Annotated in this window: 51 protein-coding genes; 28 read left to right on the forward strand and 23 right to left on the reverse strand. The window is 50.9% G+C overall.

Annotated features, from left to right (window positions below; all coding sequences use genetic code 11):
- On the reverse strand, positions 1-243 hold a 243-nt coding region (locus tag HMPREF3119_RS19645; protein ID WP_246829238.1), incomplete at its 3' end, for a PhzF family phenazine biosynthesis protein.
- A 101-nt stretch (positions 244-344) separates the two neighbouring features.
- On the opposite strand from HMPREF3119_RS19645, the gene HMPREF3119_RS05435 reads away from it, so the two are divergent.
- A complete protein-coding gene (locus tag HMPREF3119_RS05435) occupies positions 345-500 on the forward strand; it encodes a helix-turn-helix domain-containing protein (RefSeq protein WP_080654118.1) in 156 nt (51 codons plus the stop codon).
- Here HMPREF3119_RS05435 and HMPREF3119_RS05440 read toward each other — a convergent pair.
- Positions 436-1506 carry an MFS transporter gene (locus HMPREF3119_RS05440; protein WP_246829239.1) on the reverse strand — a complete coding sequence of 357 codons (1071 nt, stop codon included), beginning with the start codon at positions 1504-1506 and terminating at the stop codon, positions 436-438. The two genes, HMPREF3119_RS05435 and HMPREF3119_RS05440, sit on opposite strands and share 65 nt — an antisense overlap.
- Positions 1406-1618: a hypothetical protein gene (locus tag HMPREF3119_RS19650; RefSeq protein ID WP_239510667.1), complete on the reverse strand. Its 213-nt coding sequence runs from the start codon at positions 1616-1618 to the stop codon at positions 1406-1408. The genes HMPREF3119_RS05440 and HMPREF3119_RS19650 overlap by 101 nt, the downstream gene beginning before the upstream one ends.
- A gap of 214 nt (positions 1619-1832) precedes the next feature.
- Between HMPREF3119_RS19650 and HMPREF3119_RS05445 the strand changes: the two genes are divergently transcribed.
- From HMPREF3119_RS05445 to HMPREF3119_RS05460, 4 genes are all read left to right on the forward strand, one after another.
- Positions 1833-2237, forward strand: a complete 405-nt coding sequence (locus tag HMPREF3119_RS05445) for an NUDIX hydrolase (protein ID WP_004238422.1) — start codon at positions 1833-1835, stop codon at positions 2235-2237.
- Positions 2238-2325: 88 nt separating this feature from the next.
- Positions 2326-3162 carry an AraC family transcriptional regulator gene (locus HMPREF3119_RS05450; RefSeq protein ID WP_004238421.1) on the forward strand — a complete coding sequence of 279 codons (837 nt, stop codon included), beginning with the start codon at positions 2326-2328 and terminating at the stop codon, positions 3160-3162.
- 85 nt (positions 3163-3247) lie between these two features.
- On the forward strand, positions 3248-3955 hold the full coding sequence (locus HMPREF3119_RS05455; RefSeq protein WP_049242900.1) for an AzlC family ABC transporter permease: 708 nt from the start codon (positions 3248-3250) through the stop codon (positions 3953-3955).
- On the forward strand, positions 3952-4263 hold the full coding sequence (locus HMPREF3119_RS05460) for an AzlD domain-containing protein (RefSeq protein ID WP_049245779.1): 312 nt from the start codon (positions 3952-3954) through the stop codon (positions 4261-4263). Before HMPREF3119_RS05455 ends, HMPREF3119_RS05460 begins: the two co-directional genes overlap by 4 nt.
- Positions 4264-4310: 47 nt before the next feature.
- Here HMPREF3119_RS05460 and HMPREF3119_RS05465 read toward each other — a convergent pair whose 3' ends face one another.
- The 3 genes from HMPREF3119_RS05465 to HMPREF3119_RS05475 are packed head-to-tail and all read right to left on the reverse strand — an operon-like array spanning position 4311 to position 7123.
- A complete protein-coding gene (locus tag HMPREF3119_RS05465; protein WP_070578793.1) occupies positions 4311-5279 on the reverse strand; it encodes an ABC transporter substrate-binding protein in 969 nt (322 codons plus the stop codon).
- Positions 5280-5295: 16 nt separating this feature from the next.
- Positions 5296-6036 carry an ABC transporter ATP-binding protein gene (locus HMPREF3119_RS05470; protein WP_036414845.1) on the reverse strand — a complete coding sequence of 247 codons (741 nt, stop codon included), beginning with the start codon at positions 6034-6036 and terminating at the stop codon, positions 5296-5298.
- Between the two features lies 1 nt (position 6037).
- Complete coding sequence (locus tag HMPREF3119_RS05475; RefSeq protein ID WP_080634069.1) at positions 6038-7123, reverse strand: FecCD family ABC transporter permease; 1086 nt, start codon at positions 7121-7123, stop codon at positions 6038-6040.
- A gap of 403 nt (positions 7124-7526) precedes the next feature.
- On the opposite strand from HMPREF3119_RS05475, the gene HMPREF3119_RS05480 reads away from it, so the two are divergent.
- The 3 genes from HMPREF3119_RS05480 to HMPREF3119_RS05490 all read left to right on the forward strand — a co-directional run bounded on the left by HMPREF3119_RS05480 (position 7527) and on the right by HMPREF3119_RS05490 (position 9935).
- Positions 7527-8234 (forward strand): GNAT family N-acetyltransferase, encoded by a 708-nt coding sequence (locus HMPREF3119_RS05480; protein WP_004238413.1) that lies wholly within the window; start codon positions 7527-7529, stop codon positions 8232-8234.
- Positions 8231-8653, forward strand: a complete 423-nt coding sequence (locus tag HMPREF3119_RS05485) for a MerR family transcriptional regulator (RefSeq protein WP_004238412.1) — start codon at positions 8231-8233, stop codon at positions 8651-8653. Before HMPREF3119_RS05480 ends, HMPREF3119_RS05485 begins: the two co-directional genes overlap by 4 nt.
- 91 nt (positions 8654-8744) lie before the next feature.
- The gene (locus tag HMPREF3119_RS05490) at positions 8745-9935 is read left to right on the forward strand and encodes an MFS transporter (RefSeq protein ID WP_046024555.1); all 1191 of its coding nucleotides are present in this window, start codon (positions 8745-8747) and stop codon (positions 9933-9935) included.
- Positions 9936-9976: 41 nt separating this feature from the next.
- Here the strand turns inward: HMPREF3119_RS05490 and HMPREF3119_RS05495 are convergent, their stop codons facing one another.
- On the reverse strand, positions 9977-11287 hold the full coding sequence (locus HMPREF3119_RS05495; RefSeq protein ID WP_062771582.1) for a beta propeller repeat protein: 1311 nt from the start codon (positions 11285-11287) through the stop codon (positions 9977-9979).
- Positions 11287-11415 carry a hypothetical protein gene (locus HMPREF3119_RS19940; RefSeq protein WP_004239264.1) on the reverse strand — a complete coding sequence of 43 codons (129 nt, stop codon included), beginning with the start codon at positions 11413-11415 and terminating at the stop codon, positions 11287-11289. The genes HMPREF3119_RS05495 and HMPREF3119_RS19940 overlap by 1 nt, the downstream gene beginning before the upstream one ends.
- Positions 11416-11497: 82 nt before the next feature.
- Here HMPREF3119_RS19940 and HMPREF3119_RS05500 point away from each other — a divergent pair, with 82 nt between their 5' ends.
- Both HMPREF3119_RS05500 and HMPREF3119_RS05505 read left to right on the forward strand, forming a co-directional pair.
- Positions 11498-12076, forward strand: a complete 579-nt coding sequence (locus tag HMPREF3119_RS05500) for a TetR/AcrR family transcriptional regulator (protein WP_032098990.1) — start codon at positions 11498-11500, stop codon at positions 12074-12076.
- The gene (locus tag HMPREF3119_RS05505) at positions 12073-12558 is read left to right on the forward strand and encodes a GNAT family N-acetyltransferase (protein WP_070578796.1); all 486 of its coding nucleotides are present in this window, start codon (positions 12073-12075) and stop codon (positions 12556-12558) included. Before HMPREF3119_RS05500 ends, HMPREF3119_RS05505 begins: the two co-directional genes overlap by 4 nt.
- 1 nt (position 12559) lies before the next feature.
- Here HMPREF3119_RS05505 and HMPREF3119_RS05510 read toward each other — a convergent pair whose 3' ends face one another.
- Positions 12560-13150 carry a TetR/AcrR family transcriptional regulator gene (locus HMPREF3119_RS05510; RefSeq protein ID WP_070578801.1) on the reverse strand — a complete coding sequence of 197 codons (591 nt, stop codon included), beginning with the start codon at positions 13148-13150 and terminating at the stop codon, positions 12560-12562.
- A gap of 86 nt (positions 13151-13236) precedes the next feature.
- Here HMPREF3119_RS05510 and HMPREF3119_RS05515 point away from each other — a divergent pair, with 86 nt between their 5' ends.
- Both HMPREF3119_RS05515 and HMPREF3119_RS05520 read left to right on the forward strand, forming a co-directional pair.
- On the forward strand, positions 13237-13899 hold the full coding sequence (locus HMPREF3119_RS05515; protein WP_004238406.1) for a GNAT family N-acetyltransferase: 663 nt from the start codon (positions 13237-13239) through the stop codon (positions 13897-13899).
- Positions 13900-13909: 10 nt separating this feature from the next.
- Complete coding sequence (locus tag HMPREF3119_RS05520) at positions 13910-14590, forward strand: GNAT family N-acetyltransferase (protein ID WP_371327752.1); 681 nt, start codon at positions 13910-13912, stop codon at positions 14588-14590.
- Here HMPREF3119_RS05520 and HMPREF3119_RS05525 read toward each other — a convergent pair.
- Positions 14587-15318 carry a type III secretion system effector phosphothreonine lyase gene (locus HMPREF3119_RS05525; RefSeq protein ID WP_004239258.1) on the reverse strand — a complete coding sequence of 244 codons (732 nt, stop codon included), beginning with the start codon at positions 15316-15318 and terminating at the stop codon, positions 14587-14589. The two genes, HMPREF3119_RS05520 and HMPREF3119_RS05525, sit on opposite strands and share 4 nt — an antisense overlap.
- 368 nt (positions 15319-15686) lie before the next feature.
- Here HMPREF3119_RS05525 and HMPREF3119_RS05530 point away from each other — a divergent pair, with 368 nt between their 5' ends.
- Positions 15687-17426, forward strand: a complete 1740-nt coding sequence (locus HMPREF3119_RS05530) for an ABC-F family ATP-binding cassette domain-containing protein (protein ID WP_070578805.1) — start codon at positions 15687-15689, stop codon at positions 17424-17426.
- Positions 17427-17477: 51 nt separating this feature from the next.
- Here the strand turns inward: HMPREF3119_RS05530 and HMPREF3119_RS05535 are convergent, their stop codons facing one another.
- The 4 genes from HMPREF3119_RS05535 to prpR form a co-directional block, all read right to left on the reverse strand.
- Entirely contained in the window at positions 17478-18506 is a 1029-nt protein-coding gene (locus tag HMPREF3119_RS05535; RefSeq protein WP_246829240.1) for a hypothetical protein, read from the reverse strand.
- A 17-nt stretch (positions 18507-18523) separates the two neighbouring features.
- On the reverse strand, positions 18524-19606 hold the full coding sequence (gene ada, locus HMPREF3119_RS05540) for a bifunctional DNA-binding transcriptional regulator/O6-methylguanine-DNA methyltransferase Ada (protein ID WP_070578811.1): 1083 nt from the start codon (positions 19604-19606) through the stop codon (positions 18524-18526).
- A gap of 12 nt (positions 19607-19618) precedes the next feature.
- The gene (gene alkB, locus HMPREF3119_RS05545) at positions 19619-20254 is read right to left on the reverse strand and encodes a DNA oxidative demethylase AlkB (RefSeq protein ID WP_070578814.1); all 636 of its coding nucleotides are present in this window, start codon (positions 20252-20254) and stop codon (positions 19619-19621) included.
- A gap of 118 nt (positions 20255-20372) precedes the next feature.
- Positions 20373-21986, reverse strand: coding sequence for a propionate catabolism operon regulatory protein PrpR (prpR, locus tag HMPREF3119_RS05550; RefSeq protein ID WP_049245786.1), 1614 nt, complete (start codon positions 21984-21986; stop codon positions 20373-20375).
- Between the two features lie 274 nt (positions 21987-22260).
- Between prpR and prpB the strand changes: the two genes are divergently transcribed.
- Genes prpB through HMPREF3119_RS05565 form a run of 3 tightly spaced genes read left to right on the forward strand, consistent with a single transcriptional unit; the run spans position 22261 to position 25847 of the window.
- Complete coding sequence (gene prpB, locus HMPREF3119_RS05555; RefSeq protein WP_004239252.1) at positions 22261-23145, forward strand: methylisocitrate lyase; 885 nt, start codon at positions 22261-22263, stop codon at positions 23143-23145.
- A 60-nt stretch (positions 23146-23205) separates the two neighbouring features.
- The gene (gene prpC / locus HMPREF3119_RS05560) at positions 23206-24369 is read left to right on the forward strand and encodes a bifunctional 2-methylcitrate synthase/citrate synthase (protein WP_004238396.1); all 1164 of its coding nucleotides are present in this window, start codon (positions 23206-23208) and stop codon (positions 24367-24369) included.
- Positions 24370-24395: 26 nt separating this feature from the next.
- Positions 24396-25847, forward strand: coding sequence for a bifunctional 2-methylcitrate dehydratase/aconitate hydratase (locus tag HMPREF3119_RS05565; protein ID WP_049245787.1), 1452 nt, complete (start codon positions 24396-24398; stop codon positions 25845-25847).
- Between the two features lie 75 nt (positions 25848-25922).
- Here HMPREF3119_RS05565 and HMPREF3119_RS05570 read toward each other — a convergent pair whose 3' ends face one another.
- Positions 25923-26429 carry a GFA family protein gene (locus HMPREF3119_RS05570; protein WP_083297250.1) on the reverse strand — a complete coding sequence of 169 codons (507 nt, stop codon included), beginning with the start codon at positions 26427-26429 and terminating at the stop codon, positions 25923-25925.
- A gap of 100 nt (positions 26430-26529) precedes the next feature.
- On the opposite strand from HMPREF3119_RS05570, the gene ydfG reads away from it, so the two are divergent.
- The 3 genes from ydfG to HMPREF3119_RS05585 all read left to right on the forward strand — a co-directional run bounded on the left by ydfG (position 26530) and on the right by HMPREF3119_RS05585 (position 28066).
- Entirely contained in the window at positions 26530-27279 is a 750-nt protein-coding gene (ydfG, locus tag HMPREF3119_RS05575; protein WP_004239249.1) for a bifunctional NADP-dependent 3-hydroxy acid dehydrogenase/3-hydroxypropionate dehydrogenase YdfG, read from the forward strand.
- A 168-nt stretch (positions 27280-27447) separates the two neighbouring features.
- Positions 27448-27813, forward strand: a complete 366-nt coding sequence (locus tag HMPREF3119_RS05580; protein ID WP_070578817.1) for a DUF1283 family protein — start codon at positions 27448-27450, stop codon at positions 27811-27813.
- A 19-nt stretch (positions 27814-27832) separates the two neighbouring features.
- Entirely contained in the window at positions 27833-28066 is a 234-nt protein-coding gene (locus HMPREF3119_RS05585) for a DUF1161 domain-containing protein (protein ID WP_004238391.1), read from the forward strand.
- 71 nt (positions 28067-28137) lie between these two features.
- On the opposite strand, the gene bioD is transcribed toward HMPREF3119_RS05585, so the two are convergent.
- From bioD to HMPREF3119_RS05605, 4 genes are all read right to left on the reverse strand, one after another.
- A complete protein-coding gene (gene bioD, locus HMPREF3119_RS05590; protein WP_004239246.1) occupies positions 28138-28827 on the reverse strand; it encodes a dethiobiotin synthase in 690 nt (229 codons plus the stop codon).
- A gap of 175 nt (positions 28828-29002) precedes the next feature.
- On the reverse strand, positions 29003-30202 hold the full coding sequence (locus HMPREF3119_RS05595; RefSeq protein ID WP_036417259.1) for a sugar metabolism global transcriptional regulator Mlc: 1200 nt from the start codon (positions 30200-30202) through the stop codon (positions 29003-29005).
- A gap of 98 nt (positions 30203-30300) precedes the next feature.
- Positions 30301-31071, reverse strand: a complete 771-nt coding sequence (locus HMPREF3119_RS05600; RefSeq protein ID WP_004238388.1) for an N-acetylmuramoyl-L-alanine amidase-like domain-containing protein — start codon at positions 31069-31071, stop codon at positions 30301-30303.
- A gap of 26 nt (positions 31072-31097) precedes the next feature.
- Positions 31098-32000 (reverse strand): LysR family transcriptional regulator, encoded by a 903-nt coding sequence (locus tag HMPREF3119_RS05605; protein WP_024473132.1) that lies wholly within the window; start codon positions 31998-32000, stop codon positions 31098-31100.
- 106 nt (positions 32001-32106) lie between these two features.
- On the opposite strand from HMPREF3119_RS05605, the gene HMPREF3119_RS05610 reads away from it, so the two are divergent.
- The 3 genes from HMPREF3119_RS05610 (at position 32107) to tus (ending at position 35622) form a co-directional block, all read left to right on the forward strand.
- Positions 32107-33360 (forward strand): MFS transporter, encoded by a 1254-nt coding sequence (locus HMPREF3119_RS05610; RefSeq protein ID WP_070578820.1) that lies wholly within the window; start codon positions 32107-32109, stop codon positions 33358-33360.
- Positions 33361-34277: 917 nt separating this feature from the next.
- Positions 34278-34433: a hypothetical protein gene (locus HMPREF3119_RS19365; RefSeq protein WP_155251728.1), complete on the forward strand. Its 156-nt coding sequence runs from the start codon at positions 34278-34280 to the stop codon at positions 34431-34433.
- A gap of 265 nt (positions 34434-34698) precedes the next feature.
- Positions 34699-35622, forward strand: coding sequence for a DNA replication terminus site-binding protein (tus, locus tag HMPREF3119_RS05615; protein ID WP_062771573.1), 924 nt, complete (start codon positions 34699-34701; stop codon positions 35620-35622).
- A 47-nt stretch (positions 35623-35669) separates the two neighbouring features.
- On the opposite strand, the gene fumC is transcribed toward tus, so the two are convergent.
- Entirely contained in the window at positions 35670-37064 is a 1395-nt protein-coding gene (gene fumC / locus HMPREF3119_RS05620; RefSeq protein ID WP_004238382.1) for a class II fumarate hydratase, read from the reverse strand.
- A gap of 173 nt (positions 37065-37237) precedes the next feature.
- Here fumC and manA point away from each other — a divergent pair, with 173 nt between their 5' ends.
- The 3 genes from manA (at position 37238) to add (ending at position 41195) form a co-directional block, all read left to right on the forward strand.
- Positions 37238-38413: a mannose-6-phosphate isomerase gene (gene manA, locus HMPREF3119_RS05625; RefSeq protein WP_070578823.1), complete on the forward strand. Its 1176-nt coding sequence runs from the start codon at positions 37238-37240 to the stop codon at positions 38411-38413.
- A gap of 107 nt (positions 38414-38520) precedes the next feature.
- Entirely contained in the window at positions 38521-40110 is a 1590-nt protein-coding gene (locus HMPREF3119_RS05630; RefSeq protein ID WP_004238380.1) for a YdgA family protein, read from the forward strand.
- A gap of 77 nt (positions 40111-40187) precedes the next feature.
- Entirely contained in the window at positions 40188-41195 is a 1008-nt protein-coding gene (gene add / locus HMPREF3119_RS05635; protein ID WP_070578826.1) for an adenosine deaminase, read from the forward strand.
- Between the two features lie 57 nt (positions 41196-41252).
- On the opposite strand, the gene HMPREF3119_RS05640 is transcribed toward add, so the two are convergent.
- Genes HMPREF3119_RS05640 through HMPREF3119_RS05650 form a run of 3 tightly spaced genes read right to left on the reverse strand, consistent with a single transcriptional unit; the run spans position 41253 to position 44471 of the window.
- The gene (locus HMPREF3119_RS05640; RefSeq protein ID WP_051456210.1) at positions 41253-42395 is read right to left on the reverse strand and encodes a TPM domain-containing protein; all 1143 of its coding nucleotides are present in this window, start codon (positions 42393-42395) and stop codon (positions 41253-41255) included.
- Between the two features lie 2 nt (positions 42396-42397).
- Positions 42398-43387, reverse strand: coding sequence for a bile acid:sodium symporter family protein (locus HMPREF3119_RS05645; protein ID WP_004238377.1), 990 nt, complete (start codon positions 43385-43387; stop codon positions 42398-42400).
- 43 nt (positions 43388-43430) lie between these two features.
- Positions 43431-44471, reverse strand: a complete 1041-nt coding sequence (locus tag HMPREF3119_RS05650; RefSeq protein ID WP_004238376.1) for an oxidoreductase — start codon at positions 44469-44471, stop codon at positions 43431-43433.
- A gap of 284 nt (positions 44472-44755) precedes the next feature.
- Here HMPREF3119_RS05650 and rsxA point away from each other — a divergent pair, with 284 nt between their 5' ends.
- From rsxA to rsxC, 3 genes are all read left to right on the forward strand, one after another.
- Positions 44756-45337 carry an electron transport complex subunit RsxA gene (gene rsxA, locus HMPREF3119_RS05655; protein ID WP_015422727.1) on the forward strand — a complete coding sequence of 194 codons (582 nt, stop codon included), beginning with the start codon at positions 44756-44758 and terminating at the stop codon, positions 45335-45337.
- Positions 45337-45945, forward strand: a complete 609-nt coding sequence (gene rsxB, locus HMPREF3119_RS05660) for an electron transport complex subunit RsxB (RefSeq protein WP_004239234.1) — start codon at positions 45337-45339, stop codon at positions 45943-45945. Before rsxA ends, rsxB begins: the two co-directional genes overlap by 1 nt.
- A gap of 5 nt (positions 45946-45950) precedes the next feature.
- The coding region (gene rsxC, locus HMPREF3119_RS05665) for an electron transport complex subunit RsxC (protein ID WP_070578829.1) at positions 45951-47685 on the forward strand (1735 nt) is incomplete at its 3' end.

Below are 47685 nucleotides of genomic sequence, written 5' to 3' on the forward strand. Positions count from 1 at the left end.
GGTCGGGTGTCCGGCAAACGGCAATTCACCGTCCGGCGTAAAAATGCGGACCCGGTAATCGGCCTGCGGATCCTGCGGTTTCAGCAAAAAGGTGGTTTCGCTGAGGTTTGTCCAGCGGGCAAAACGATGCATTTCCTCATCCGTCATATCATCTGCATCAACCACCACCGCCAGCGCATTGCCGAGCAGCGGTACATCAGAAAAAACATCGACCTGGTAAAACTGATAAGTGCGGGTATTCAACGTTATTATCCTTTTTATGTGTTAACAGAGCAGAGCTGATGATTTTTATCACAGAAAACGATTATGATGAAATCATTAACCATCACTGTGATAAATCGCTCATGCAGAAAACGGATTCTTTTTCCGGGATTACCGCCTTTGTCGCCGCTGCACAGCACGGCAGTTTTACTGCGGCAGCAGATAAACTGGGAATCACCAAATCAGCGGCCGGCAGACGGTGTGTGCCGCCTGTTGCCGGACTTTCAGCCGTATTGTGATAAAGGCTGCCGCCGCAAAGACAATTCCCTCCCAGATAATGGTTTCAACGCCAAAACTGCGGATCATCCGCCCGCCGGCCATTGCGCCCAGGGTGATCCCGAGATTGGAAAATCCGATATACAGACTGTTGGCAAATTCCGGCGTGTTCCCGGCTTCACGCAGCAGCCGGGTCTGGCTGACAATCAGCCCGGACGTATGCAGTATTCCCCAGAGCACCACCACCGGCACCATCAGCCGCGGCGAAGGACCGCAGAGCCAGACCGCCAGGTAAATCAGGATAAACAGCAGCGGATACAGTGACGTGGTTTTAATGACATTGCGCTGTAAATACCGGCTGAAAATAAAGTTGCCGAAATAACCACTGATGCCGAACACCACCAATAATGCGCTGGTCGTATTGTTGGAAAAACCGGTGATAGTGACGAGATAACCGGCGATATAACTGAACCCTGCAAACATCGCCGAAAAAATCAGTGTCACTGCCGCAATACTCAGCCATACATCACGACGTTGCAGAATCGCCAGCTGTTCACGCACTTTCAGCGCCTGTGTCACCGGTAATGACGGCACAAACAGCGCGATCCCCGTAAAAGCAACCACACTGGTCAGCGCACCGAACCAGAACGCAGCATTGAGTGTAAACATTTCCGCAATAAAGGCACTGAGCGGCATTCCCAGCACCATGCCGACAGCCACCCCGGAAAAAACAATGGCAATCGCATGGGCAGATCGTGCAGGCGGCACCACATTGGCGGCCACCACCAGGGCAATAGCAAAAAATACCGCGTGCGTCAGTGCCGGTAAAATACGGAAAAACAGAATCACATCATACTGATGCGTAATGGCATACGCGATATTGGAAATAATAAAAATCGCCATAATCACCAGCAAAACTGTTTTGCGGTTATAGCGCCCCAGCATCAGCGTGATGGCAGGCCCGGTAATGGCGACCACCACAGCATAGATACTGACCAGAAACCCGACCTGCGGTGCCGTGATCTGCAACTGTTTCGTCAGTTGCGGCAGGCAGCAGACCAATCACCGCCACTTCTGTGGTAATGACACCGAAGACCGCCAGTGACAGCGAGAGTAAAATCAGCATAACGTTATTTTTCATAGAGATACCCGCAGGAAGCACGATAAATGCTCCTGATATAAATAATGTGAATTGATAGTGCGGATATATCCGGTGCTTATCCTGGCAAATCTGCGATCAGCACGGAAGATCAGTCACGGAAACTGTCAGTAGCAAAAAAGTTGACACTCTCCGGAAAGCACAGTGTCATAATGGCTGCAAAGCACACATTCACCAGAGTGATAAAGGAACAGCAATGACGGCAAAAATGATCGATAAACTGGCACTGATCACGCTGAAAGACGGCAAGGTAGCCATGGTCCGCTCTCATAACAAAACCCTGTTCTACGCGCCGGGCGGCAAACGCGAAGCCGGTGAAACTGACGAACAGGCTCTGTGCCGCGAAATTGACGAAGAACTGACGGTGACACTGAAACCGGACACCATCACGTTTTACGGGGAATTCACCGGTCAGGCGGACGGTAAACAGGATGGCACACAGGTGCGTATCCGCTGTTATCAGGCGGAATTTACCGGCGTACTGCAACCGGCCGCGGAAATTGCTGAACTGGACTGGCTGGACAGCCGTGATCTGCCCCGCTGTTCTCTGGTCGCGGCACTGATTGTGAAAGACCTGGCAGCACGGAAACTGATCGGCTGATATCGCGCAGCTGCGCAATTTTGTACAAGACAGAATGTAACGCAGCGCGATAATAACTGGTTACCGTAAAGACAGAGCAGGACACACCATGCAGAGTGACGGGCATTGCCGTGAACAGGCTGATTATTTTCATCTGGACGATTTTTATGGTCTGGGGATGATCTCTGCCCGTTACTATCAGCAGAAATTCAGCCGCCATACGCACGAAGGCTTTTGTATTGGTGTGATTGACGAAGGTGTTCAGCAGTTTTTCCGCACCGGCAGTAATCATTATGCCCCGACCGGCGATATCATTCTGGTGAATTCCGATGAAATCCACACTGGTTCATCGGCACTGGAAACCGGCTGGGCCTACCGTGCGATTTATCCGACACCGGAAATGCTGGATGCGCTGATGCAGGATCTCAAATCGGCCGATCGGGGCTTTGTCCCCTGGTTTTCTCACGCGGTGGTCCATGATCCCGGCCTTGCCGCACAGTTACGCCTGCTGTTTGATGTATTGCTGAAGCCGGATAACCGGCTGCTGAAAGGCTCCCTGTTGCTCTCAACCCTGGCCTGGCTTATCACCCGCCACAATAAAAAAGGCTTTCGCCCGGCGGAGATCACCCCGGCCGGTCAGCGCCTGCAGCATATTGCAGAGATGATGAACAGCCATCCGGAAACCGATTATTCCCTGGATGAACTGGCCGCAATGGCGAATCTCAGCCCGTGGTATTTTCTGCGCCAGTTCCGTCTGCGTTACGGCATGCCGCCCCACGCGTGGCTGATTCAGGCACGCCTGCGCAAAGCGCGTCAGCTGTTGCAAAATGGCGACCGCCCGGCGGATGTTTCTTTACAGTGCGGATTTACCGACCAAAGCCACTTTACCCGCCATTTTAAACGGGCAATGGGAGTCTCACCGGGCAAATTTATGCAGCGCCGCTGATCCCGCTGAACAATTTTGTACAATCTTTCTGTTGTTGTGTCATGGCAGAGTATCCGGACTGTTTTACGCTGTACGGATGATAACAATGACAACAACCACAGATTTACCCGCCTCTCCGCTGAAAGATTTCCTCACCGGCGCACTGCATATGACCCCGCTCAACCTGGCCGTGGTGCCGTGGGCGATCCTTGCCGGATCGATGGCGGTGGACAGCGGCCTGACCTTTGCACAAAGTGTCGCGATGTCCGCAATGGTCTTTGCCGGTGCTGCCCAACTGGTAACACTCGGCCTGCTGAACAGCGGTGCCGGGGTGATCACCATTATCGTGTCCGTCTTTTTTATCACCTCACAACACCTGCTGTACGGGCTGACACTGCGCCCGCATGTGCGCCCTTTTTCCCCGCTGCAGCGGGCCGGTATCGGTTTTCTGCTGACGGATGAACTGTTTGCGGTCAGTGTCGCCGGGCGGCAGCGCCTGAGTTTTGCGTATCTGTTCGGCGCAGGACTGAGTTTTTATCTGGTCTGGGTGCTGGTCAGTATTCTCGGCATTGTGCTGGCACACAGCATCAGCGACCTGAGCCAGCTCCGGCTCGATTTTTCAGTGGTGGCGACATTACTGGCGATTGTGGTGCCGCTGATCAAATCAAAAAGTGCACTCGCCGGAGCCCTGTTTTCCTTTGTGGTCACGATTATTCTGACCCGTGCCGGTATTCAGGGCAGCGCGGTGATTGCCGGCGTCAGCGCCATGCTGCTGGCCGTTCTGCTGGGGCGTAAATGGGGGGACGTAAAATGAGCTGGGGATTAATATTCGCACTAACGCTGATGCTGTTTTCGCTGCGCTTTATTTTTCTGATCCCGGGATTACCGCTGCGGCTGCCGGTCTTTATTCAGCAGGCCCTGACCTATTCCGCGCCCTGTCTGCTGGTGGCTATTTGCGCGCCGATTGTATTACTGGAGGAACAACAGTTCCGTGATATCAGTGATAATCCGTATTTATGGGGTACGCTGTTCTGTATTATCGCCGCACGGCTGATTAAAAATACCCTGCTGACCGTGGTCCTGACGCTGGTATTTTTCTACACCCTGATTTATCTGTTCTGATTATGTAACTATCCGCACCGGAAACCCGGTGCGGAATTCAGAGAACGTTACGGTTTTTCGTGAATTTCTTTTGCCAGTACCGGCAAAATATCAATCGAGCGCGGTCCCGGCACTAATTCGGACAGATTCACTTTAATATAATTTTTATTTTTCACGGCTTTTACACCCTGCATTTCCGGCATGGATTCAATAAATGCCACTTTCTGGTCATAATCATCATCATTACGGAAGCCTTTATAAACAGGAATAATGATCACTTCCGGATCAGACATAATCACATCTTCCCAGTTACCGACCGCCCAGGTTTTTCCGGTATTTTTGCCGGCAAAAATATTCTTAACAGAAATCAGTTTCAGCATCTCTGAGGTATAACCATCAAAGAAGGTATAGGGTTTACCGTCCTGAGAATCAAAAATAAAGGCAGTTTTTTCCGGATACGCCTGAATCTGGCTGATAACGGTATTCAGTTTTTCTTTTTCTGCCGCCACGTATTTTTCAGCGGTCTCTTGTACACCGAAGATCTCACCAAATTTCAGCATGTCGTTAAAATAGGTATTCACATCTGCTTTCGGTGATGTCATGGATTCCGGCACATAAACGGCAACCCCTTCCGGCACAATTTTATTGGCTTCCAATGCCAGTTTTGAGAATGAGTTTGCCCAGCCGGTGGCGAAATCGGGTTTGACAGACATAAAGACTTCGTAAGACGGCCATTTTTCTGCCAATACGGGAATTTTGTCATATGCTGCTTTTACCGGCGGATAAATCGGCTCTTCCAGAAAAGCGGTACCGACCATACGGTCCCCCAAATCCAGTGCCAGCAGCATTTCGGTGGTGATCTGGCTGAGAGAAACAATACGCTGCGGGGATGTTTCCGGTTTAAAGTGATATTCGTTGCCATCCAGTTTTGCACTGAATTCAACAGGAACATAAGCCTGTGCTTTTTTATTTTCCGCAGAGGCTGTCACGGAAAACAATGCAGAGATAACCAGGGTACCTAATAATAATTTTTTCATAATTTCCTCATCCGGATTATAAAAATATAGCAACACGGTCTTCTACCGGTAATACCGTAAATTCCACACCAAATACATCAAACAGGCACTCCCGGGTTAATACTTCCGCCGGTGTGCCCTGCGCATAAATTTGCCCGTCATTCATCAGGATCAGATGCTGACAGTATTTTGCGGATAAATTAATATCGTGAATGGTCATAATTACGGTGGATTCTGATGCGGCCAACGCTTTCATTACTTCCACTTTATAGCGGATATCCAGGTGGTTGGTCGGCTCATCCAGGATCATAATATCGGTTTCCTGGGAAAAACATTTCGCCAGCATCACCCGCTGTTTCTCACCACCGGACAGTGCGTGATACTCTTTATTTTTCATTTTCTGCAGACCAAACAATGCCATGTAGTTGTCTGCAATCACAAAATCCCGGTCGCTGTAATCCACGTAATGTTTTTTATACGGCATCCGCCCCATCACCACGATTTCCTCAATGGTCAGTTTGCCTTCCACCTGGTCATTAAACTGCGTCAGTACCGAGATATTACGGGCGAGTGATTTGACAGAAAACTGAGCCACATCCGTGTTATCAAAGAAAACGGTGCCCCGGGTTTTGATATCCCGGTAAATATGCCGTAATAAGGTCGTTTTACCGGAGCCGTTAGGCCCGACAATACCGATCACTCTTTTGCCGGAAAATGACAGATTAATATCTTTCAGTATCCCGTTATAATTCAGGTCATTAATATCAACAGTACTCACGTTACCGGCTCCTGTTCGCTTTAATAATGATATAAACAAACAGCGGTGCGCCTATCAGTGAGGTCAGAATACCGACCGGAATCTCCTCCGGTTTAAACCAGCTGCGGGAAATCGTATCAATAATCACCAGAAATGCACCACCGACCAGACAGGAATAGAGCGATAACTTAAAGTGTTTCACAGAAATCGTATTACGGACAATATGCGGAATAATAAGTCCGATAAACGCAATCACACCGACATTGGCCACAATAATAGAAACCACAAAAGATGATAAAATAATCACTGCCAGCTTGATGGCACCGACATTTACACCTAATTGTGCAGATGCATCTGCACCCAGTAATAACGTATCAAGCACATTGCTGAATAACAGACAAAAAATTAATACTGCAATTAATGCCACCAGCGGCAGCGGGATATAAGACCATTTAATACCGGAGAAACTGCCCAGCATCCAGAACATTGCACTTTTAACCTGACTTTCATTCTTGGACAGATAAATAATGGCAGTAGTGATAGCAGAAAACAGACTGGAAATACCGATACCAATCAGCACAAGGTTGGTCATATTACTCTTTTTAAAATTAAACAGAACAATAATAGCCGTGGAAATCAGCCCGCCGGCAAATGCACCGATATAGACATTATACGGTGACATAAAAGCAAATAACCCGAGCACAATGGCGGATACAGCCCCCGCACTGGCCCCGGAGGAAACGCCGAGAATATACGGGTCGGCCAGTTCATTGCGGGTTATGGTCTGCATCAGGATCCCCACCAGCGACAGGGATGCGCCGGTAATTGCCACCAGGATAATCCGGGGCAGACGGATATTATAAATGATGGTTTCATACGGCAGGAGATCATCACCGCTGATGCCCCCGCTAATAATTTTGATTACCGTATCCAGCTTCTGATGAAATTCCATATTGACGCTGCCGTAAAACAGTGAAAAAAACATGGCAGCAAGCAACACAGACAGGCAGATAAAAAATTGTGAAAAATTCCGGCCATTCAGTTTCTTTTTACGCCGCACGGGTGTTTCTCTTACTGCTTCACTCATCACTGTTAACCTGTATTTCATCAGATCAGAGGCTGTTAACAGATTTACGGAAATATCACATTATGATAACGAAATACCGCCATAATTTGCCTGTCAGTCTCTGTTTCCACTATTTTTCTGATTATAGCGGAGAATACATCAAGGTTATGTACTCCCCCAGAGTATATTCCGGGAAATAATCCGTGAATATCCATATTTAATGATCTGTATCTGATTAGCACAGAATAAAACGCCGGAAGATTTCCCAGCGTTTTATTTATCTGAACAGCACTATTTTACCGCATCAAAATTATTCTGCCGGAAAATCGTGCTGTAAATACCAATCACTGAAGTGGTTCTCTGAAATTTTAAAAAACCGGCTCTTTTCTCATCCCGTTCAGCATATTACAGTACACGAAAGCAAAACAGCGCGGAGAGAAAATAAATGAGTCAGATAAATGCATTCGGACAAACTGTCGGTGATATCGTTCCGGACTGGACCGCCCGCCCTTACCCTGCCCGCATCAGTGCGGAAGGCCGTCACTGCCGGATCGATCCGCTGAGCCCGTCCCATGCGGATGACCTGTACCGGGCATTTTCACTCGCCCCTGACGGGCGTTACTGGACCTGGCTGCCGGATGAACCACCGGCCGATCTGAATGAATACCGCGCCCGTACCGAAAAAAATGCACAATCGTCGGATCCGCTGTTTTTCACGATTACGGATAAGCACACCGGCAAAGCCGTTGGCCTGTTTTCCCTGATGCGGACTGATGAGAAAAACGGCGTCACGGAAGTCGGTCATGTGCATTTTTCCCCGCTGCTCAGCGGCACGGTGATGTCAACAGAAGCCCACTGGCTGCTGATGAAATATGTATTTGATACCCTCGGTTACCGCCGTTATGAATGGAAATGTGACAGCCTCAATGCACCGTCCCGCAATGCGGCACTGCGCCTGGGTTTTCAGTATGAAGGCTGTTTCCGTCAGGCGCGGGTTGTCAAAGGCCGCACCCGTGACACCGAATGGTTTTCCATTACTGACCGTGAATGGCCGCTGGTTAACCACGCCCTGGAACAGTGGCTGTCAGCGGATAATTTCACACCGGACGGTAAACAGATCCGCTCCCTGGCATCCCTGCGTGATGCAGCATGAAAATGATTGATATCGGCCGTGTCGCAGAGCTGACCGGCCTGACAACCGCCACCATCCGCTATTATGAAAGCAAAGGCCTGATCACGCCTGCCGGGCGCAGGGGCCTGACTCGTATTTATGATGAAGAGGTGCTGACCCGGCTGTCCCTGATCATTCTCGCCAAACAAGGACATTTTTCGCTGGATGAAATCGCGGTCATGCTCAGCGAACTGCCGTCAAAAGGGATTGAACGGACGGCAATTCAGGCAAAAATCACAGAAATTGACCAGAAAATCCGCGAGCTGCAAAATCTGAAACAGGGATTGCTGCATATTGAGCAGTGCCCGGCAGAAAACCATCTGGCGTGCCCGAAATTCCGCAAAATCCTGAGTGTCAGTCTGAAAAAAAACAGAAGCAAAGCGGTGAAAAATCCCGCTTGACTTAAAGTTAACTTGAAGTTGTATCATCCGGCATACTGATTTCCGTTTGATGTCATTATTCACTTTTTCTGTTGAATAATAAGGAATTATTATGCCGCGTTCTGTTTACTGGCTCTCTGCCGCCTTAGCCTTATTTACCACCGGGAATGCCCTGGTGCTTTCCGTTGCCGTTCTTATCGGGTCACAACTGGCGGAAGATCCGGCACATGCCACGATCCCGCTGCTGGCACAATATATCGGCCTGATTTCCGCCTCAGTGCCGATGGCTCACTTTATGATGCGTTTCGGCCGCCGCGCCGGGTTTATTCTCGGTAATATCGGCGGGCTGGCCGGTGCATTACTGGCAATCGCCGGTATTTATACACACAACATGCTGCTGTTTTCCGCCGGAACGTTCTTTACCGGTATTGCCATCGGTACCGCCCAGCAATACCGCTTTGCCGCACTGGAGGAAGCCCCTGCCGCACTGCGGGCAAAAGCTATCGGCGTGGTGATGAGCGGCGGGATTATCGCCGTGCTGATCGGTCCGTCACTGGCGATGTCCACCCGGACACTGGTGGCGGCTTATCCGTTCCTCGGCACGTTCGGCGCGCTGACGGCTATTTATCTGATGGCTTTTGTTCTGCTGACATTTTTACCGCTGAAAGCTCAGCTTCCCGCTCAGATCAGCGATACCGCAAAAAACCGCCCATACCGTCAGTTATATTCCCAGCCGCTGCTGATTCTGATCGCCGTGGTCAGTGCCGCCGGGTATGCGCTGGTAGTGTATATGGTCGGTGCTTTCCCGCTGGCGATGAAAGCGCAGGGATTTGAATTCCCGGCAATTGCCTTTGTGTTTCAGTGTCATATACTGGGAATGTTTGCGCCCTCTTTCTTTACCGGGCAGTTAATCAGCCGGGTCGGGGTAAAATGCTTTGTCTGGCTGGGAGTGATTTGCCTGTTAATCAGCAATGCAGTCAGTCTGACCAGCAGCAGTTACGCGCATTTTCTCATTGCCATGACCTCGCTGGGGCTGGCGTGGAACTTTATTCTGATCAGCACCACGCATCTGTTGCCGCGCACTTATACCGGCAATGAACGGGCTAAAATCCAGGGTGCGACCGATTTTCTTATCTTCAGTTTCGGGGCGCTTGGCAGTCTGCTGGCCGGGTTCGCCTTCTGTTATGCGGGCTGGTATTCCGTAAATGTCGCCGGATTGGCAACCGGTATTGTGATTCTGGTAGTGATGTTTTTACTGCGCCACAGTATGAATGAATCCCCGGCGGAAAAGGCCGCCGCCTGAATACATCACCGCCGCTGCCTTAACGACAGCGGCGGATATCATTACTGCACCGCCGAGGTTTTATACTCAATGCCGTCACGGTTTCCTGTCAGGCTATTGCTGTAGTGACTCTCCTGAAAATAGAACAGACGATTGCGCCATTTATCAAATAAAACGGTTTCCCCGTACTCTTTCGCCAATGGTGCTGCTGTATTCCAGTTCAGCCCGCCATCATCCGATATCCGGGTTTCTGAACCTGACCCCGCTATCAGTAAATCATCACTGCCGCCCCGCAGTCCGTTAATATAAGATCCGCCGGTTTCCAGCCGCTGTGAATAATCACCCTTACAGTTAAAGTGGTTAACCTCCGGCCGTTTACGGGTTTTTTCTGTCAGCACAAAATAAATTTCTCCGCCGGTGGTACTGTCGAGCGCGTCAATCTCCCCGGGGACAACCTGATCAGATTCAGTTTCTGAGGTCCGGGTATTAAAACAAGCCAGTATCGTGTTTTCCGGATCATTTTGTTCATCCTTCATCCATGCGATCACCCGCGCGTCTCCGTTATAGTGCCATTTAGTGGTGCTCAGGCTGGTATACCAGCGTCCGTCATCCTGATACCGTTTTTTCCGGTTATCCATGCTGAATAAAGGCCGCCAGCGTTTTCCGGAATCACGGGTCTGATACAGTGTGTCCCTCTGCACCATCAGCACACTGCCGGGTTCTGTGATAGCGAGAAGCTGAGTCTCTCCGGCAGGTTCCGGCATTGTCCACTGTGATAACCACTGCCACTGCTGACCACCGTCCCGGGAGTAAAAGACATATTCTTTGCCGTAGGAGGTATAATCACTGAAAATAATCAGGCAGCGTCCCTGCATATCACACAGCTGGCTTTGTACCTGCCCCATAAACATCGCGCTGACCCGTAAATCCCCTTTCTGCTCAGTCATAATATAGGTGACCGGCACCAGCGGCCTGTCGCCGTAGACTTCACTGCGCCTCAGGTAATGGGTTTGTTTGTGCAGGTAATCGCCGATGGCTTTTTTATCCGGGGATATTTTCAGGTTCAGCAGCGGAATATCAGGCTCTTCTGCCGGGTTAAAAGCAATATTTTTACTGTGGCTGCAACTGCGGGTTTTCTGATCACAGGTAACGAGATCAACCCGCATAGCGTCTCTGGCACCGGTTATCATCACACCATCGCGGAAACTGCTGATGGCCGGTGACGTTAGTTCTACCGCTTTTTTTTCCGGCAGATAACTGCGGGTGCGTATTCTCTCCGGCGCTGAAAAAAATGAATCAGAAAACGTCAGCATCATTGAGGTGATAAACACAACCGCCAGCAACGTGATCCGGGTACGTCCGTCGGCAAACATCAGTTAATTTCCTGTACAAACGGATCTTTTCCGTTCCGTTGTCTGGCCTGAACCAGCATCTGGCGGGTAAACACAAAACGGGCCGAAGCCGCTGAGTATTTTCGTGGCACCACTTTTGATAATTTCACGGCAATCACCGGAAAACAACCAATGTCCGTGACCGGTTTTATCCGTAAATACCGCCACCATTTCCGCTGACAGAGGCAACCTATGACATCATCCCGAATACCGCCCTGCGGACGCCCTGCTCACCGGGGCAGCAAACTGACCGCCGAAAATATTCTGTCCGAGGCCGGAAAACTGTTACAGGAACAGGGAAAAGTACCGTCGATCCGCGTCCTTGCCGCACAGTTGCAGGTCGATCCGATGGCGATTTATTATTACTTCCGCAATAAACAGGCATTGCTGGAAGCCCTCGCCACTGCCCTGGTGGATGATATTTATCAGCCATCGGCACAGGCTCCGGTACAACAGGAGCTTCAGCGACTGGCAGAAAGTTATCTGCATCTGCTCTATATTTACAGTGATCTGCTGGATATTCTGTTATCACTGAACAGTGACGGCCCGTCCGGCTGTTTCCGTCAGCGCTATCTGCGCATTATTGCACCCTGCGGGCTGAATGAGTCACGGCAGACCGCTATTCTGCATCTGCTGGCGGATGCCCTGCACGGCCATACGGTGGCGATCCGCCGGACTGATTACACCTTTGAACAGAGCCGGGCGCTGTTTCAGCCGGTACTGGCATTAATTACCGAACTTATTGAACGCCCCGGAGCATCATTATCATGAATATCCGCCCTGTTACCGGTTTACCCGGCGATTTACCGCTGCTGGAAAGTATTGCTCAGGTTTTACATCAGGAATGGCAGAAACTGCCGCAGTGGCAGACACCGGAAATTATCCTGGCACGTCTGATAAAACGGATGAACGGTGATAACGGCGAAATACTGTTTGTCGCCACAGATAAAAACGGCGCGCTGTCGGGGACGGCCAGCCTGATCTGGCGGGAACTGAAAACCTGCCGTATGGCAAATGCAGACTGGTGGACAGGCGAGATTTACACCCTGCCCGCCGCCCGCGGTCAAGGTCTCGGCAGTACACTGACACAGGCAGTCTTTGCCACCGCCGGAGAGCGCCGCCTGGCAGCACTGAATCTCTACACGCCGGATAAACAGGCCATGTATGCACGGATGGGCTGGCAGGCTATGTATGATGATGTGATCAATGACGAGCTGGTCACGGTGATGCAGCGGACTGTCAGCGAAGCGTAATTCAGGGCTTCAGCGCCTTTCTCAGCAACACACGTAACCCGCAGAGAAACGCTTCCCGGCTGAACTCAGGTTCCGTCAGCTCACGCCCCAGCGTGCCGTCCGCCATCACCAGCAGCCAGGACGCGGTTTGTACCGGATCCAGCTGCGGGTCAATCTCACCGGCAGCCATGCCGCATCTGAGCACATCACAGAATTTTTTGTGCAGCCGCTGCTCATTAACAACAAAAGCCGTATTCAGCTCAGGGTTACGGCTTGCCTCAGTGATAATCTCCAGGCTGAGTCGGGTATAACCCGGCTCGTTATACAACATAATCAACGCCGTTATCATTTTTTCAATAATATCTGCCGTATGTCCCGGCGCATCACCGATACTCAGAATCGCCTTGTGGTCATCCTCGTCCAGTTCCGCAATCGCTTCAATGATGGCGTATTTAGTCGGATAGTAATGAAACAGATTCCCGGGGCTCATCCCGGCAGCTTTACAAATCTCTGCCGTCGAGGTGGAATGAAAACCTTTTTCGATAAAACAATGCATTGCAGCATCAAGAATCTGACGACGTTTGCGCTGCTGCTTTTCCGTTAATTTTTCCATAAGGAAGTGTCTCCGAAAAACCGGATAATAGAAATTAGACCGATTACTCTATCTATTATAATACCACATTTTCTGTATTGAAGATTATGACAAACATAATAAAAAACAGTACATCTGCTACTGATAACAGCAGATTAATCACCGAATGTCTGGATGAAACCGGGTTAGAGCCTGCCACTGCCCTGTTTTATCAGGCATTTTCATCCAAATTCAAAACGGTCAGCACCATGCCGGATGCACAGCGTCAGGCCGTGCTGGCGATGTTCTGGCAGCGCGGGCTCAGTGACCCGTATGACCGCCACTTTCAGGTAAAACGTAATGGCAGACTGGTCGCCGTATATGGCCTGACTTTCGGGGTTAAACACCCGCCGCAGCACGCCCCGGCACCGGTTTCTTCTCTGGCTATCCTGCGCAGAGCCGGTTTTATTCCCTTTCTGAAAATCCGCCGGATTTTTCAGATGTTTGTCCATATTCCGGCGGCGGATACGGCTTATCTGTCCTACCTGTGTGTGGATGAATCACTGCGCGGTAGCGGGATAGGCAATCAGATTCTCGATGAGATCACCACACAATTACGGGCGGACCCGGCCATTAACCGGTTATCACTGTATGTCTCTGACTTAAATATAAAAGCCAGAGAGCTGTATCTGCGCCGGGGTTTTCAGGATGTGAAATACGAAACCTCACGCACCACCGAACGCTATATGGATATTTACGGCTGGTATTACATGGCCTTACCCACACTATAATGAGCTGATTATGTTTATTCTGCCTTCCGGACATTTACCGCACACCGCCACCCGGATGGCGTTCGGCGTAAACCCGTGCATGGGCCGTCAGCGGACAGAGCAATTGTTGTCGCACTATCTCAGGCTGAAAACCATTATCCGGCTGAATGGGATCCGTAATCATGATATTACTGATGCACATATTGATTTTTATGCCCGGTGCATAATTCTCTTACTACTGACGGACAGACACATGACACCGATTAACTGGCAGACAGCTGCCCTGCATGACCTCTCCCCGCAGACACTCTACCGCCTGCTGGCGCTGCGCAGCGCGGTATTTGTGGTTGAACAGACCTGCTGTTATCTCGATCCGGACGGCGCCGACCTCACGGCGCTGCACGTTTGGGCGGAACAGGACGGTGAAATCATGGCTTGCTGCCGTATTCTTCCGCCGGAAAACAGCACGGCACCGGCAGCTATCGGCCGGGTGGGGATCAATCCGCAATTCCGCGGGCAAAAACTGGGCTATCCGCTGATGGCTACCGCCGTTCAGGCGGTATACCGGCATTTCGGGACACGGCGCATTGTTATCAGTGCACAGGCGCATCTGACCGCTTTCTATGAAAAATGCGGCTTTACCGTCTGTTCTGACGTTTATGACGAGGACGGTATTCCGCATTGTGATATGTTCCGCCCCGCTGCCGATTAATCCCGAGCTGTCATCAGCCGGTAAAATGCGGATTCCGCTAACCGCTGATGGTCCGCCTCACAGCCCTCACGCCCGCTGATAATTTCATTACGGTAGCTGGTAAATTGCCAGTGTGGCGGACGGATATCTGATAAAGGGTATTCTCCCGGTACAATCCCCCCTTCTGTCAGACGGTATTCAAGCCCGGTGATAAATCTGCGGGTTTCACTGAGCAGCTCTGCGCTATAAGGATGTTCACCCGGAACAGGACGAACATACAAAGTTATCTGGGCTCCGCGTTTAACTCTGCTGTCAGGCTCTGCCTGTGAAATATCCGTTATTTTCCATCTGTCACAGGGATTGTTATCTGAAAACAGCGCTCCTGACAGCATAGTGACCGCTTGTGCAATCTGTGATTCATGCACACTCAAATGAAATTTATCACCCTCAAACCCACCAGCGCAGTGAGGTTTCTCTCTGCGGGCGCGGATAAATACATCACCGCAATCATTAGATAAATGAAATCCGTTATATCGTGAGGAATAACCACATTGTTGCAGCATCGGATAATCCGGCGCATTCTCTGCCTCTTTTATGAATGAAACCGGCATTTGTTTCATCTGTATCAATAAGGCATCAATATGCTGTTTCAAATAATCATCTGTCGGCAAGTGTGTTTTTTTATCATCTTTCTCCGGCAGGTTAAGCAGTGAAAAATCCAGTTTTAATCCGGTTCGCTTTAATGGCATGGTGTCGTCCCCGTTATACAAAAGACGTTTTTATCATGACACCACAGAGAAAAACGCCAGAAAATAACCTTCTGTTCCGGAAGTTTAAGGCAAATTAAGCACCACCATTGTCTGTTATTCACAGGCAATGGTATGATGCTCGTATCCATCAACTCAGAAAATAAATAAGGAGGCTAATTATGGTGTTAAGTTATGTGATTGAATTCTCACATTTCTTTGGTAATCGTCAGAACTCAGGCTTTTCTGTTAACGCTGTGCGTTAATCCTGCCTGAGTGAAGCTTTACTGAATTTAACATCCTTCCTCAGCTTACAGGGTTATCGCGTTTTATGACCCATGGCATTGTTATGCCTGAAATTTGAGTAAGCTATGAGCACATTATTATCAACCCGTAATCTGTCATTCCATCCCGGTCACACACCACTGTTAACCGATATTTCTGTCGCCCTGAATCAGGGAGAAAAAATCGGCCTGATTGGTCATAACGGCTGCGGGAAAAGTACCCTGATGAAGCTGTTGTCCGGCCAGCTGGCACCGGATGAAGGCACCATTACCCCGGCCAACCGCGTCATTATGGCGTATATCGAACAGCATCTGCCGGAATCCCTCAATACCCTGTCACTGGCGGATGCCGTGCTGGAAAAATTACCGGCGGAACAGCATCTGTCCGAAATGTGGCGGGCAGAAATGCTGCTGACAGAGATGGGGTTTGACCCGCTACAGTGGCAGTTACCGGTCACCACCCTGAGCGGCGGCCAGCATACCCGGCTGTTACTGGCACGGGCGCTGATCAGCCGGCCGGATTTATTATTGCTGGATGAACCGGGCAACCATCTGGATCTGCCGACCATTTTGTGGCTGGAACAGTTCCTGAAAAACTGGCGCGGCAGCTTTATCCTGGTTTCTCACGATAACGCCCTGCTGGATCACGTCACCAACTGCACCTGGGTGCTGCGGGACGGTAATGTGTCGGTGTTCCGTCTGCCCTGCACACAGGCGCGGGAAGCGCTGGCGCAACAGGACGAAAGTGATGAGCACCGCCACAATGCGCAGCAGAAAGAGATCGACCGCATTGCGGTAAGTGCCAAACGGCTGGCGATATGGGGGAAAGTGTATGATAACGAAGCCCTTTCCCGTAAAGCCAAACAGATGGAAAAACAGATAGACCGGTTGCAGGATGATCAGGTTGAACTGGCGATCGGCAGTCAGTGGCAGCTTAAGCTGACCGGGGATACCCTGCGGGCAGACCGGCTGTGTGCCTTTAATCAGCTGTCCGTGATCCCGGCAGACAATTGTCCGCCGCTGTATGTGACAGACAATGTGTCTGTGAAATCCGGCGACCGCATTGCGGTGATGGGCGCAAACGGCACCGGAAAATCCTCACTGCTGCGGATGATCTGGTCACAGTCGCAGAAACCGGAGGTAACACTGCCGGACAGCCCGCTGGTGCTGCATCCCCGTGTACATTTGGGGTATTACGACCAGAAACTGGCGCAACTGAATGACAGTGATTCACTGATGGATGCGCTGAAACCATTTGCGCCACTGATTGATGAGCAGCGGAAAATGGCACTGATCAGCGCCGGTTTCCCGTATCTGCGTCATCAGCAGACAGTATCTGCCCTGAGCGGCGGCGAACGGGCGCGGTTGTTGTTTGTCGGGCTGAGCCTGGCCAATTATTCCCTGCTGATGCTGGATGAGCCGACCAACCACCTGGATATGGACGGAAAACTGGCGCTGGCGGAGGAGATCAGCCGGTTTAAGGGCGGGCTGATTCTGGTCAGTCACGACCGGGAACTGATCGAAAAAAGCTGTAACCGCTTCTGGTATATCGACGGTAACCGACTGACGGAATATCACGGTCTGGATCAGGTCTATGATGCTATCCGTGCCCTGAATGCAGATTCCGGCACCGGCAACAGCATGTTACCGGCGGTCCCGGAGCCATCCGTTCCGGTCAGTGACGAAGAGGATTCGCTGGCGGCACTGATTACGCTGGAGGAAAAACTGGCGGCGGATTTGCAGCGCAAACCCGCTCATCAGAAACCGGTACTTCAACAGCAGTGGCGCGAACAGATTGCGCAACTGCGGAATGAACTGGGGCTGTAATACGCCATTATAAATGCAGGCCGTTACGTTTTTTGTAGCGGCCTTTTTAATTCATCTTTTAAGTCCGTCTGCTTCCAGCCATCCTTCTGTGACTTTACCGGTAGCCGGATGTATATAACGGCCATGAACAAATCCCTGATACGGCTGAGGACGATCCACCCAGATCGCATCATCTTTCACCACAAAATCCGCAGCATCAGTAATACAACCCTTATCCGGAGCATCATAAAAACGCAGGCGATTTTGTGTCACACTGTATTTGTATGAGGAAGGCTTACTGTTTTTCAGGCCCGCCTGATACTGTTTGTCCGCGTTCCCGGTTGCCGCATCGCACAGCGCGTCCTGTGACGCCAGCCGGTTAACATTAATCCAGCCCTGCACATTGCCGTAAGCCACCAGCAGCCAGCCCTCTTTTTCCCCTTTCACCGGTTCCGTAGTCCGCAATCCGACCACCTGAAGGACATCCCCCGGAACCACAAAGACATTATCATTACGGCACTGTTCCGCCGGTGCTGCATAAAAATAAGCCCGGCCTTTGCCGGTGACGCGCCATTCCGGCGACATGGCAATAAAAGGTTCGTAACGGAGCGTACTGAGGATCTGCTGACACGTTTTCTCTTTTTTCAGACAGGATTGCAGCCGTTCACCCTGCGCTGCGCTGAAGGTCAGCGGGACGGGATGCTCCGCATCCGCCCCTGTCGCTGTCAGGGTATTTTCTTTGATATTGTAAGTAACCCAGCCCAGTTGCCCTGCTCCCGGCGATTCCGGTGAGGGCTTTTGCCGTGTATCAGAAAGCTGAATTGCCAGCTCGTTGATATCCCGGTTTTCAATATAAATCCCCAGCCTATCCGCCGTGACCTTTTCTGCGCGGACAAGCCCGTGATTACTGCCTGCAATCAGCTTTATCAGCTCACTGTCACAGTCAAATAACGGGCCGGTCGCTGTCGCAGGAATTGTTGCGTCATTATCCATAATGACCTCCGCCGTTGCCGGTGCAGCGGCAGCCATCACCGGCAAAACAGCAAAGAATAAACTGCTCAGTAACATTGTTGTTCGAAAAACATCTGTGCGAAAACGCATCCGTATCCCTTATATTCTTAACCGGTTTCCTGCTGCAATGCCTCGCGCTGCAACAGACGTTTTTTCCGTTCGATCCCCCAGCGGTAACCCACGAGTTCCCCGCCGGTTCTCACCACCCGGTGACACGGGATAGCCACTGCCAGGCAGTTTGCGGCACAGGCACCGGCCACCGCTCTGACCGCTTTCGGGGAGCCGATCCGCTCCGCAATCTCCCGGTAACTGACAGTCGTACCCGCCGGGATGGACTGCAATGCCTGCCAGACCCGGCGCTGGAATGCAGTTCCCCGGATATCCAGCGGTAAATCAAGCCCGGAAGACGGTGCTTCCACAAACCCGATCACCCGGGAGACCACCTGTTCAAACTGTGCGTCGCCACCGACCAGTTCCGCATTGGGGAACTGATCCTGCAAATCCCGTAACAGTGCTTCCGCGTCATCCCCCAGCAGAATGGCACAAATGCCTTTTTCACTCTGCGCCACCAGGATGTCCCCCAGCGCACATATCGCCAGAGCAAAGAAAATCCGCGCCCCTTTGCCGCCTGCCCGCCAGCTTTTCGGCGTCATACCGAGCAGTGTATCCGACGATTCATAAAACCGGCTGCCGGAACTGAAGCCGGATTCAGCGATTGCGCCAGTGATTGTCGTCTGTTTTGTCAGTTGTTCCCTCAGTTTATCCCCGCGATAGGCTTTTGCCCATGCCGCCGGTGTCAGTCCGGTATGTGAGCGGAAAATACGGTGAAAATGAAACTGACTCACGCCGCACAGTGTGGCCAGCTCTGCCAGTGACGGCAGCGGTTCACCATTATCGATCCGCGTTTCCAGCTCACGGCAGGCCAGCACCACCTGTTCCGCATGGCGCTGCGTCATGGCCTCACCGCTGCGCTGACGGCGCTTCCCGGCGCGGTAGCCGTGAGCCTCCGCCTCTTCAGGCGTGGCAAAAAATTCAGTATTTTCCCGTTTCGGCAGCCGCACAACAGTGGACGGAAATCCCCATGTCTGTGTGGTTTTCACCGCATACACAAACAGCGTATCGGCTGTTTTATCTCTGGCGACCAGCGCTGCCCAGCACGCATCGTCTGAGAGTATTGTCTGTTTTGTCATCCTGTTTCTCCGTTACCGCGCGCAGCGGAAGGTCAGATTAAACCGCCGGGCACCCGCAAGCGGATGCACCCCGGCTCTTACCGGACGGACAGCATGGTAATTCAGACGGGAACGGCCGCCCCACACCAGTACATCACCGTGCTCAAGCGCAAAGGTTTTCAGGGGATGATGCCGCTCACTGCCGCCGAACTGAAACTGCACCGGCAGACCGAGTGAAAATGACACAATCGGCTGGCGGCGATCCGGCTCATCCCTGTCCTGATGCAGAGACATACCGGCGCCCGGCGCATAACAGTTAATCAGACAGCTGTCCGGCGAAAATCCGTGAAACCCGGCCCGCTCTGCAGCCAACTGCGACAGTGACAAAAACGCATCCGGCAGCGGTGGCCACGGATTGCCGGTCAGCGGATCTGTTTGTGAGTAGCGGTAACCTTTGGCATCGGAGACCCAGCCGTATATGCCGCAGCTGCTCATGGCCGCGGACATCCGGTATCCGCCGGGCGTCTGCATATGGCGGAACGGCGAAATGGCGGTCAGGCGGCGGATTTCCGCCAGCAGCATCTCATCCTCATCACTGAGAAAACCTTTAAGCAGATACGCATCGGGTGCCACTGCAAGCGGTTCATCGTGAGCAAAGAGATCTGACATAACGCCTCCGTTCTGTTTCCTGTGTCTTTCCGGTGATGACAGTATTGCAGGCCGGATACAGACAAACACTCCGGCTCTTGCTTTTCAATTCTGAGGCACAGTATAAAGCGGCGGACAGTCAGGATGAAGTGTTCTGTTCCTGTTTCAGACGGCGCCATAGAGTGGTACGGCTGATCCCCAACCAGTCGGCGGCAGCACGGCGATCCCCCCGGAAACGGGCTACCGCTTCTGTTGCTGTGGCGGTATTCACCGGCTCCGGCGGGAGATCGGTCACAGGGGCGGGAGCAATCACCGTGCGCCGTTCAGGAGAGAGTTTCAGTAATAGTGATTCTGTAATAATTTTATCCGGATAAGCACTGCAATACAGCGCCACCCGTTCCATCAGATTACGCAGCTCGCGGGCATTTCCCGGCCAGCGGTAGTGATAGAAAAAGTCACTGCATGCCAGAATCTGCTGCAGATGGCCACGATGCAGCGGCAGATCCAGCTCAGCAAACGCCAGTTTGAGCAGTTTTTCTGTCAGTAACAGGATATCCGCCCCCCGGTCGCGCAGTGCCGGAAGCTGTAAACGCAATACCCCCAGCCGGTAAAACAGATCCGCGCGGAATGTACCCGCCACCACCCGGTTATCCAGATCATTGTGAGTTGCACAAATCACCCGCACATCCACAGTAATCGGTTTATAGCCGCCGATACGCACAATGGCGCGGTCTTCCAGCACCCGCAGCAGGCGGGTTTGCAGCGATACCGGCATTTCACCGATTTCATCCAGAAACAGTGTGCCGCCGTCCGCCACCTCAAATAACCCGGCACGGCCGCCGCGCCGCGAACCGGTAAATGCGCCCTCCTCATAACCAAAGAGTTCCGCTTCCAGCAGGCTCTCCGGGATAGCCCCGCAGTTCACCGCCACAAACGGTGCAGCGCGTTTCGTCCGCTTATGTTTATGAAACAACGTATATTCATGATGAATAGCTTGTGCCGCCATCTCTTTACCGGTACCGCTTTCCCCCTGGATCATCACTGTCGCTTTCGAGCGCCCGAACAGCGTGATGGTTTCACGCACCTGTTCCATCACCGGCGAGGTGCCGAGAATATCATTCAGCGTATGGCGGACATTCAGAGAGCCCGCCACCGGCAGCGGCATGTTCTGCGGCTGGTCGCGGATGCGTGTCAGTTCTATTGCATCGGTGAATGCCCGGCGGACGGCATCATTGGAATAAATGAAAATACAGGTCATGCCGCACTCTGCGGCGATATCGGTGATTAATCCGGCCCCCACCACCACAGAAATACCGTCCGCTTTCAGGGCAAGACAGGCTGCCCGTGCGTCTTCGGCGGTTACATAACTGCGTTGTTCAATCTGTATGCCGAAACTCTGCGCCAGCGAATCCAGAGCCGGAAAAGTATTACGGTAATAAATGAGGCCGATGCGCTGACTGAGCTGCCGTGCCCGCGCCAAAGCCTGCATGATATCGAACCCGCCCGGCGCGGCGACAATTACCGGCACCGGCAGATGCTGTTTCAGATACGCGCCGTTAGAGCCCGCACTGACAACCGCATCACAGCGTTCTGTTTTCAGCCGTTCACGAATCGCCTCTACTGCGGCATCGAACCCCAGATTGATCGCACTGATACTGGCACGAGCACTGAATTCCGGGCTGATATCACGGAACAGGGTAAAAAGGCGTGAAATGGAGACCGTCCAGATCACCGGTTTGTCACTCTGAGCCATGCGTTTCTCCCCTGTTTTATGCGTTTCATATGTTCCATATTCATTTCATGAAACACATTAACAGCTATTTTGAAACATAAATAGCATCACCATCACAGAAAGCTAACATCCCGCTTGTCAGACGGAATCGGCAAATTCTATAGTGGGTAACGTAATGACAGGATAAATACGCCAAATGTGTGATGTATCTCGCGTTTTAGTTACCTTACCCGGCTGATTGGCATAGCGATTGCTTTATAACATCTGAGTATCAAACTAATAACAAGGTGAATATATGGCACTTTATTCCGCAGGACGCGCATTCCGCGACGCTGTACAGTCTGAATCCCCGCTGCAGCTGGTCGGTGCTATTAATGCCAACCATGCACTGCTGGCAAAACGTGCGGGTTACAAAGCAATTTATCTCTCCGGCGGCGGTGTTGCCGCAGGCTCTCTGGGTATTCCTGACCTGGGCATTTCCACACTGGATGATGTACTGACGGATGTCCGCCGTATTACGGATGTGTGTGATCTGCCGCTGCTGGTGGATGCGGATATCGGTTTCGGCCCGTCAGCCTTTAACGTGGTGCGTACCGTGAAGTCCCTGATCAAAGCCGGGGCTGCCGGGATGCACATTGAGGACCAGGTCGGCGCAAAACGCTGTGGTCACCGCCCGAACAAAGAAATCGTCTCAAAACAGGAAATGGTTGATCGCATTAAAGCTGCGGTTGATGCACGGACTGATGAGAATTTCGTGGTGATGGCGCGTACCGATGCGCTGGCGGTGGAAGGTCTGGAGTCCGCTCTCGACCGCGCACAGGCTTATATCGATGCCGGTGCGGATATGCTGTTCCCGGAAGCGATTACAGAGCTGGCAATGTATCGTCTGTTCACCGACAAAATCAGCGTTCCGGTACTGGCAAACATTACCGAGTTCGGTAAAACACCGCTGTTTACCCTGGATGAGCTGCGCAGTGTGAATATCGCTATCGCCCTGTACCCGCTCACCGCCTTCCGCGCCATGAACAAGGCCGCTGAAAATGTCTATAACACCCTGCGCCGTGAAGGCACGCAACAGAGCCTGATTTCACAGATGCAGACCCGTGATGAATTATACCAAAGCATTAACTACTACGATTATGAAGATAAGCTCGACGCACTGTTTTCGCAGAAAAAATAACCTCTGAAAGATAACGCGAAGCAGGTTGTACACTCACTATAATAATAAGGATCACCCGTCATGAATGAACAACTTAGCAAACCTGAACCTGCACTGAAGAAAGGCAAAAAATCCGTCGCACTGTCCGGCGTTGCTGCCGGCAATACTGCACTCTGTACTGTGGGGATTAACGGGAACGACCTGCATTACCGCGGTTATGATATTCTGGATTTAGCCACACAATGTGATTTTGAAGAAGTTGCTCATCTTCTGATCCATGAAAAACTGCCGAACGCCGCAGAACTGGCCGCTTACAAGGCGAAACTGAAATCACTGCGCGGCCTGCCGCACAGTGTGAAGAAAGCCCTGGAAGCGCTGCCTGCTTCTGCCCACCCGATGGATGTGCTGCGTACCGGCGTGTCTATTATGGGCTGCGTTCTGCCGGAAAAAGAGGGTCATCCGTTATCCGGTGCCCGTGATATCGCCGATCGCCTGCTCTCTTCCCTGACCTCCATGCTGCTTTACTGGTATCACTATGCGTTTAATGATCGCCGCATTGATACCGAAACCGATGACGATACCTGCGGCGGCCATTTCCTGCATCTGCTGCACGGCAAAAAACCGTCTGAAAACTGGGTGCGTTTTATGAACTCCTCGTTCATTCTCTATGCAGAACATGAGTTTAACGCCTCCACCTTTGCTGCCCGTGTTATCGCCGGCACCGGAACGGATTTTTACTCCTCCGTCACCGGAGCGATTGCCGCACTGCGCGGACCAAAACACGGCGGTGCCAACGAAGTGTCTCTGGAAATTCAGAAACGTTACAGCTCACCGGATGAAGCTCAGGCCGATATTCTCGCCCGCCTCACCCGCAGTGAAGTCGTGATGGGCTTCGGTCACCCTGTGTATACCATTGCTGACCCGCGTCACCAGGTTATCAAAGCGATTTCCCGTGAGTTATCCGAAGAAGCGAAAGATTTCCGCCTGTTTGATATTGCGGATCGTATTGAATCCGTGATGTCTCAGCACAAGAAGATGTTCCCGAACCTCGACTGGTTCTCAGCGGTGGCGTATCACCTGATGGGTGTGCCGACCGCCATGTTTACCCCGATTTTTGTTATTGCCCGTTCCGCAGGCTGGGCTGCACACATCATTGAACAGCGTCTGGATAATAAAATTATTCGTCCGTCCGCCAATTACACCGGACCGGAAAACCAGACCTTCGTACCCCTTAAAGCGCGCTAATTATTGATTAAAAAGGAAGATAAAGTATGTCAGCATCTTTTACCCCGCAGCATCAAGAGTACGACAAGGTCATTCAGGACATCACTGATTATGTTCTGAATATGGACATCAGCAGTGATCGCGCTTATGACACCGCATATTACTGCTTCCTGGATACCCTGGGTTGCGGTCTGGAAGCCCTGGAATATCCGGCGTGCAAAAAAATGCTCGGCCCTGTCGTGCCGGGAACCATTGTCCCGAACGGCGCCAAAGTACCGGGCACCCAATTTCAGCTGGATCCGGTTCAGGCGGCCTTCAATATCGGTGCCATGATCCGCTGGCTCGATTTCAACGATACCTGGCTGGCGGCGGAATGGGGTCATCCGTCCGATAACCTCGGCGGTATCCTGGCCGTTGCAGACTGGTTATCCCGTGAAGCGATTGCCAAAGGCAAAGCACCACTGCCGCTGAAACACGTGCTGACCGCCATGATCAAAGCCCATGAAATTCAGGGCTGCCTGGCACTGGAAAACTCATTTAACAAAGTCGGCCTTGACCACGTTGTACTGGTGAAAGTTGCGTCTACGGCAGTTGTCGGCGAAATGCTGGGGCTGGATCGTGAGCAGTTATTAAGCGCGGTTTCTCATGCATGGGTGGACGGTCAGTCTCTGCGGACCTACCGCCATGCGCCGAATACCGGTTCACGTAAATCCTGGGCTGCCGGTGATGCCACTTCCCGGGCGGTACGTCTGGCGCTGTTCGCACAGAAAGGTGAAATGGGCTATCCAACTGTCCTGACTGCCAAAACCTGGGGCTTCTATGATGTGCTGTTTGACGGTAAGCCGTTTAAATTCCAGCGCGATTACGGCTCTTATGTAATGGAAAACGTGCTGTTCAAGATCTCATTCCCGGCAGAGTTCCACTCTCAGACCGCCGTTGAAGCAGCAATGACACTGCATCACAAACTGGCGGCACTGGGTAAAACCGCAGATGATATTGAGAAAGTCACTATCCGCACCCATGAGGCTTGTATCCGTATTATCGATAAACACGGCCCGCTGAATAACCCGGCTGACCGTGATCACTGTATTCAGTATATGGTGGCAGTTCCGCTGATCTTCGGTCGCCTGACCGCCGCAGATTATGAAGACGGGATCGCGTCAGACAGCCGTATCGATGCCCTGCGTGCCCGCATTCACTGTGAGGAAGATACCGCGTTCACCCGTGATTATCATGATCCGGAAAAACGCTCTATCGCCAACGCCCTGACCGTGACCCTGAAAGACGGTACCGTGCTGGATGAGGTTGTGGTCGAATATCCGGTCGGGCACGCCCGCCGCCGTGAGGAAGGTATTCCGCTGCTGCTGGCGAAATTCCGTACCAATCTGGCGCGTATGTTCCCGGAAACGCAGCAGCAGCGCATTCTGAATGCTGCCCGTGACCGTAAAACACTCGAATCCATGTCTGTCAGCGAGTTTATGGATCTGTTTGTTATTTAATTTCTCTGCCCGGCAACGCAGAAAAACGAAGCGGATACTCAGGTATCCGCTTTCTGTTTTATCTGGCTTTAAATATTATTCAGCATGAAACATTGCCAGAATATCCTGCTCAGTCAGCATCGGCGTTTTTTCCGCAAAATTGTAATACGCCGGTTTACTGTCAGTGTAAATCTGCATTGAGAGGCGGGATTCTGTTGTCTCTCCCAGCAGTGCCGCAGAGACATAATACTGATCTGCCGGTTTCAGGTAATAAAACAGGTGTGTCCCGCACTCGCGGCAGAAACAACGGTCGCCCCACTCTGAGGAGTGATAACGGGTGATATATTCCTCACCGCTGAGCGTAACATCACTGCCGCAATCCACAGACATAAACGGTGCGCCATTCCATTTTCTGCACATGCCGCAATGGCAGACAGAGACATCGTGCACCGGTTTCGGCACAGATACTGTTACTTTACCGCACAAACATTGACCCTGAACCATTTTCTGTCTCCTGTATATAATCAGGTTGTTATTGATTAACTTCAGTGTTTTTCCGTGATGAAAACTGAAAAACGGAATCTGTAACCCGCTTTCTGTCATGCAGACACGATACACTATCAGGATATTACCACCGGTATTATATCGCCATGGTTATTGTTATTTTTTCCGGGGATCCCCGCTGACAGAATCGGAGTATGTGATGATTGTTTTAATTACAGGTGCAACAGCAGGTTTTGGTGAGGCATTTGCCCGCAAATTTATTGAGAACGGCCATACCGTTATCGGCACCGGCCGCCGTATTGAGCGCCTGGCAAAACTGCAAAAAGAGTTCGGAAGCAAATTTTTCCCGCTGGCTCTGGATATGACAGACAGTCCGGCAGTCGATAATGTGATTAATTCACTGCCTGAATCCCTGCGCGAAATTGATGTTCTGGTCAATAACGCCGGACTGGCGCTGGGTATGGAAACCGTTGATAAAGGCAATCCGGCAGAATGGGATGTGGTGGTGGACACCAACATCAAAGGACTGCTGCATATGACCCGTGCAATCCTGCCGGGGATGGTGGAAAGAAACCGTGGTCATATCATTAACTTAGGCTCAACCGCCGGGTCATGGCCGTATGCTGGTGGTAACGTTTACTGCGGAACCAAGGCGTTTGTCCGTCAGTTCAGCCTGGCACTGCGCGCAGATCTGGCCGGTAAAAAAATCCGTGTGACTGATATTGAACCGGGCATGGTCGGTGGTACCGAGTTCTCCGGCATCCGCTATCGCGGGGATGAGGAAAAAGCCGCAAATACCTATAAAAATACTGATCCGCTGATGCCTGATGATATCGCGGAAGCTGTTTTCTGGGTTGCAACATTGCCGTCGCACGTAAATATTAATACTATGGAAATGATGCCGGTCTGTCAGTCATTCGCCGGGCTGAGTGTGCACCGCGAAGGCTGAAACCACCACAAAAGATAAGCCGGTATCCGTATAATCAGGTAATTTTCTTAAATTACCTGAAATTATCGCTGAAAAACGTTGTCTTTTATTGGTGCATTAATACACTTTGCTATAATGCTCACGATCAGAATGACGTTTGCAGGTTTGAACTTTGAGGAAAACACGACAATGACTAACTCCATGCTCAAAAAGTGGTTTATCGCGACCGCCTTTGCTGCACCTTTCATGTTTGCAGCTCATGCAGACGCGGCCACCACCAATTGCAGCCCCGGCAGCACTTGTGTGATCAGCGGCGGCGATACTGCGCTTGAAAAAGAGAGAGCACGCCAGGAAAAAGAGCAATGGGATGATACCCGTTCCCTGCGTCAGAAGATCAACCGCCGTGCGGAAAAAGAGTTCGACAAAGTTGACCGTGCTATTGATGCTGAAGATGCATGTTTAAAAAGCTCGGTTGTTACCGCGTATTGGGAACCTAATACGCTGCGCTGCCTTGATGCAAATACAGGGCGTGAAGTTTCCACTGGCTGGAAATAAATATATTTAAGGATAAATAATGAAAAAACTGATTGCGCTCAGTGCTGTTCTCTTTGCCGTTTCGCCTGTTATGGCGCAGGCATCCTGTGAAAGTGTGACTGAGGAAATTTCGCAGAAAATCATCAGCAATGGTGTTCCTGCTGACGGCTTTACACTGACTGTGGTTCCGGCTGAAGAAGCAGCACAGGCAGAAGGTCAGGTTGTGGGTAACTGCAACAACGAAACTCAGAATATTATTTATCTGCGTAAATAATATCCCGCTGTCAGGTTTTGACCATGAAAAAGGGCTGGTTTATCAGCCCTTTTGTATTTCTTACCGGAGACTCAGGACGCCGCTAACGCCTCACCCCAGAGCATCTCAATCTGCTCTTCATTGAGATAGTGCGACAACTCCCGCTCTTCCGGGCGCAGCAGATACGGGATCTCGCCCAGCAGTGGTGCCGGTAAATGCGTCAGTAAGCGATCCATAACCTGTGCGTAGTGTGATAAGCCCGGGTTTATCCGGTTCGCAATCCAGCCGATAATTTCCAGACCATCATTTTTAATGGCTTCGGCGGTTAATAATGCATGGTTCACACAACCGGACTGGATCCCGACCACCAGGATCACCGGCAGTTTTTCCTTTTTCACCCAATCGGATAAAAAAGTCTCGTTATTCAGTAAATAACGCCATCCGCCGTTCCCTTCCACCACGACCTGATCCGCCAGATGACTTAATTTTTCCAGACCCTGCGATAATGCAGGAAACTGAACGTCGGTGGTCGTCTGACCGTAATTACTTTCCAGCATGACCGGGTTGATATCCTGATAAGAAACATCAACTGATGATGAATCATGCAGGATCATCGCATCACGGTTACGTTTGCCGTTAAGTGTGTCGTGGTATTCTGTCGCGATTGGTTTATAGCCAACGACAGATTTACCCAGGCGGTTGATGGCTTGCATTAAAGCCCGCGTCGCAACAGTTTTGCCGATATTCGTATCTGTGCCGGTTATAAACAAGCGCCTTAACATAGATGTTTTTCCGTTATATCAAGAGGTGCGTATCAAAATTGATAACGGAAGCAGTGTAAGACATCCGGTTTATATCAGGCTTGCGCCAGCGCAATTTTTTGCGAAAATCCTGTTTTCATGAACAAATCCCTGTCATTTATTTGTTTTATGTCAAAGATAGACACTACAGAATTATTTAACCATCCATCAGTCTGATAAGAAGTGAGCCGTTATACAGTGCCTCTTTGATTAACGCCGCGCCGGGTAATGTACCGCAATTAGTAAATTCGCATGAAGTCATTGTCAGCTCCCGGCTGAATGCCGGCAAGGCGCGCTGCGTAATCCGGGCGCCGATGGCGGGAAACAAAACAGAGGATGCCGGGTTTAATGGTGAGCCAATCAGGATAATCTCCGGATTAAAGATATTGACCATCACGGCGGCAATATCCCCGATATGCTGCCCCACCTGCTCTATCAGCTCACGGGCGGCGGGATTACCGTCCAGTGCCGCGCGGCACAGCATTTCAGCGGTCAGCGGTTGCCCCTCCGGAACGGCCAGGAACTGAGCGGCCATTTCCAATACATGATGCAGACCAATTTCAGTTTCCAGACAGCCGTGATTACCGCAGTAACAGGGTTTACCCTGCGGGTTTATCTGTGTGTGACCGATTTCTGCCGTGCTGTGACTGCCGGCATGCAGCAATGCACCGTCGGTAATAATGGCAGCACCGACATTTTCATCAATCACCAGTTGGATAATATTCCTGCACTCTTTCGCCGCACCAAAAAAATATTCCGCCAGAGACCAGGCAGAAATACCATGCTGGAGGAATACCGGCATCCCGGTATGCTGATAAAGAATCTCTGCTACCGGTAAATCGGTCAGCTGATAGTACGGGGAATGGCGGATGATACCGTTTGCAGGGTCAACAATGGCATCGGTGGTGATGGCAATAGCAGTCAGGCGCTCGGTTATCCGGTGATTACGGGAAAAGAAGGCATCAACCTGTGCCAGAAACAGGGTGACAAAATCCCGGCTATCCGCCGGAAATGCAATAATATCTTCGGCCAGTAATTTTCCGCTCAGTTCCCGCAGCGCAAAAACCAGTTCCCCCCGGTTAATTCGGATACATAAAAAATGCCAGCCGTCACAGTCCGTTTTCAGCCCCACTGCCGGGCGGCCGCGAAAGCCTAATCCCGGAAACTCAGTTTCCCGGACCAGATGCGCATCCATCAGCTCACGGGTGATTTTGGTGATACTCGCCGGTGCCAGCTGTGATTTTTTCGAGAGTGAAATGCGGGAAATGGGGCCTTCACGATCAATATAACGGTACACAACCCCCATATTGGTTTGTTTTATATGGTCAATATGTCCGGGCTGTGCTGAAGGTTTCACCAATAATAATCCTGTGCAGATGATGCTAAGATGTTAATTATCCGAATAAATACGCGCTTAGTAAGTGGCTTCACACAAAACTGTGAAATGATTCACAGTCAGGGGGCAAAAGCCGAACGATAAACCACAATTCCTGTTTTATTTTGCAGATATGTCCGTAATGGTGAATCAATGACCCGTTGTTCATTCCGTTTTGATGAGGCATTACGTAAAAACAGCCCGTCCGGGGTACGGATAATAACTCCGGCATGCGAGACATCCAGGCCGGGACGGTCAGAATAGATACCGATATAATCACCGGTCTGCAATTGTGAAAGCACAGCGGGTGTCAGTGCGGAAACCGGCAGCCAGGTGATATCCCGTGCCGTAACCGGAATATCGGGGATATAACGGGAGCCGTTTTTTTTCTGATTCAGCATCTTGTGTGTCACCCGGTAATCCGGCGACAGTTGCCGGGTGATATCCTGAGCCACAGGCTGCGGGCCGCTGACCCAATCCGACAAAAAATGACGGCGCTGATAATAATTCACCTCTCCGTTTTTATAACGGATGTGCATCAGTCTGTTGCGGAAATTCTGCTGCTGCGGGCTGCGTTTCAGTGCTTCGGTGTAATCCAGAAAAGTGAAACAATCGAGCGCGTTCAGGTCAGCCACCAGAATTTCCGGTGATCCGGGAGAGCCAATCAGCTGACCGGCGCGGTAAGGTACGCCGAGAAACTGCCCGGTCAGTGCAGTAATATTGTCAGGCGCAATTTTGCGTGAGCCATCCGGCTGATAGAAATAGCTGAGCGATACCCCTGCTCCCGCGGCGCTTGTATATAAAAGAAAAAGAAATGCGGTAATAACAGAAAACCGGTATCGCCGGAACATCCGAACTCCTGACAGTCAGATCCCGCTCAGCGGAACACATTATTTTTCAGCATCTCAATCAGCCGCTGACCGGCCGGAGAAAGTGTATTGTGCTTATGATACACCAGCCAGACCTCAGAAAATGCCTGATTTTCAGCTAAATGAATGTAACGGACACCATCCACTTTCATACGGGTAAAAGATTCCGTTACCAGTGAAACACCTAACCCGGCAGAGACCAGCCCCAGAATAGTCATAGCTTCCCCTGCTTCCTGGGCGATAACCGGTGTGACACCCGCTTTTTTCAGCAGATTGATAATCTCATCATACAGCGCCGTTCCCACATCCCGCTCAAAGAAAACCAATGGTACGCCAGTGAGCATCTCCAGGGGAATACCCGTTTTGAGGTATTTCATCAGCGGATGATCATCATAGACCGCCAGCATAAATCGTTCTTTAAACAGCAGTTCATGAACCAGATTATCCGGCAGTTGCGTATTGCGCATTACACCGAAGTCAATCCGGCCGCTCAGCAGCGGGTTAATCTGCTGTTTGGTATTCATCTGATGCATGTGGATAGCCACATCCGGGTATATTTCACGGTACTGGCGGAATGTCGCCGTAATATGACGCATAAACGGGGTTGTGGAAGTGAAGCCGACAGAAACTTCCCCCAGTTCCCCGCGATCCATTCTGGCTGCTTTTTCAACCGCTGCCTCGACCTGAGTACGGATTTGGTAAGCTTCACGCAGAAACATTTCGCCCGCCGGGGTCAGACTGACATTCCGGTTGTTCCGTGCCAGTAATTTAGCCGGAATCGCGTTTTCAAGTGCCTGAATCTGCTGACTGAGCGGAGGCTGGGAGATATTGAGACGCTCCGCTGCCCGTCCGAAATGCAGCTCTTCAGCGACCGCAATGAAATAACGCAGATGGCGGAATTCGATCATTATTCCCTCATTAGGTCGTAAAACATATCAAACAAGAGTATTAATATATTAGACAAAATACCAGCATCTTTTTATGCTCGGTATTATTACCAAATGCTGAGATAAGTGTATGACAGACGAGAATAAACTGATAACTGACAACCGTGTGACCTCACCGGTGCAGAATGATCATGCAAAGCAGCACTATATCCAGCGCGACGACAAACTGTATCTGCGTGTCACTCTCTCTTTCTTTATGGTCGGTCTGGCGACGTTTGCTCTGCTCTATTTTGTACAGCCGATCCTGCCGTTGTTGTCAGACGATTTTTCGGTATCACCGGCGCAGGCCAGTTTGTCCCTTTCTCTGGCGACCGGATTCATGGCCGTCGGGCTGCTGATCACCGGCCCGCTGTCAGATGCGGTCGGACGTAAAAATGTTATGGTGATATCCCTGACATGCGCGGCAATCTTTACCCTGCTCAGTGCGTTTACCACCAGCTGGGCGGGGATCCTGGTTGTCCGCTCCCTGGTCGGATTATCTCTCAGTGGCGTCGCCGCCGTGGCCATGACCTATCTGAGTGAGGAAATTCATCCCAGCTATGTTGCCCTGTCTATGGGGCTGTATATCAGCGGTAATTCTATCGGCGGGATGAGCGGACGCCTGATCACTGGCGTTATTGCGGATTATGCCAGTTGGCGGATTGCCGTTCTGGTACTGGGAACATTTTCTCTGTTCGGTGCTTTTCTGTTCTGGCGGTTACTGCCGCCGTCACGCCATTTCAGAGCCAGTTCACTGAAACCGAAAAGCTTGTGGAAATACCTGATCCTGCACTGCCGTGATGATGGTCTGCCGTGGCTGTTTGCCATCGGTTTTATCATTATGGGCAGCTTTGTCACCCTGTTTAACTATATCGGCTACCGGCTGATGGAGCCGCCGTATCACTTCAGCCAGGCCGTTGTCGGTATGTTATCGATAGTTTATCTGTCAGGAACTTACAGTGCCTCAAAAGCAGGCGCACTGACACGGAAATACGGCTACGGCAGAGTACTGATTGGTGCAGTCACATTAATGCTGACCGGGATTCTCATTACGCTCGGCAGTTCACTGGCAGCAGTTCTGATCGGTATGCTGGTACTGACGACGGGATTTTTTGCCGCCCATTCCGTCACCAGCAGCTGGGTCGGACGCCGCGCCCGGCGCGCCAGAGCCCAGGCATCCTCACTGTACCTGTTTTGCTATTACGGCGGTTCCAGCATTGCCGGTACTCTGGGCGGTGTTTTCTGGTCTTACTGGCACTGGAATGGCATCGGCTGGTTTATTGCCGCTATGCTGGCAACCGGTGTGCTGATTGCTCTGTATCTGAATAAGCACGCTCACTCATAGTACATAACTAATACAGTCAGATAATTAATAGTTATGTCATATAAAATACCTCATCGGGTTAATTGCCGGTCAGCATACAGATATGTAATCTGCATATGTTTCGCAACAGTAAATGTTCTTGATTCGGTGAGGTTTTATGATAACACTTATATTGAGCAGTACACTCTTGTTCAGCAATCTGTATCAGTGTGATATTAATTACCCTGAGTCCTGTGATATCTGGCCGCCTGTCGGATTAACAGAAATAACGGAGTAAATATTTACTGCGTAACAAGCACCATGGTATTAGCATCTTCATATCTATAATTTCCTGTATTGATTTATTTATATTTTTAGCACCACCAATGAAAAGTTCATTGGTGGTGCTTTTTAATTACCTGCTGAGAAATCTGATAAAAATAACGAAAATAATAATCACGTATTTATATATCTTACAAGAAAAATACCTAATCCAGTTAATTACCACCAGGCAGGATTTACGTTAATGTTATCAGGCCAGACACACTCTCATTCACCACAACAGAGGCATGCGAGGTTAATATGCTGACACTGATACTGAGCACCTCCCTGTTTACATATGATATCTTTCCTCCCGGAGACCCGAAACTAACGCAGTCACCACAACCTGAAAAAGAATTGATAATATACCGGGAAAATACCTGCTCGCTGTCCAATCCATTTTGCTGAAATCTGATACCCGGCAGATAATATATTCATTCCTGATAAACAGAGGTAACTATGCTGACACTTTTATTAACCGGAACCTTATTATTCTCATCAGTGGATTCATTTGAGTCTTGTGATATCGTTGCACCGGAATACTGCCCGGTTATATGGGGCCATTAAAAAAATCGATCTTAAATGATGGCAGATATACACAAGTAACTTACTTTTATGAATCATGTTAAGGAGTCTTTATGCTGACACTTATTTTAAGTAGCTCACTTATGATTCACAGCTGTTTTCCAAAACATAATGCAGATGAAACACCACCAGACCTTTGGGAACCAGCAGAAATCCACTCTGTTTATGATAACTGCCCAAAGACTAAGGCTTATTGCAGCAAAATATAAAAATACAGCCGTATATTATTATCCCATACTAATGATGAGCAATCATTTTTACGCACATTAACCGTAAAGGGATAATGCGACGTTGATATACACCCACAAACTTTGCCGTTAACCCACGATGCTGTGGGTTAACGGTGAAAACTACCATATGTTCCTGACACTTCAGTCCCTCCCCTCGTGCCAGACAAAATGTATTTGTACAAAGCACGATGCTGAGTTAATGTGATATAAATACATTTGTATGTTGTAACTAAAATGGCGATATATGCGATACGATGCAATGATTTCTCTCACCGACTGCTTTAATCAGCTGGAATCGGCACTGAATACATTATGCAAAGCTATCCGGCTGCACCCTTCCCGGACTGCTGAGGTTTACCAACTTCCTGAGATACTGAAAGGAGAGGAAAATAACACCGTCAACACCATTTCTGTCATTCCGGTCAGTGGCGAAGATGCTGTTTCCCTGGCGCTGTCCCACTATCAACGTTTGTTTATCTTCGATAATGATCAGGAAATCAGCAGCAAATCTGCCATCCGGTTGCCTGGTGTACTGCTCATTACACTCTCCCCTGCACAACGAAAAATAATGCAGCAACAGCTTAATGAGGTTAACAGGCTGAAACAGCAACTGGCCTCAATCGTGACAGAAACCTCCGGTGTGGACAAAACACAGCGTTTTGAATTCGTACACAATCAGATAAAAGGATTGATTACACTCAATGCCTACCGGCAGATCCAGTCAGTCACCTCCCCTTCCTCAGTCCGGTTTGGCTGGGCCAATAAACATATTATTCAGAAGGTGGATCGCGATACATTGTTATCTCAGTTGGAAGAACAATATCAGAACCCGCGCGCCATTCAGTCTCTGACGCGTGAAGAACGGCAGGTTTATCTGGCGAAAGAGATTTCCGCCTTAAAACAGGTGCCGGAAGACGCCATACTCAAAATCAAACGACCGGTAAAAGTACAGCCAATCGCCAGAGTCTGGTACAGCGAAGCGCAAAAGCAGGTGCAGTATGCCTGTGCATCGCCGCTGATTGTATTTTGTGATGAGAATGAGGAAAAACCGGTAACAGGCGTACTACCGGATTATGATGCGGAAAACATCAAAATCCGTCACAGACCGAAAGCAAAGAAATTAATTCCGGTGATATCACGACTGTATGTATATATGGAAGTGATGTAAAAAACGGAGCCATCAGCGACTCCGTTATCACTATTCCTGACTGCGGATTACTTCATGCTGCCGACCATATCTTCCGGACGTACCCATGCATCAAACTCAGCTTCTGTCAGATAACCTAACTTCATGGCAGAGGCTTTCAGGGTCAGACCTTCTTTATGGGCCTTTTTCGCAATTTCAGCGGCTTTGTCGTAACCGATGTGCGTATTCAGCGCTGTAACCAGCATCAGTGATTCATTCAGCAACTGACTGATACGCTCGCGGTTCGGTTCGATTCCGACCGCACAGTGCTCATTAAAACTGCGCATACCATCAGCCAGCAGGCGGACAGATTGCAGGAAGTTGTGAATCACCATCGGACGGAACACGTTCAGTTCAAAATTACCCGATGCCCCGCCGATATTAACCGCCACATCATTACCCATTACCTGAGCACACAGCATCGTCATGGCTTCACATTGTGTCGGGTTCACTTTACCCGGCATGATAGAACTGCCCGGTTCGTTTTCCGGAATGGCAATTTCACCGATGCCGCAACGCGGACCGGATGCCAGCCAGCGGACATCATTGGCAATTTTCATCAGTGAGGCTGCCAGCCCTTTCAGTGCGCCATGGGCATGAACCAGTGCATCACAGGTAGCCAGCGCCTCAAATTTATTCGGTGCCGTCACAAACGGCTGACCGGAGAGTTCAGCAATTTTCTTCGCCACGCGAACAGCATATTCCGGATGAGTATTGAGACCGGTACCGACCGCAGTGCCCCCCAGTGCAAGCTCACTCAGATGCGGCAGGCTGTTTTCCAGATGTTTCAGGTTATATTGCAGCATTGCCGCCCAGCCGGAAATCTCCTGGCCCAGTGTCAGCGGTGTCGCATCCTGTAAGTGGGTACGGCCGATTTTCACGATATCACGGTAAGCTTCTGCTTTCGCGGCCAGAACACTGTGCAGGGATTTCAGCTCAGGGATCAGCTGTGTGCTGACCGCAATCACTGCAGCGACATGCATCGCTGTCGGGAACACGTCGTTAGAGCTCTGGCTTTTGTTCACATCATCATTCGGATGAACAATACGTTCGCCGCCGCGCTTCCCGCCGAGGATTTCACTGGCACGGTTTGCCAGCACCTCATTCATATTCATATTACTCTGTGTGCCGGAGCCGGTCTGCCAGATTGCCAGCGGAAACTCTTCCGGATGTTTACCGGCAAGCACTTCATCCGCTGCGGCGATCACCGCATCTGCCCGCTCTTTCGCCAGCAGTCCCAGATCACAGTTGACAGCTGCCGCTGCTTTTTTTGTAATGGCCAGCGCAGCAATCAGATCCGCAGGCATTTTTTCAACTGAAATACGGAAATGCTCTAAAGAGCGCTGGGTCTGAGCGCCCCATAATTTGTCCGCAGGAACATCGATAGGGCCCATTGAGTCTTTTTCAATACGCGTGGCTGCCATTAGTCTCTCCTTAGCACACAAAATAAAATGGATTTAAAATCCCGAAAGTTACAGATAGACTCTGAAAACGGGCCTATCTTGCCATACTTTCATTTCCGATTATGCGATCCGGGCGGAGTTATTGCTTTATTGTTACTATCTTATTGTTAACTGTTTAAAAAGAGAGCGTTGCTATGTTAAAAATGCAGAATCAGGTGCAATTCTATGATTGGGGAAGCCATACCGCGATGACAGAAATGTACGGTTACCCGAACCCTGACAAGCAGCCGATGGCCGAATTATGGATGGGCGCCCATCCGAAAGCCAGTTCGGTGGTGACAGACACCCGCGGCAACACCTGCTCTTTATATGATTTTATTGCCGGTGACCCGCAGTCCGCGCTCGGGGATGAAATTAACCGCCGTTTTCGCCGGCTGCCGTTTCTGTTTAAAGTGCTGAGTGCCGCTCAGCCGCTGTCGGTACAGGTTCATCCGGATAAAGCCGCTGCAGAGGAAGGATTTGCCCGCGAAAACAACGCCGGGATCCCGCTGGATTCACCGGTTCGTAATTATAAGGATGATAACCATAAGCCGGAGCTGGTTTATGCCCTTACCCCATTCCGCGCAATGAATGCGTTCCGTCCGCTGGCCGATATTGCCGGACTGCTCAGTGAGGTCGCTCCGGCACATCCTGCCATTGAACGTTTTATTGCCTCGCCGTCAGAGGAGCACCTGTCCGTTCTGTTTACCCGTCTGCTCTCCATGAGCGGGGACACCAAAGAACGGGCTGTCGCTGTACTGAAATCCGCACTGAACAGCCGTCAGGGTGAACCGTGGGATACCATCCGTAAGATGACAGAGTTTTATCCTGACGATAATGGCCTTTTCACCCCGCTTCTGCTCAATGTTGTTGAATTAAAGCCCGGTGAGGCAATGTTCCTGTATGCCCGCACACCTCATGCGTATCTTGAAGGAACTGCGCTGGAAGTGATGGCTAACTCGGATAATGTGTTACGCGCCGGTCTGACACAAAAACATATTGATGTCGGTGAATTGCTGAATAACCTTGATTTTGTACCGAAACACGCAAAAAGTTTATTTATGCAGCCGGAACATATTAACAACACTGAAATTTTCCCGATTCCGGTTGATGATTTTTCTTTTTCGGTGATGAAATTGCATAATCAGGAAATGATTCTTGAGAATAACAGTGCTAATATTCTTTTTTGTGTGGAAGGTCATGCAGTTATCACTACGGAAACAGAACAATTAAGAGTTATCTCAGGTGAATCTGTTTTTCTTTCTGCTATAGAAAGAAAGTTTAAAATAGATGGTGAAGGAATCATTGCCCGCGTTTATAATGCTGTGTAAGTAACTTCTCTAATTTTCTCCGGGCAGTCCGCCATTGAACTGCCCGTTAATTTTGATACCGTGCGAAAACCTGCAAAATAAATCGCATATAAAGGATGGATTGATCTATGAAAAAGTCGTTAGTTGCTGTTGGCGTTATTGTCGCATTAGGCGCCGCATGGGGTGTAGCTTCATGGCAGACAGGTAAGAAAATTGAAGCAAACCTTGATGAGTATATCGCCAAAGCGAATAAAGCAATCAAGGACAACTACCCTGATGCACCTGTCACGCTGACCGCCAAAGATTTTTCACGCGGTATTTTCAGCTCTGATGTCAAACTGATCATCAAAGAAACGAAAAAAAGCGGTGATACCTCCGGCGAAGAACTTGTGATCCTCAATACTATCGATCACGGTCCGTTCCCGTTATCTCAGCTTAAGAGTATGGTGTTCTCGCCAAATATGGCTGCTATCCACTCTGAGCTGGAAAACAATGACATCACCAAACAAGCCTTCGAAATCACCGGTGGTAAATCCCCGGTTGCAACGGATACCCGTATCAGCTACGACCAGAGTTTCGATATTGATCTTGCTGTCAGCAAAATCAACTATAAGAAAGACGGTGAAGAGCTGGCATTCTCCGGTGCTGATCTGAACGTTAAATTCGACAAAGAATTCAAAAACGTCAAAGGTAAAGGCAGCAGCAATGAACTGACTTACCGTAAAGGCGATCGCGAAAGTATCGTGATGAAAGGCCTGTCATTTGACAGCGATGTTGCCAAATCCGGTGACAGCTACTTCTACCTGGGTGACCAGAATCTGAGCCTGAAAGAGTTAGCGGTTGTTAATTACAGCGATACCGTTTCTCTGAAAGATCTGAAACTGAACGGCACCTCCGGCAGTAAAGATAACAAATTGACTGCAGATGTTGATTACAGCCTGGGTTCACTGAGCTACCGTGATATCGATCTCGGCGCTATCAGCCTGAAAGGTTCTCTGAAAGATCTGGATGCCACTTCCGCGAATACGCTGATGGCATCTGTTGAAGAGTACACCAAACTGTCTGAGTCTATGTACACCGAAGATTTCGACGATGCGAAAATGGAAGCACTGGATGAGAAAATGAAATCCAATGCACTGGGTCTGTTCAAGTACAGCCCGTCCTTCGCTATCGCACCTCTGAGCTGGAAAAACAGCGGCGGTGAGTCAAAAGTTAACCTGAACGTGACCTTCAACGCACTGAACGAAGAGAGCTTTAAAGCACTGGAACACGCAGGCAGCTTTGAGAAAGTTCTGCCGGTTCTGGTGAAAGAGTTCGGGTTCAATATGGATCTGTCCAAACCGATGCTGACTGATTTCGTTGCAGTTGCCATGCAGTCACAGGGTATGGGCGCGAAAGAAGCCAAAGAACAGGGTGAACAGGGTGTTGCTCAGATGGCCAGCATGGGTGCCATGATGGAAATCGTGAAAGTGACCGATAAAGCGATCACCATGGATCTGAAATACAGCAACAACAACATCGATTTCAACGGTAAGAAATTCACCGTTGCTGAATTCCTGGAAAAATATGACCAGTACGGCGCACTGAGCGATAACAGCGGCGACGACGAAGGTTACGAGGAAGAAGCAATCGAAATGGATCCTAACGGTGATGTTACTGAAGACGTGACTATCGGTGAAGAACCGGCTGCTGACGTTGCGGCTCCTGCTGCTCAGTAATTTCACACTGTTATTATCTGTTGATCAGACAAAAGCCAGTCGTCAGACTGGCTTTTTATCATCTGAGGAATACCACAATGATTAACCGCTCACTTCCCCTGACCGACCTGCACCGCCATCTCGATGGTAATATCCGCCTGTCCACCATTCTGGATCTGGCCCGTCAGCACAATTTGCCGCTGCCCGCTTATGAGACTGAAACCCTGCGCCCGCATGTGCAGGTGATGAGCAATGAACCGGATCTGGTGCAGTTTCTGAGTAAGCTGGACTGGGGTGTTTCCGTGCTGGCAGACCTCGATGCCTGCCGCCGTGTGGCCGCTGAAAACGTGCAGGATGCCGTCAGTGCCGGGCTGGATTACGCCGAACTTCGCTTTTCCCCTTACTATATGGCGATGAAACACCATCTGCCCGTTGAAGGCGTGGTGGAAGCGGTACTGGATGGTGTGGTGTCCGAAGTCCGCAACAGCCCGGTACGGATTAATATGATTGGTATTCTGAGCCGGACATTCGGTACAGATGCCTGTCATGAAGAGCTGAATGCCCTGCTCGCTCACCATGAGCGGATTGTGGCACTGGATATTGCCGGTGATGAATCCGGTTATCCGGGCAATTTATTCACCGATCATTTCCGCAAAGCCCGTGACGTCAACTGGGCCATCACCGCCCATGCCGGAGAAGCCGCCGGCGCCGCCAGTATCTGGCAGGCTATCCGCAACCTGGGTGCACAGCGCATCGGTCACGGTGTGATGGCGATTGAAGACCCGGCGCTGATGGATTACCTGGCAGAGCACCGCATCGGTATGGAATCCTGCCTGACCTCGAATATTCAGACCAGCACCGTGCCGTCACTGGCCGCGCATCCGCTGAAACAGTTCCTGGCACACGGCATTGCCGCTACCATCAACACCGATGACCCGGCGGTTGAGGGTATTGAGATTGCCCATGAATACAATGTTGCTGCCCCGGCAGCCGGTCTGACACAGGCAGAAATTGAACAGGCTCAGATTAACGGGCTGGAAATAGCCTTTTTATCCGCAGAGGAAAAAGCGGCACTGAGAGAAATGGCAGCAAAACGCGGCCAGTAAGCGCCATTCCGGTAAAAAAAAGCCGTGGCATTCTTTGTCACGGCTTTTTTATGTCTTTTACCAGCTCCCGGAAGCACCGCCACCACCACTGCTGCCGCCTCCGCCACCGGACGATCCGCTGCTTCCGGAACTACCGCCGGAACTGCTGCTGTAACTGCCACTATCAGAACCGGATGAATACCCGCCTCCTGTACCTGCTATGACACCGGTTAATTTCCGTATTTCCGCTTCCTGAGTAAGATATTCCGGAATTAATGTATATAACAAATAACAAATAAATAGTGAGCCAAATACATTAAGAAAAATGAGCATCATTATACTGATGAACAACGCATCAGGATCAGGATCTCCGTCTATCAGAACCCGTGTCATTATAAAAATCAGAACTGAATAAAATAATACGTTCACAGTATGGCCGAGCGGTGTCGGATAAATATACTTATACTGCAAAAATGCCGTCAGGCGTTTCTGCGCAAGGCGGATTATCCGTTCAGGCTGACGTTTTTTCTTGTTTTTGGATTTCGCGTATTCTTCTCTCAGATATTCAATATCGTTAAGAACCTGCTTTTCTATCCTTTTCTTACGGCGGGGAGAACCAATAAATAATGACCAGAGATACACCGTAATAAAGGTCAGAAGATAAATAATCGTCAGTCGTTTGAGTTTTAATGCTTCTGTTCCGGATGTCTCTGATTTGATATATTCCGGTTCATTTCCGCTGATAATATCAATGGCATCGGTCACACCCGCTTCAATTCCGGTAAAATAATGGCCTTTTTTAAATTCAGGGGTGATACGCTGACGGATAATACGGCCTGCGGAGACATCCGGCAGAATACCTTCCAGTCCATAGCCGACCTCAAAACGCAAATTACGGTCATTCACCGCCACGACCAGCAACAGTCCGTTATTCTGACCTTTGCGGCCGATCTTCCATGTATTAAACGCACGGTGCGCAAATGTCTCAATACTTTCTCCGCCGGTTGACGGCACAATAAACACCACGAACTGGCTGCCGTCATTGCGGCTCAGTTCATACTCAATGAGTTGCCGGTTAAGCTGTGTTAATTGAGAGCCGGTCAGAAGACCGGCGCTGTCAATAACCCGTTCCCGTTTCAGTTCCGGCAGAGCCTGCACATCCGCACGGGCAAAGAAACTGACAAAAAGAAGTATCAGGCATCCTGCCATAACCCTGCTCATAATTACTCCTGTGAATGTTCTTTCCCCTGCCGCGCATAGCGCGCCGCCATCACCGCACACACCATCAGCTGGATCTGATGAAACAGCATCAGCGGCAGCACCAGAATTCCCACCACGGCCGGCGGAAACATAACGTTTGCCATCGGCACGCCGTTTGCCAGGCTTTTCTTCGAACCACAGAATACAATGGTAATTTCATCGGCCTTATTAAAGCCGAGTGCCCGTGAGCCGTACACGTTGATCACCAGCACAATCGCCAGCAACCCGCACGACACCACCGCAATCTGCAGAATAGACATTGCATCAATCTTCTGCCAGATCCCCTCGGCAACCGCTTCGCTGAAAGCGACATACACCACCAGCAAAATAGAGGTGCGATCTGTTTTATTAATGATTTTTTTATTGCGATCCACCCACTTGCCAATCAGCGGACGGGAAAAATGACCGACCACAAACGGCAGCATCAGCTGCAATAAAATAGAGCGGATAGCACCCAGGGTATCCAGTTCATGCGCGCCCTGCGTTTCCATCATAAAACCGATAATAACCGGTGATAAGAACACACCAAGGATACTGGAGGCGGATGCACTGCAAATCGCCGCCGCCACATTTCCGCCCGCGACAGAGGTAAAGGCGATAGCCGATTGTACTGTCGCCGGTAAGGCACATAAGTATAAGAAACCCATGTAAATGGTCGGAGACATCCATTCCGGTACCAGGAACTGTAAACCCAGCCCCAGCAGCGGGAAGAGGATAAAAGTACTGGAGAACACCATCAGATGCAGACGCCAGTGCCCCATCCCTGTCACAATCGCTTCCCGAGAGAGTTTTGCGCCGTGGAAGAAGAACAATAACGCAATCGCGGCGGTGGTCAGATAGCGGAATCCGGTCGCCACACTGCCGGTTGCCGGAAAGAGTGACGCCAAAATAACAACCGTGATCATTATGACCAGGAACGGATCTAACCGCAGTTTCTGCCACCAGTTTGTCATGCGTTATTCACTTTTGTCTGCAATAAGAAGTAATGACTATTTGTTACAGTGTCACAGTCCGTCCGGTTTTATGCGATTCCATACCGGCCTCTATAATACGGATAACTTCTGCCCCTTCCTGCGCAGTCACCGGGTTCGGACCGTTATTGATAATCGCCTCTGCCACTTCCGCGTAATAGCGGCCATAGTGCCCGGCTTTGTTCGGATACGTTTCTGTGATCACTTCAATACCATCCGGTGACAGGCTCAGTTCCCCGTCGCGGCTGTCATGACCCCAGTTGACACCGACCGGCATCTGCCCTGCTTTCAGTGCATTTTCCTGCGGATCCAGTCCGTACTTCACATAGCTGCCTTTCATGCCGTGAACGATATACACCGGGGATTCCGCTGCCGCGACCGTGGTGGCATGCAGCACGACTTTGACATCCGGATAGTGCAGTTGCGCATGGAAATAATCCACCGCCTCAGAACCCGGACGGATCATCCCCAGGTCGGCAGTGATCGCCGTTGGTTTTCCGAAAAACTGCAGTGCCTGGTCAATCAGATGAGAACCCAGGTCATACCAGATACCACTGCCTAATGCAGCAGCTTCGCGCCAGCGCTTTTGCGGCTGCGGGCGGTAGCGGTCAAAATGGACTTCAAAATATTTGATAGCCCCGAGTTTTTTACTGTCAAACAGGGATTTGAGCGTCAGATACCCGGAGTCAAAACGGCGGTTATGATAAACAGACAGCACCAGTCCGGCGTCATCCGCCTGTTTTGCCAGGGTAAATGCCTCTTCCGATGTCAGGGTAAAGGGCTTATCCACCACCACATGTTTACCCGCAGCCAGCGCCATCCGCGCCAGCGGGAAATGGGTGTCATTCGGGGTCGGGATCACGACGAGGTCAATGGCCGGGTCAGCAAAAATATCTTCCGGTGTGGCGACAACCTGCACATCCGGATAATCCGCATGCACTTTGGCGGCATCACTGCTCGCGACTTTGGCCAGTTCCATATTGGCATTATTGACAATAAACGGCGCATGGAATGTTTTTCCGGCAAAACCGTACCCGATCAGGCCCACTTTCAGTATTTTCGTCATCACTCCCTCCGGGGGATTGTCATGTTAACGGATAAAAACATGCTTTCAGAATCTGTCATCCTCCTGAAAAGTACCACTAACTGATTCCGTGACGCAAATGCTGTGCCCGGTTTTCATCAGTTTTGCCGCTTTTTCATTCTGATACACACAGTTATCCGCGCTTTCACACAATCCCGATAACCCCGGATGCCCGGGGATTGCTATTATTCACCCCGCTTACCGGGGATCTCGGTTTTTTATGTGCTTTATTTGTATGTTTTTAAAGACTCGCTTTGGGCATTGTAATGGCTGACTACTTATTACTTTTTGTCGGGACGGTGCTGGTTAACAACTTCGTACTCGTCAAATTCTTAGGATTATGCCCCTTTATGGGGGTCTCCAAAAAACTGGAAACCGCGATTGGCATGGGGTTTGCCACCACATTTGTGATGACACTCGCCTCCGTCTGCTCGTGGCTGATGGATACCTTTATCCTGATCCCGCTGGATATTCTCTATCTGCGCACACTGAGCTTTATCCTGGTGATCGCCGTGGTGGTGCAGTTCACCGAAATGGTGGTGCGGAAAACCAGCCCGGCGCTCTACCGGCTGCTCGGGATCTTCCTGCCGTTGATCACCACCAACTGTGCGGTACTCGGTGTGGCGCTGCTGAACATAAACCTGTCGCATAATTTCCTGCAATCCGCCGTTTACGGCTTTGGTGCGGCAGCCGGTTTCTCCCTGGTGATGGTGCTGTTTGCCGCTATCCGTGAGCGGCTGGCAACGGCAGATGTGCCGGCGCCTTTCCGCGGGGCGTCTGTCGGGCTGGTCACGGCCGGTCTGATGTCTCTGGCCTTTATGGGCTTCAGTGGTCTGGTGAAATTCTGATGACAATGATTTGGATTGCCGTTGCCGTACTCAGCCTGCTGGGTCTGGCATTCGGTCTGATACTTGGTTACGCCTCCCGCCGCTTCAAAGTGGAGGAAGATCCCATTGTGGATAAAATTGATGACATTCTGCCGCAGAGTCAGTGCGGTCAGTGTGGTTTTCCGGGCTGCCGACCGTATGCGGAATCTGTTGCCAATGGCGGCGCAATAAACCGCTGTGCCCCCGGCGGCGAGCAGGTGATGCTGAAACTGGCGGATATGCTGGGTGTGGATCCGCAGCCGCTCGACGGTGACGAGTCCGTACTCAATCCGGTGCGCAAAGTGGCCTTTATTCATGAAGACCAGTGCATCGGCTGCACCAAATGTATTCAGGCGTGCCCGGTGGATGCGATTATCGGTGCCACCCGCGCCATGCACACTGTGGTTGAAAATCTCTGCACCGGGTGTGATTTGTGTGTCGCACCCTGCCCGACAGATTGCATTGAGATGATCCCGGTCGCCGTCACCCCGCGTAACTGGAAGTGGGATTTAAACACCATTCCGGTCAGAAATATTCCGGCGGATACCGGCGGTACTCCTGTCAAACCTGTTCAGATTGAGGCGTCGTAAGTTTTATGTTCAATTTGCTCAACTTTCTGAAAAAAGACCGGGTATGGGATTTTGACGGCGGCATTCATCCGCCGGAAATGAAATTACAGTCCAGCCGGACACCGATGCGGGTGTGCCCGGTACCGGAAGAACTGATTATTCCGCTCCAGCAGCATATCGGGAACGAAGGCGATGTGCTGGTCAGCCCCGGCGACCATGTCCTGAAAGGTCAGCCGCTGACACGCGGAACCGGCCGCAGCCTGCCGGTGCACGCCTCATCATCCGGCACGGTGACTGCCGTGGAGCCTTGTGTGACCGCGCATCCGTCCGGGCTGACCGCGCCGTGCATCCGTATCCGGACTGACGGGCTGGATACCCCGTACCCGGCGGAAAAAACAACGGATTTTACCTCTCTTTCCAAAACAGAGCTGACTGACCGCATTCATCAGGCCGGGATTGCCGGTCTCGGCGGTGCGGGCTTCCCGACCGCCAGCAAGCTGAAAGGTGGCGGTGATCTTATCCGCACTCTGATTATCAATGCGGCGGAATGTGAGCCCTATATCACGGCGGATGACCGTCTGATGCAGGAACATGCCGGGGAAATTCTCACCGGTATCCGTATTCTGATGCACCTTCTTGAGCCGGAACAGGTGCTTATCGGCATTGAAGATAATAAACCGGAGGCGATTGCCGCACTGCGTGACGTTACTGCCGGGGAAAAACAGATTTTCGTGCGGGTGATCCCGACCAAGTACCCGTCCGGCGGCGCCAAACAGCTGACCAAAATTCTCACCGGCCGCGAAGTACCATCCGGCGGACGCTCTTCTGATATCGGCGTGCTGATGCAGAACGTCGGAACTGTGGTTGCCATCAAGCGCGCCATTACCGACGGCGAACCGCTGATCCAGCGCGTGGTAACAGTAACCGGCGAAGCGGTTGAATCACCGGGTAACTTCTGGACACGACTCGGTACGCCGGTCCGTTTCCTGTTGCAACAGGCCGGTTTCCGTCCTCAGCATGAACAAATGGTTGTGATGGGCGGCCCGCTGATGGGCTTTACACTGCCGGATCTCGATGTGCCGGTAGTAAAAATCTGTAACTGCATTCTTGCACCAACCACGAACGAGATGGAACCAGCTGCACCGGAAGAAGCCTGTATCCGCTGCAGTCACTGTGCGGATGCCTGTCCGGCCGGATTACTGCCGCAGCAGCTCTACTGGTTCAGTAAAGGTAATGAACACGAAAAAGCAGAACAGCACCATCTGTTTGACTGCATTGAATGCGGTGCCTGTGCCTGGGTCTGCCCGAGCAATATTCCGCTGGTGCAGTATTACCGTCAGGAAAAAGCACAGGTCATTGAGATCCGCGAAGAAGCCCAACGCGCCGCAGATGCCAAAATCCGCTTTGAAGCCAAACAGGCACGAATGGCACGGGAAAAAGAAGCCCGTGAAGCCCGCCATAAAAGCGCGGCTGTTCAGGTGGATGAGAAAGACAGTGCGGCTATCAGCGCCGCCCTTGCCCGCGTGAAAGCCAAAGACAGCAATGCAGGGATGACGATTTCTGTTAATCCGTCCGTTTTACCGGATAACAGCGCCGTGATTGCTGCCCGCGAAGTCCGTAAAGCACAGGCCCGCGCACGTCAGGCAGAAAAAGCGGCTCTCGCGGCTGAAACAACACAACCGGCGACAGAAGCAGACGCCGATCCGCGTAAAGCCGCAGTGGCTGCCGCCCTTGCCCGCGCCAAAGCGAAGAAAGCCGCTC

The sequence above is a fragment of the Morganella sp. HMSC11D09 genome (assembly GCF_001807955.1).
GTDB classification, from domain to species: Bacteria; Pseudomonadota; Gammaproteobacteria; order Enterobacterales; family Enterobacteriaceae; genus Morganella; species Morganella morganii.

Coding starts and splice junctions, on each gene's coding strand:
- HMPREF3119_RS05435 (WP_080654118.1), top strand. CDS start 345: ATGCAGAAAACGGATTCTTTTTCCGGGATTACCGCCTTTGTCGCCGCT.
- HMPREF3119_RS19650 (WP_239510667.1), bottom strand. CDS start 1,618: ATGAAAAATAACGTTATGCTGATTTTACTCTCGCTGTCACTGGCGGTC.
- HMPREF3119_RS05445 (WP_004238422.1), top strand. CDS start 1,833: ATGACGGCAAAAATGATCGATAAACTGGCACTGATCACGCTGAAAGAC.
- HMPREF3119_RS05450 (WP_004238421.1), top strand. CDS start 2,326: ATGCAGAGTGACGGGCATTGCCGTGAACAGGCTGATTATTTTCATCTG.
- HMPREF3119_RS05455 (WP_049242900.1), top strand. CDS start 3,248: ATGACAACAACCACAGATTTACCCGCCTCTCCGCTGAAAGATTTCCTC.
- HMPREF3119_RS05460 (WP_049245779.1), top strand. CDS start 3,952: ATGAGCTGGGGATTAATATTCGCACTAACGCTGATGCTGTTTTCGCTG.
- HMPREF3119_RS05465 (WP_070578793.1), bottom strand. CDS start 5,279: ATGAAAAAATTATTATTAGGTACCCTGGTTATCTCTGCATTGTTTTCC.
- HMPREF3119_RS05475 (WP_080634069.1), bottom strand. CDS start 7,123: ATGAAATACAGGTTAACAGTGATGAGTGAAGCAGTAAGAGAAACACCC.
- HMPREF3119_RS05480 (WP_004238413.1), top strand. CDS start 7,527: ATGAGTCAGATAAATGCATTCGGACAAACTGTCGGTGATATCGTTCCG.
- HMPREF3119_RS05485 (WP_004238412.1), top strand. CDS start 8,231: ATGAAAATGATTGATATCGGCCGTGTCGCAGAGCTGACCGGCCTGACA.
- HMPREF3119_RS05490 (WP_046024555.1), top strand. CDS start 8,745: ATGCCGCGTTCTGTTTACTGGCTCTCTGCCGCCTTAGCCTTATTTACC.
- HMPREF3119_RS05495 (WP_062771582.1), bottom strand. CDS start 11,287: ATGTTTGCCGACGGACGTACCCGGATCACGTTGCTGGCGGTTGTGTTT.
- HMPREF3119_RS05500 (WP_032098990.1), top strand. CDS start 11,498: ATGACATCATCCCGAATACCGCCCTGCGGACGCCCTGCTCACCGGGGC.
- HMPREF3119_RS05505 (WP_070578796.1), top strand. CDS start 12,073: ATGAATATCCGCCCTGTTACCGGTTTACCCGGCGATTTACCGCTGCTG.
- HMPREF3119_RS05510 (WP_070578801.1), bottom strand. CDS start 13,150: ATGGAAAAATTAACGGAAAAGCAGCAGCGCAAACGTCGTCAGATTCTT.
- HMPREF3119_RS05515 (WP_004238406.1), top strand. CDS start 13,237: ATGACAAACATAATAAAAAACAGTACATCTGCTACTGATAACAGCAGA.
- HMPREF3119_RS05520 (WP_371327752.1), top strand. CDS start 13,910: ATGTTTATTCTGCCTTCCGGACATTTACCGCACACCGCCACCCGGATG.
- HMPREF3119_RS05525 (WP_004239258.1), bottom strand. CDS start 15,318: ATGCCATTAAAGCGAACCGGATTAAAACTGGATTTTTCACTGCTTAAC.
- HMPREF3119_RS05530 (WP_070578805.1), top strand. CDS start 15,687: ATGAGCACATTATTATCAACCCGTAATCTGTCATTCCATCCCGGTCAC.
- HMPREF3119_RS05535 (WP_246829240.1), bottom strand. CDS start 18,506: ATGCGTTTTCGCACAGATGTTTTTCGAACAACAATGTTACTGAGCAGT.
- ada (WP_070578811.1), bottom strand. CDS start 19,606: ATGACAAAACAGACAATACTCTCAGACGATGCGTGCTGGGCAGCGCTG.
- alkB (WP_070578814.1), bottom strand. CDS start 20,254: ATGTCAGATCTCTTTGCTCACGATGAACCGCTTGCAGTGGCACCCGAT.
- prpR (WP_049245786.1), bottom strand. CDS start 21,986: ATGGCTCAGAGTGACAAACCGGTGATCTGGACGGTCTCCATTTCACGC.
- prpB (WP_004239252.1), top strand. CDS start 22,261: ATGGCACTTTATTCCGCAGGACGCGCATTCCGCGACGCTGTACAGTCT.
- prpC (WP_004238396.1), top strand. CDS start 23,206: ATGAATGAACAACTTAGCAAACCTGAACCTGCACTGAAGAAAGGCAAA.
- HMPREF3119_RS05565 (WP_049245787.1), top strand. CDS start 24,396: ATGTCAGCATCTTTTACCCCGCAGCATCAAGAGTACGACAAGGTCATT.
- HMPREF3119_RS05570 (WP_083297250.1), bottom strand. CDS start 26,429: ATGACAGAAAGCGGGTTACAGATTCCGTTTTTCAGTTTTCATCACGGA.
- ydfG (WP_004239249.1), top strand. CDS start 26,530: ATGATTGTTTTAATTACAGGTGCAACAGCAGGTTTTGGTGAGGCATTT.
- HMPREF3119_RS05580 (WP_070578817.1), top strand. CDS start 27,448: ATGACTAACTCCATGCTCAAAAAGTGGTTTATCGCGACCGCCTTTGCT.
- HMPREF3119_RS05585 (WP_004238391.1), top strand. CDS start 27,833: ATGAAAAAACTGATTGCGCTCAGTGCTGTTCTCTTTGCCGTTTCGCCT.
- bioD (WP_004239246.1), bottom strand. CDS start 28,827: ATGTTAAGGCGCTTGTTTATAACCGGCACAGATACGAATATCGGCAAA.
- HMPREF3119_RS05600 (WP_004238388.1), bottom strand. CDS start 31,071: ATGTTCCGGCGATACCGGTTTTCTGTTATTACCGCATTTCTTTTTCTT.
- HMPREF3119_RS05610 (WP_070578820.1), top strand. CDS start 32,107: ATGACAGACGAGAATAAACTGATAACTGACAACCGTGTGACCTCACCG.
- HMPREF3119_RS19365 (WP_155251728.1), top strand. CDS start 34,278: ATGCTGACACTTATTTTAAGTAGCTCACTTATGATTCACAGCTGTTTT.
- tus (WP_062771573.1), top strand. CDS start 34,699: ATGCGATACGATGCAATGATTTCTCTCACCGACTGCTTTAATCAGCTG.
- fumC (WP_004238382.1), bottom strand. CDS start 37,064: ATGGCAGCCACGCGTATTGAAAAAGACTCAATGGGCCCTATCGATGTT.
- manA (WP_070578823.1), top strand. CDS start 37,238: ATGTTAAAAATGCAGAATCAGGTGCAATTCTATGATTGGGGAAGCCAT.
- HMPREF3119_RS05630 (WP_004238380.1), top strand. CDS start 38,521: ATGAAAAAGTCGTTAGTTGCTGTTGGCGTTATTGTCGCATTAGGCGCC.
- add (WP_070578826.1), top strand. CDS start 40,188: ATGATTAACCGCTCACTTCCCCTGACCGACCTGCACCGCCATCTCGAT.
- HMPREF3119_RS05640 (WP_051456210.1), bottom strand. CDS start 42,395: ATGAGCAGGGTTATGGCAGGATGCCTGATACTTCTTTTTGTCAGTTTC.
- HMPREF3119_RS05645 (WP_004238377.1), bottom strand. CDS start 43,387: ATGACAAACTGGTGGCAGAAACTGCGGTTAGATCCGTTCCTGGTCATA.
- HMPREF3119_RS05650 (WP_004238376.1), bottom strand. CDS start 44,471: ATGACGAAAATACTGAAAGTGGGCCTGATCGGGTACGGTTTTGCCGGA.
- rsxA (WP_015422727.1), top strand. CDS start 44,756: ATGGCTGACTACTTATTACTTTTTGTCGGGACGGTGCTGGTTAACAAC.
- rsxB (WP_004239234.1), top strand. CDS start 45,337: ATGACAATGATTTGGATTGCCGTTGCCGTACTCAGCCTGCTGGGTCTG.